The organism is Paenarthrobacter sp. 2TAF44 (assembly GCF_052114885.1).
Taxonomy (GTDB): Bacteria; Actinomycetota; Actinomycetes; order Actinomycetales; family Micrococcaceae; genus Arthrobacter.
Window position 1 is genome coordinate 1 of record NZ_JBFRFP010000009.1, and the last position, 53,340, is coordinate 53,340.

62 protein-coding genes and 1 tRNA gene (1 of these 63 only partly in view) are annotated in these 53,340 nt (G+C 61.2%); 34 read left to right on the plus strand and 29 right to left on the minus strand.

Annotation, left to right across the window (positions count from 1 at the left end; translation table 11 throughout):
• Positions 1-272 precede the first annotated feature (272 nt).
• Together AB4Z15_RS10330 and AB4Z15_RS10335 are read left to right on the plus strand one after the other, a co-directional pair.
• Positions 273-1,040: a DeoR/GlpR family DNA-binding transcription regulator gene (locus tag AB4Z15_RS10330; protein ID WP_442017181.1), complete on the plus strand. Its 768-nt coding sequence runs from the start codon at positions 273-275 to the stop codon at positions 1,038-1,040.
• Positions 1,037-2,230: an MFS transporter gene (locus tag AB4Z15_RS10335; RefSeq protein ID WP_442017182.1), complete on the plus strand. Its 1,194-nt coding sequence runs from the start codon at positions 1,037-1,039 to the stop codon at positions 2,228-2,230. The genes AB4Z15_RS10330 and AB4Z15_RS10335 overlap by 4 nt, the downstream gene beginning before the upstream one ends.
• Here the strand turns inward: AB4Z15_RS10335 and AB4Z15_RS10340 are convergent.
• Positions 2,175-2,879, minus strand: coding sequence for a phosphatase PAP2 family protein (locus tag AB4Z15_RS10340; protein WP_442017183.1), 705 nt, complete (start codon positions 2,877-2,879; stop codon positions 2,175-2,177). The genes AB4Z15_RS10335 and AB4Z15_RS10340 overlap by 56 nt on opposite strands.
• 96 nt (positions 2,880-2,975) lie before the next feature.
• On the opposite strand from AB4Z15_RS10340, the gene AB4Z15_RS10345 reads away from it, so the two are divergent.
• From AB4Z15_RS10345 to AB4Z15_RS10375, 7 genes are all read left to right on the plus strand, one after another.
• Positions 2,976-4,487: a bifunctional phosphatase PAP2/diacylglycerol kinase family protein gene (locus tag AB4Z15_RS10345; protein ID WP_442017184.1), complete on the plus strand. Its 1,512-nt coding sequence runs from the start codon at positions 2,976-2,978 to the stop codon at positions 4,485-4,487.
• A gap of 146 nt (positions 4,488-4,633) precedes the next feature.
• Positions 4,634-5,578: an ABC transporter ATP-binding protein gene (locus AB4Z15_RS10350; RefSeq protein WP_442017185.1), complete on the plus strand. Its 945-nt coding sequence runs from the start codon at positions 4,634-4,636 to the stop codon at positions 5,576-5,578.
• Between the two features lie 2 nt (positions 5,579-5,580).
• The gene (locus tag AB4Z15_RS10355) at positions 5,581-6,432 is read left to right on the plus strand and encodes an ABC transporter permease (RefSeq protein ID WP_216924452.1); all 852 of its coding nucleotides are present in this window, start codon (positions 5,581-5,583) and stop codon (positions 6,430-6,432) included.
• Between the two features lie 18 nt (positions 6,433-6,450).
• Positions 6,451-7,734: a sensor histidine kinase gene (locus tag AB4Z15_RS10360; protein WP_442017186.1), complete on the plus strand. Its 1,284-nt coding sequence runs from the start codon at positions 6,451-6,453 to the stop codon at positions 7,732-7,734.
• A complete protein-coding gene (locus AB4Z15_RS10365; RefSeq protein WP_442017187.1) occupies positions 7,734-8,429 on the plus strand; it encodes a response regulator in 696 nt (231 codons plus the stop codon). Before AB4Z15_RS10360 ends, AB4Z15_RS10365 begins: the two co-directional genes overlap by 1 nt.
• Positions 8,430-8,593: 164 nt before the next feature.
• Positions 8,594-10,039 carry an amino acid permease gene (locus AB4Z15_RS10370; RefSeq protein WP_442017188.1) on the plus strand — a complete coding sequence of 482 codons (1,446 nt, stop codon included), beginning with the start codon at positions 8,594-8,596 and terminating at the stop codon, positions 10,037-10,039.
• 147 nt (positions 10,040-10,186) lie between these two features.
• Positions 10,187-10,993, plus strand: coding sequence for an IclR family transcriptional regulator (locus AB4Z15_RS10375; RefSeq protein ID WP_442017189.1), 807 nt, complete (start codon positions 10,187-10,189; stop codon positions 10,991-10,993).
• A gap of 11 nt (positions 10,994-11,004) precedes the next feature.
• Here AB4Z15_RS10375 and AB4Z15_RS10380 read toward each other — a convergent pair whose 3' ends face one another.
• Genes AB4Z15_RS10380 through AB4Z15_RS10390 form a run of 3 tightly spaced genes read right to left on the minus strand, consistent with a single transcriptional unit; the run spans position 11,005 to position 12,969 of the window.
• Positions 11,005-11,769: an IclR family transcriptional regulator gene (locus AB4Z15_RS10380; protein ID WP_442017190.1), complete on the minus strand. Its 765-nt coding sequence runs from the start codon at positions 11,767-11,769 to the stop codon at positions 11,005-11,007.
• Positions 11,770-11,782: 13 nt separating this feature from the next.
• Positions 11,783-12,523, minus strand: a complete 741-nt coding sequence (locus tag AB4Z15_RS10385) for a cyclase family protein (protein ID WP_442017191.1) — start codon at positions 12,521-12,523, stop codon at positions 11,783-11,785.
• A complete protein-coding gene (locus AB4Z15_RS10390; protein WP_431117318.1) occupies positions 12,523-12,969 on the minus strand; it encodes a hypothetical protein in 447 nt (148 codons plus the stop codon). The genes AB4Z15_RS10385 and AB4Z15_RS10390 overlap by 1 nt, the downstream gene beginning before the upstream one ends.
• Positions 12,970-13,153: 184 nt before the next feature.
• On the opposite strand from AB4Z15_RS10390, the gene AB4Z15_RS10395 reads away from it, so the two are divergent.
• The 3 genes from AB4Z15_RS10395 to AB4Z15_RS10405 all read left to right on the plus strand — a co-directional run bounded on the left by AB4Z15_RS10395 (position 13,154) and on the right by AB4Z15_RS10405 (position 17,046).
• Positions 13,154-14,044 (plus strand): intradiol ring-cleavage dioxygenase, encoded by an 891-nt coding sequence (locus tag AB4Z15_RS10395; RefSeq protein WP_442017192.1) that lies wholly within the window; start codon positions 13,154-13,156, stop codon positions 14,042-14,044.
• Between the two features lie 37 nt (positions 14,045-14,081).
• Positions 14,082-15,389 (plus strand): M18 family aminopeptidase, encoded by a 1,308-nt coding sequence (locus AB4Z15_RS10400; protein WP_442017193.1) that lies wholly within the window; start codon positions 14,082-14,084, stop codon positions 15,387-15,389.
• Positions 15,390-15,630: 241 nt separating this feature from the next.
• Complete coding sequence (locus tag AB4Z15_RS10405) at positions 15,631-17,046, plus strand: amino acid permease (RefSeq protein ID WP_442017194.1); 1,416 nt, start codon at positions 15,631-15,633, stop codon at positions 17,044-17,046.
• Positions 17,047-17,106: 60 nt separating this feature from the next.
• On the opposite strand, the gene AB4Z15_RS10410 is transcribed toward AB4Z15_RS10405, so the two are convergent.
• The 3 genes from AB4Z15_RS10410 to AB4Z15_RS10420 form a co-directional block, all read right to left on the minus strand.
• Positions 17,107-17,529 carry a hypothetical protein gene (locus AB4Z15_RS10410; protein ID WP_442017195.1) on the minus strand — a complete coding sequence of 141 codons (423 nt, stop codon included), beginning with the start codon at positions 17,527-17,529 and terminating at the stop codon, positions 17,107-17,109.
• Between the two features lie 75 nt (positions 17,530-17,604).
• On the minus strand, positions 17,605-18,264 hold the full coding sequence (locus AB4Z15_RS10415; RefSeq protein WP_442017196.1) for a DUF1345 domain-containing protein: 660 nt from the start codon (positions 18,262-18,264) through the stop codon (positions 17,605-17,607).
• Between the two features lie 6 nt (positions 18,265-18,270).
• The gene (locus AB4Z15_RS10420) at positions 18,271-18,414 is read right to left on the minus strand and encodes a hypothetical protein (protein WP_442004922.1); all 144 of its coding nucleotides are present in this window, start codon (positions 18,412-18,414) and stop codon (positions 18,271-18,273) included.
• Between the two features lie 127 nt (positions 18,415-18,541).
• On the opposite strand from AB4Z15_RS10420, the gene AB4Z15_RS10425 reads away from it, so the two are divergent.
• The 5 genes from AB4Z15_RS10425 to rplI all read left to right on the plus strand — a co-directional run bounded on the left by AB4Z15_RS10425 (position 18,542) and on the right by rplI (position 20,689).
• Positions 18,542-18,624: transfer RNA gene (locus tag AB4Z15_RS10425), tRNA-Leu, on the plus strand.
• A 280-nt stretch (positions 18,625-18,904) separates the two neighbouring features.
• A complete protein-coding gene (gene rpsF / locus AB4Z15_RS10430; protein WP_021473324.1) occupies positions 18,905-19,210 on the plus strand; it encodes a 30S ribosomal protein S6 in 306 nt (101 codons plus the stop codon).
• A gap of 50 nt (positions 19,211-19,260) precedes the next feature.
• Entirely contained in the window at positions 19,261-19,851 is a 591-nt protein-coding gene (locus AB4Z15_RS10435; RefSeq protein WP_216924481.1) for a single-stranded DNA-binding protein, read from the plus strand.
• Positions 19,852-19,978: 127 nt separating this feature from the next.
• Complete coding sequence (gene rpsR, locus AB4Z15_RS10440; RefSeq protein ID WP_003800144.1) at positions 19,979-20,218, plus strand: 30S ribosomal protein S18; 240 nt, start codon at positions 19,979-19,981, stop codon at positions 20,216-20,218.
• Positions 20,219-20,236: 18 nt separating this feature from the next.
• A complete protein-coding gene (rplI, locus tag AB4Z15_RS10445; RefSeq protein ID WP_223935139.1) occupies positions 20,237-20,689 on the plus strand; it encodes a 50S ribosomal protein L9 in 453 nt (150 codons plus the stop codon).
• A gap of 139 nt (positions 20,690-20,828) precedes the next feature.
• On the opposite strand, the gene AB4Z15_RS10450 is transcribed toward rplI, so the two are convergent.
• Positions 20,829-21,251: a DUF1801 domain-containing protein gene (locus tag AB4Z15_RS10450; RefSeq protein ID WP_442017197.1), complete on the minus strand. Its 423-nt coding sequence runs from the start codon at positions 21,249-21,251 to the stop codon at positions 20,829-20,831.
• A gap of 54 nt (positions 21,252-21,305) precedes the next feature.
• Here AB4Z15_RS10450 and AB4Z15_RS10455 point away from each other — a divergent pair, with 54 nt between their 5' ends.
• Genes AB4Z15_RS10455 through AB4Z15_RS10465 form a run of 3 tightly spaced genes read left to right on the plus strand, consistent with a single transcriptional unit; the run spans position 21,306 to position 23,960 of the window.
• Positions 21,306-22,157 carry a PhzF family phenazine biosynthesis protein gene (locus AB4Z15_RS10455; RefSeq protein ID WP_442017198.1) on the plus strand — a complete coding sequence of 284 codons (852 nt, stop codon included), beginning with the start codon at positions 21,306-21,308 and terminating at the stop codon, positions 22,155-22,157.
• Between the two features lie 54 nt (positions 22,158-22,211).
• Positions 22,212-23,003: an IclR family transcriptional regulator gene (locus AB4Z15_RS10460; protein ID WP_442017199.1), complete on the plus strand. Its 792-nt coding sequence runs from the start codon at positions 22,212-22,214 to the stop codon at positions 23,001-23,003.
• 57 nt (positions 23,004-23,060) lie between these two features.
• Positions 23,061-23,960: a diacylglycerol/lipid kinase family protein gene (locus AB4Z15_RS10465; RefSeq protein WP_442017200.1), complete on the plus strand. Its 900-nt coding sequence runs from the start codon at positions 23,061-23,063 to the stop codon at positions 23,958-23,960.
• Here AB4Z15_RS10465 and AB4Z15_RS10470 read toward each other — a convergent pair.
• Entirely contained in the window at positions 23,957-24,721 is a 765-nt protein-coding gene (locus AB4Z15_RS10470) for a hypothetical protein (protein WP_442017201.1), read from the minus strand. The two genes, AB4Z15_RS10465 and AB4Z15_RS10470, sit on opposite strands and share 4 nt — an antisense overlap.
• A 218-nt stretch (positions 24,722-24,939) precedes the next feature.
• Here AB4Z15_RS10470 and AB4Z15_RS10475 point away from each other — a divergent pair, with 218 nt between their 5' ends.
• Positions 24,940-25,392, plus strand: coding sequence for an SRPBCC family protein (locus AB4Z15_RS10475; protein WP_442017202.1), 453 nt, complete (start codon positions 24,940-24,942; stop codon positions 25,390-25,392).
• Here AB4Z15_RS10475 and AB4Z15_RS10480 read toward each other — a convergent pair.
• Positions 25,389-26,348, minus strand: a complete 960-nt coding sequence (locus AB4Z15_RS10480) for a hydroxymethylglutaryl-CoA lyase (RefSeq protein ID WP_442017203.1) — start codon at positions 26,346-26,348, stop codon at positions 25,389-25,391. The genes AB4Z15_RS10475 and AB4Z15_RS10480 overlap by 4 nt on opposite strands.
• The gene (locus tag AB4Z15_RS10485; RefSeq protein ID WP_442017204.1) at positions 26,345-27,595 is read right to left on the minus strand and encodes a CaiB/BaiF CoA transferase family protein; all 1,251 of its coding nucleotides are present in this window, start codon (positions 27,593-27,595) and stop codon (positions 26,345-26,347) included. The genes AB4Z15_RS10480 and AB4Z15_RS10485 overlap by 4 nt, the downstream gene beginning before the upstream one ends.
• A 113-nt stretch (positions 27,596-27,708) precedes the next feature.
• Between AB4Z15_RS10485 and AB4Z15_RS10490 the strand changes: the two genes are divergently transcribed.
• From AB4Z15_RS10490 to AB4Z15_RS10505, 4 genes are all read left to right on the plus strand, one after another.
• Complete coding sequence (locus AB4Z15_RS10490; RefSeq protein WP_442017205.1) at positions 27,709-28,221, plus strand: GNAT family N-acetyltransferase; 513 nt, start codon at positions 27,709-27,711, stop codon at positions 28,219-28,221.
• Between the two features lie 95 nt (positions 28,222-28,316).
• A complete protein-coding gene (locus AB4Z15_RS10495; RefSeq protein WP_442017206.1) occupies positions 28,317-29,432 on the plus strand; it encodes an alpha/beta hydrolase in 1,116 nt (371 codons plus the stop codon).
• Positions 29,413-29,898 carry a DUF1801 domain-containing protein gene (locus tag AB4Z15_RS10500; RefSeq protein ID WP_442017207.1) on the plus strand — a complete coding sequence of 162 codons (486 nt, stop codon included), beginning with the start codon at positions 29,413-29,415 and terminating at the stop codon, positions 29,896-29,898. Before AB4Z15_RS10495 ends, AB4Z15_RS10500 begins: the two co-directional genes overlap by 20 nt.
• A gap of 100 nt (positions 29,899-29,998) precedes the next feature.
• Positions 29,999-30,622, plus strand: coding sequence for an FMN reductase (locus AB4Z15_RS10505; protein WP_442017326.1), 624 nt, complete (start codon positions 29,999-30,001; stop codon positions 30,620-30,622).
• Here the strand turns inward: AB4Z15_RS10505 and AB4Z15_RS10510 are convergent.
• The 3 genes from AB4Z15_RS10510 to AB4Z15_RS10520 all read right to left on the minus strand — a co-directional run bounded on the left by AB4Z15_RS10510 (position 30,608) and on the right by AB4Z15_RS10520 (position 32,238).
• Positions 30,608-31,105 carry a MepB family protein gene (locus tag AB4Z15_RS10510; RefSeq protein WP_442017208.1) on the minus strand — a complete coding sequence of 166 codons (498 nt, stop codon included), beginning with the start codon at positions 31,103-31,105 and terminating at the stop codon, positions 30,608-30,610. The genes AB4Z15_RS10505 and AB4Z15_RS10510 overlap by 15 nt on opposite strands.
• Positions 31,106-31,184: 79 nt before the next feature.
• A complete protein-coding gene (locus tag AB4Z15_RS10515; RefSeq protein WP_442017209.1) occupies positions 31,185-31,760 on the minus strand; it encodes a hypothetical protein in 576 nt (191 codons plus the stop codon).
• A gap of 7 nt (positions 31,761-31,767) precedes the next feature.
• Complete coding sequence (locus AB4Z15_RS10520) at positions 31,768-32,238, minus strand: hypothetical protein (RefSeq protein WP_442017327.1); 471 nt, start codon at positions 32,236-32,238, stop codon at positions 31,768-31,770.
• Positions 32,239-32,869: 631 nt separating this feature from the next.
• Between AB4Z15_RS10520 and dnaB the strand changes: the two genes are divergently transcribed.
• Complete coding sequence (dnaB, locus tag AB4Z15_RS10525; RefSeq protein ID WP_216924509.1) at positions 32,870-34,255, plus strand: replicative DNA helicase; 1,386 nt, start codon at positions 32,870-32,872, stop codon at positions 34,253-34,255.
• A gap of 786 nt (positions 34,256-35,041) precedes the next feature.
• Here the strand turns inward: dnaB and AB4Z15_RS10530 are convergent.
• The 6 genes from AB4Z15_RS10530 to AB4Z15_RS10555 form a co-directional block, all read right to left on the minus strand.
• On the minus strand, positions 35,042-35,872 hold the full coding sequence (locus AB4Z15_RS10530) for a hypothetical protein (RefSeq protein WP_442017210.1): 831 nt from the start codon (positions 35,870-35,872) through the stop codon (positions 35,042-35,044).
• Positions 35,873-35,944: 72 nt separating this feature from the next.
• A complete protein-coding gene (locus AB4Z15_RS10535) occupies positions 35,945-36,127 on the minus strand; it encodes a hypothetical protein (protein ID WP_442017211.1) in 183 nt (60 codons plus the stop codon).
• A gap of 60 nt (positions 36,128-36,187) precedes the next feature.
• Positions 36,188-37,162 carry an acyl-CoA thioesterase gene (locus AB4Z15_RS10540; RefSeq protein WP_442017212.1) on the minus strand — a complete coding sequence of 325 codons (975 nt, stop codon included), beginning with the start codon at positions 37,160-37,162 and terminating at the stop codon, positions 36,188-36,190.
• A gap of 79 nt (positions 37,163-37,241) precedes the next feature.
• A complete protein-coding gene (locus tag AB4Z15_RS10545; protein ID WP_442017213.1) occupies positions 37,242-37,814 on the minus strand; it encodes a hypothetical protein in 573 nt (190 codons plus the stop codon).
• Positions 37,811-38,155: a PEP-utilizing enzyme gene (locus AB4Z15_RS10550; RefSeq protein WP_442017214.1), complete on the minus strand. Its 345-nt coding sequence runs from the start codon at positions 38,153-38,155 to the stop codon at positions 37,811-37,813. The genes AB4Z15_RS10545 and AB4Z15_RS10550 overlap by 4 nt, the downstream gene beginning before the upstream one ends.
• Before the next feature lie 2 nt (positions 38,156-38,157).
• Positions 38,158-38,577, minus strand: coding sequence for a MarR family transcriptional regulator (locus tag AB4Z15_RS10555; RefSeq protein WP_442017215.1), 420 nt, complete (start codon positions 38,575-38,577; stop codon positions 38,158-38,160).
• A gap of 136 nt (positions 38,578-38,713) precedes the next feature.
• Between AB4Z15_RS10555 and aztD the strand changes: the two genes are divergently transcribed.
• Positions 38,714-40,027 (plus strand): zinc metallochaperone AztD, encoded by a 1,314-nt coding sequence (gene aztD, locus AB4Z15_RS10560; protein ID WP_442017216.1) that lies wholly within the window; start codon positions 38,714-38,716, stop codon positions 40,025-40,027.
• 119 nt (positions 40,028-40,146) lie between these two features.
• Here aztD and AB4Z15_RS10565 read toward each other — a convergent pair whose 3' ends face one another.
• Both AB4Z15_RS10565 and AB4Z15_RS10570 read right to left on the minus strand, forming a co-directional pair.
• The gene (locus AB4Z15_RS10565) at positions 40,147-40,581 is read right to left on the minus strand and encodes a DoxX family protein (RefSeq protein ID WP_442004896.1); all 435 of its coding nucleotides are present in this window, start codon (positions 40,579-40,581) and stop codon (positions 40,147-40,149) included.
• 40 nt (positions 40,582-40,621) lie between these two features.
• Positions 40,622-41,206 (minus strand): antibiotic biosynthesis monooxygenase, encoded by a 585-nt coding sequence (locus AB4Z15_RS10570; RefSeq protein WP_442017217.1) that lies wholly within the window; start codon positions 41,204-41,206, stop codon positions 40,622-40,624.
• Between the two features lie 42 nt (positions 41,207-41,248).
• On the opposite strand from AB4Z15_RS10570, the gene AB4Z15_RS10575 reads away from it, so the two are divergent.
• The 3 genes from AB4Z15_RS10575 (at position 41,249) to AB4Z15_RS10585 (ending at position 43,599) form a co-directional block, all read left to right on the plus strand.
• Positions 41,249-42,589, plus strand: a complete 1,341-nt coding sequence (locus tag AB4Z15_RS10575; protein WP_442017218.1) for an MATE family efflux transporter — start codon at positions 41,249-41,251, stop codon at positions 42,587-42,589.
• A gap of 9 nt (positions 42,590-42,598) precedes the next feature.
• Positions 42,599-43,171: a DUF308 domain-containing protein gene (locus tag AB4Z15_RS10580; protein WP_442017219.1), complete on the plus strand. Its 573-nt coding sequence runs from the start codon at positions 42,599-42,601 to the stop codon at positions 43,169-43,171.
• A 74-nt stretch (positions 43,172-43,245) separates the two neighbouring features.
• The gene (locus tag AB4Z15_RS10585) at positions 43,246-43,599 is read left to right on the plus strand and encodes a hypothetical protein (protein ID WP_442017220.1); all 354 of its coding nucleotides are present in this window, start codon (positions 43,246-43,248) and stop codon (positions 43,597-43,599) included.
• Positions 43,600-43,660: 61 nt separating this feature from the next.
• On the opposite strand, the gene AB4Z15_RS10590 is transcribed toward AB4Z15_RS10585, so the two are convergent.
• Positions 43,661-44,209 (minus strand): CGNR zinc finger domain-containing protein, encoded by a 549-nt coding sequence (locus AB4Z15_RS10590; RefSeq protein ID WP_442017221.1) that lies wholly within the window; start codon positions 44,207-44,209, stop codon positions 43,661-43,663.
• A gap of 71 nt (positions 44,210-44,280) precedes the next feature.
• Here AB4Z15_RS10590 and AB4Z15_RS10595 point away from each other — a divergent pair, with 71 nt between their 5' ends.
• Positions 44,281-45,327, plus strand: a complete 1,047-nt coding sequence (locus tag AB4Z15_RS10595; protein ID WP_442017222.1) for an EamA family transporter — start codon at positions 44,281-44,283, stop codon at positions 45,325-45,327.
• Between the two features lie 73 nt (positions 45,328-45,400).
• Here AB4Z15_RS10595 and AB4Z15_RS10600 read toward each other — a convergent pair whose 3' ends face one another.
• Positions 45,401-45,664, minus strand: a complete 264-nt coding sequence (locus AB4Z15_RS10600) for a WXG100 family type VII secretion target (protein ID WP_011776688.1) — start codon at positions 45,662-45,664, stop codon at positions 45,401-45,403.
• A 158-nt stretch (positions 45,665-45,822) separates the two neighbouring features.
• Here AB4Z15_RS10600 and AB4Z15_RS10605 point away from each other — a divergent pair, with 158 nt between their 5' ends.
• Entirely contained in the window at positions 45,823-46,095 is a 273-nt protein-coding gene (locus tag AB4Z15_RS10605; protein ID WP_216924537.1) for a DUF2277 domain-containing protein, read from the plus strand.
• An 80-nt stretch (positions 46,096-46,175) separates the two neighbouring features.
• On the opposite strand, the gene AB4Z15_RS10610 is transcribed toward AB4Z15_RS10605, so the two are convergent.
• Genes AB4Z15_RS10610 through AB4Z15_RS10620 form a run of 3 tightly spaced genes read right to left on the minus strand, consistent with a single transcriptional unit; the run spans position 46,176 to position 49,394 of the window.
• Positions 46,176-48,731, minus strand: a complete 2,556-nt coding sequence (locus tag AB4Z15_RS10610) for a heavy metal translocating P-type ATPase (protein ID WP_442017223.1) — start codon at positions 48,729-48,731, stop codon at positions 46,176-46,178.
• A gap of 8 nt (positions 48,732-48,739) precedes the next feature.
• A complete protein-coding gene (locus AB4Z15_RS10615; RefSeq protein WP_442004887.1) occupies positions 48,740-48,973 on the minus strand; it encodes a heavy-metal-associated domain-containing protein in 234 nt (77 codons plus the stop codon).
• 49 nt (positions 48,974-49,022) lie between these two features.
• The gene (locus tag AB4Z15_RS10620) at positions 49,023-49,394 is read right to left on the minus strand and encodes a metal-sensitive transcriptional regulator (RefSeq protein WP_442004886.1); all 372 of its coding nucleotides are present in this window, start codon (positions 49,392-49,394) and stop codon (positions 49,023-49,025) included.
• Positions 49,395-49,552: 158 nt separating this feature from the next.
• Between AB4Z15_RS10620 and AB4Z15_RS10625 the strand changes: the two genes are divergently transcribed.
• Positions 49,553-50,029, plus strand: a complete 477-nt coding sequence (locus tag AB4Z15_RS10625) for a rhodanese-like domain-containing protein (protein WP_442017224.1) — start codon at positions 49,553-49,555, stop codon at positions 50,027-50,029.
• 18 nt (positions 50,030-50,047) lie between these two features.
• On the opposite strand, the gene AB4Z15_RS10630 is transcribed toward AB4Z15_RS10625, so the two are convergent.
• The gene (locus AB4Z15_RS10630) at positions 50,048-50,485 is read right to left on the minus strand and encodes a VOC family protein (RefSeq protein WP_442017225.1); all 438 of its coding nucleotides are present in this window, start codon (positions 50,483-50,485) and stop codon (positions 50,048-50,050) included.
• Between the two features lie 152 nt (positions 50,486-50,637).
• Here AB4Z15_RS10630 and AB4Z15_RS10635 point away from each other — a divergent pair, with 152 nt between their 5' ends.
• A complete protein-coding gene (locus AB4Z15_RS10635; protein ID WP_442017226.1) occupies positions 50,638-51,681 on the plus strand; it encodes a hypothetical protein in 1,044 nt (347 codons plus the stop codon).
• Positions 51,682-51,735: 54 nt separating this feature from the next.
• Here the strand turns inward: AB4Z15_RS10635 and treS are convergent, their stop codons facing one another.
• Positions 51,736-53,340: the 3' portion of a maltose alpha-D-glucosyltransferase gene (gene treS / locus AB4Z15_RS10640; RefSeq protein ID WP_442017328.1), read on the minus strand. The gene runs 597 nt beyond the window's last position; the window shows 1,605 of its 2,202 coding nt (coding positions 598-2,202); its start codon lies beyond the right edge, outside the window; its stop codon occupies positions 51,736-51,738.

The following is a 53,340-nucleotide window of genomic DNA, read 5'->3' on the forward strand; positions in this document are numbered from 1 at the left end:
ACATCGAAGGCTGGTACAACCGCCGCCGTCCCAACCGCAGGGCCGGCGGCATCCCACCGGCCGCCGCCCACGCAAACCACTACAACCGCGCCCAGGAACCCCTGGCCGCCTAACACCAACGAAACTGTCTCAAAAACTTGACGAGCGCACTCTCACTTTCCTGACGCAAGGGAGAGAACATCCGGGTATGAGGGGTGGGATGTGAGAGAGCATCGGTGAGCAAATGATCACGCTGCGTGATTAAGTGAGCGTGAGCCTGATACCGTTAGATCATGGGAACTGCTGACCGCCACCGGCTCATTGGCGAGCTGCTGCGCAAACGCGAAGAAGTATCAGTGGACGAGCTGGTAGCCGCCACCGGAGCCTCGGGCGCCACAATCCGCCGTGATCTCGAGATTCTTGCTGCCAATGGAGTACTGAAGCGGATCCACGGCGGCGCCCGCAGTCTGGTAGCGCGAGGTGACAACCCCGGCTATGGGCAGCGAGAACTGGAAGACCACGAGGCAAAGCTTAAGATCGCAGCGGCTGTTGACGCACTGTTGAAGGACCGCGAGCATGTGTGGTTGGACAGCGGATCCACCGCCACGGAGATCGCGCGGCGGCTGGGCCAGCGTGAACTCACGGTGATGCCCATGTCCTTGCACGGCGTCGAGGCGCTGACTCACGCCAAGGAAGGCCGCAGGCCGCAGCTCATACTCCCGGGAGGAAGCCTCATTCCAGGCGAACAGTCTTTCCGCGGGCCCATGACCGAAGCGAATATCCGCTCGTTGCGGTTCGATACCGCTGTGGTGACGCCCTGCGCCCTCAATCTCAAGGATGGACTGCTGGCCCATGACCTGGACGACGCCGCGGTGAAGCGCGCCGGCCTGGAATCGGCGTCGCGGGTGATCGTTGCCTCCTCCAGCAGTAAGTGGAATGCCAGCGCGGTAGCCCTGGTTGCTGCGATGGACATTGTGGACATCATCGTCACGGACCTCAAGCCATCCTCCGAAGATCTTGCCCGGCTCGACAAACTCTCTGTGGAAGTTGTGATTGCATGACCACCAGCACAAAAAGCACCACCAATGTCAACGCCGCGGCGGTGGCGACGTTCCTGATCTTCGCCATGAACGGCTTGGTGTTTGCCAGCTGGGCGGCACGCATCCCCGCTGTCACTGAGGCTCTCAGTCTGACCTCCGGTCAAATGGGCACCCTGCTGCTTTGCACCGCCGTCGGGTCCTTGATGGCCTTGCCATCCGCAGGTTGGGTGGTGGGCCGAATCGGTACCGCCGGAACGGTTCGTCTTGCCGGCATCGTGGCGGGGGCGGCAGGTGCGGCGATCGCCTTCTCCCTCATGGCTGCATCGGTTCCGGCCACAGCGATCGCCCTCTTCTTCTTTGGCATTGGCATCGGCCTCTGGGACGTGGCCCAGAACATCGAAGGGGCCGACGTCGAACACCGGCTCAAGCGGACCATCATGCCCCAGTTTCACGCAGCGTTCAGCGGCGGGGCTTTTGTAGGCGCTTTGATCGGGGCGGGGCTCTCCCAACTTGGTGTTGGCCTCCCTGAGCATCTGCTCGTGATCGCTGGACTTGCTGTCCTCCTCGCGCTGACCGTGCCGCGCTACTTCCTGCCGCACGAAGCGTCAGTGGCTGAAACGCTCGACGACGGCGCGCCGGCTCCCAAGGGACCCACGGCTTGGCGGGACGGCCGGACCCTGCTCATCGGTGTGGTGGTTTTGGGTGCGACCCTCACGGAGGGCGCCGGCAATGACTGGATTGCCAAGGCAGCAGTTGATGGACTCGGTACCTCCGACGCGACCGGCGCCCTGCTCTTCGCGCTCTTCGTTGCTGCCATGACGGGGATGCGCTTCCTAGGCGGCAAGGTCATCGACAGGTTCGGCCGCGTCGCTGTCCTGCGGGCCAGCATGGCAGCGGCCGCGCTGGGCCTGGCGTTGTTCGTCTTTGCCGGCAACGTGGTGCTGGCCGGCTTTGGTGCTGCTCTTTGGGGCGTTGGTGCGGCGTTGGCCTTCCCCATGGGCATGTCCGCTGCGGCCGACGATCCCAAGCATGCAGCGGCACGGGTCTCTGTGGTCTCAACGATTGGCTATGTCGCGTTCCTGGCTGGCCCGCCGCTTCTGGGTTACCTTGGCGATCAAACGGGAATTCACATGGCACTCCTGGCGATCGGAGTACCTATTCTTGTTGCCCTGCTTCTTGCTGGCGTTGCGAGGCCCCTGCGCGCCAAATAGTTGCCCGGCCAGCGGTTTCATTCTCCTGGACGCATATCTTTAAGAACGGCCACCACAACAGCAGAACCACGCCGGCGGCAAGGCAAGCGCCACCCAGGACATCACTTAACCAGTGAGCCGACAAGTAGGTTCTGCTGATCATCATCGCGAGTATGCCAAGAACGGCCACCACCTTCGCCCACTGCCGGCCAATCAGCAACGCCAACACGACGAGAAACGCGGTTGTGGCAGAAACATGCCCCGAAGGGTATGAACCGGTATCCGAGAGGACCGTTGCGCCTTGCGGCCTTTCGCGGCCGACAACGGCCTTGGTCAGTTGCGTGAGCCCCAGGGCAGAAAGTCCTGCCAGTGCAGTGAACATAGCAGCCTTGGGACGCCGCCAGATGAGCAGTGCGACCACCAAAACAAGGTGCAACACCAGCATCCCTACATAGCCAACCGCGTTGAGCACTACGTTTACTCCGTCCCAGAACGGGGCGTGCAGGGTGAAGATATAGGCCTGCCATGTTGTATCGATTCTGTTGAGGGCGGGTTCTCCCTGACCGGCCACAAGCATGGCTCCCGGGACCGCGAATGCGCAGAGCAAGAACAAGGCTGGGGCGAAGGTCTGCCAGCCGGGCCTTCGACGCGGACGCAGGACTCGGAGCATGCACCTCATCGTAGTCAGGGAAAGTTTGGATGGAGCATCTGAACGTCACGGGAATGCCGCAGACTCGTGCGGCCAAGCTCGCGCTACTGTGGTGGCATGCGAGGTTTCCTGGGCAAAGGGCCCAAGCACGTGGCAAGGTTCGATCATTTCCTTGTCAGGGCGGTTTCGCGCCAGCCTCACGGTGAACATGATGATCTCTTCCGGCGGCTCTCCGCAGCGGCCACCAAGGGGAAGCTCTGGTTCGGTATCGCGGGAATCATGGCGAGTGTTCCAGGAAAGCCGCGCAGGGCAGCCCTGCACGGACTCCTTGCCTTGGGCGTTGCCTCCGGCGTCACCAACGTCATCTTCAAGACGGCACTCCCCAGGACGCGACCCCTGCCCGAGCATTTGCCGGTCTTCAGATTCGTGCATCCACAGCCCGTTAGTTCGTCAATGCCGTCTGGCCACTCAGCTTCTGCCGTGGCTTTTACCGTGGGAGCGGGGATGGTCTCTCCCGTCCTGGGTGCCGTACTCGCGCCCCTCGCGGCAGGTGTGGCTTACTCCCGTGTGCACACAGGCGCCCACTGGCCGTCAGACGTGGTGTTTGGTTCTGCTCTTGGAGCGGGTGCTGCACTGCTGACGCGTAAATGGTGGCCGGCCAAGCCCGCCGAGCCCAAACCCCGCCGAACGCCGGCAGATGCTCCAGCGATTGTCGACGGCGAGGGGCTGAGTATCGCCGTCAACGTCCTCGGCGGCTCGTACTCTCAGGAAACCGGCGAACTCTTGAAGGATGTATTCCCTAAGGCGCATATTCATGAAATCGCTGAGGGCGAGGATGTAGCCGCGGAAGTTGATGCGGCAGCTACCCGGCCGGGCACCATAGCGCTTGGCGTGTGGGGTGGTGACGGGACGGTGGGCACTGCGGCGGCTGCCGCCGTCGAGCATTCCCTGCCTCTGCTGGTATTGCCCGGGGGCACCCTTAACCACTTTGCGCGTGATCTTGGGACCAGTTCGATTGACGACGCAATCGAGGCAGTCACGCAAGGTCAGGCGGCGTTGGTGGATTTCGGGCATGTTGCCGTACATCGCGGTTTGCCTGACAACCCTGAGGCCAGTGAGATCGCCATGCTGAATACGGCCAGTGTGGGTGTTTATCCGAACCTGGTACGCCGTAGGGAGAGACTGCAGCCTGCCATGGGCAAGCCCCTGGCCAGTCTGGTGGCATCGCTGCGAACGTTCGGCGTGAACTCCCCCACGACCCTCACCGTTAACGGCGTGAGGCACAAGCTCTGGATCCTGTATCTGGGCCGCGGACGGTACTACCCCAGCGACCATGCCCCACTTCGACGCCCCGTGCTGGACGACGGCGTCTTCGACGTCCGCATGATCACGGCGGATGAACCATTTGCCCGTGCCCGACTGCTGTGGGCCGTGGTCACGGGTACCGTTGCCGCTTCCAAAGTCACGCATCTGACCGAGGCAACCACCGTGACCATTGAGGCGATCGGAGAACCGTTGGTCCTTGCCGTGGACGGTGAGCCTAAGCCAGGGGTGCGCAGTGCCGTCTTCACTGTCAAGAGGCGCGAGCTCCGTGTGTACTGCCCACTGCCGGTGGACCCAGGATCCTAGATCCTGGTGTCATCCGGGAGGACTACCCTGACTGGACCCTGAATCATCCCTGAGACAGGCGATTTCCGCACCCTCTGTGACTAGCGTGGTTAGTACAGTCAACAACTCATCTGCACGCACACGTGCTCCGAGGAGGGAACGCTTCCATGATCGAAGCAAAAGGCCTGACGAAGGTCTACGGCGAGAAAACCGCCGTCGGCGGTGTCAGTTTCACTGTCCAAGCCGGACGGGTGACGGGCTTCCTGGGCCCGAACGGTGCCGGCAAGTCCACCACTATGCGCATGATCATGGGGCTGGATACTCCCACTGCTGGTTCAGTGACCGTGAACGGTGAGCCGTTTGCCAAGCACGTTGCGCCGCTGCGTGAAATCGGTGCACTCCTGGATGCCAAGGCAGTCCACACGAGCCGTACGGCGTACAACCACCTGCTCGCCATGGCCGCGACCCACAGCATCCCCAAGAGCCGGGTGCGGGAGGTCATCGAGATGACCGGGCTGGGGGAAGTCGCCAAGAAGAAGGTGAAGGGTTTCTCACTCGGTATGGGCCAGCGCCTCGGCATTGCGGCAGCGCTCCTGGGCGATCCACAGACCATCATCCTGGACGAACCCGTCAACGGCCTTGATCCGGAAGGCGTGGTCTGGGTTCGGAACCTGGTGAAGTACCTCGCTTCCGAGGGCCGCACCGTATTCCTGTCCAGCCACCTCATGAGTGAGATGGCGTTGACGGCAGACCATCTGATCGTGATTGGCCGCGGCAAGATCATTGCGGACGCACCCATCGCAGAGATCATCACCGGCAAGGGCCAGGCCCGCACCCGCGTGCGCACGGACCAGCCGGAGCGGCTCATGCAACTGCTCGCCGGCACGGGTGTCTCTGTGGAGGTCCACGAGCGTGAGCTGCTGGAAGTTTCGGGCCTGGATCCTCGCGCGATCGCCCGGACTGCCCTGGACAACCAGGTCATGGTCTACGAGCTGACCCCGCTCCAGGCAAGTCTCGAGGAGGCGTACATGGAGTTGACCAAAGACGAGGTGGAATACCACTCGCACATCACCGCCGGGGCCTCTGTTCCCGTTCAGGCCGGAGGGAAATAGACATGAGCACCACCACTTTGGACCGCAAGTCCATGCGTAACTCCGTCGGTCCAGGACCGGCCTTCCATCGCGTACTGAACTCGGAGTTCATCAAGTTCCGCACACTGTTGTCCACGCTGATTCTCCTTGCCTCCACAGCCTTGGTGATGGTCGGCTTCGCAGCACTTTCGGCTTGGGGAACGGGGCAGTTCGCTGAGCAAGCTGCGCGGGATCCTGAAGCGGCCGCAGCCATTGCGGCGCAGGGCGGGGACATCGCCGTTACCATCCCCACCTCCGGCATCGCCTTCGCCCAGCTCATCCTCGGTTCGTTGGGCGTCCTGCTCATGAGCTCCGAATTCACCACGGGAATGGCGCGCTCCACCTTCGCTGCAGTCCCGAAGAGGCTCTCGCCGTTCCTGGCCAAGCTCATAGTCGTGATGGTCAGTGCCTTCCTGCTGACTGCGGTGTCCACCTTCATTGCGGGGCTCGTGTCGCTCCCGATCGTGGATAACTACGATCTCAAGCTGGATCTCAGTAGCTCGCAATCGGTCAAGCTTTTGCTCGTCAACAGCATTTACGTGGCAGCCGTGGCAGCGATTGGCATGGCACTCGGAACCATCGTCCGCAACTCGGCCGGAGGCATCATGAGCCTCGTGGGTCTGTTCTTTGTTGCCCCGATTGCTTTCCAGCTCATTCCCGGCGACTTCTTCGTGGAGGCCCGCAAGTACCTTCCGGGTAACACGATCAACCCGATGACCGCCGTCGAGCATGTTCCGGACACCCTGGAAGTTTGGCAGGCCGCCCTGGTTCTTGGCGCCTGGGTTGTAGTGCCGGTTGCCTTGGCGATGGTCCTGTTGAAGAAGCGGGATGTCTAGGCCGTCTAGGCTCAATCCATGACTGAAGCTCCACAAGTGAAGGACGCGCCGGCTGTGACAGCCGACGCGTCCTTCGCTGAAATTGCCCAGCGCCGCAGGGGCCGTATTCGTAGGTACTTTTTCCAGCGTCCCCGCGCGATGGATGCAGTGGTTGTTCTTTGCTACGTCCTGTTGGCCTTGCCCACGATCATCGCCTCGATCATCGAGGGCAAGTGGCTCGTCGTCGGGCTCTTGCTGCTGATCGCCACCGTGCTGATATTCCGGCGGCGCTACCCGCTTCAGGTGGTTGCCGCCGTCGCGGTTCTTGAAGTCCTGGCCACCGTGCTGAACCCGTGGGGCTCAAACGTTTCCGCGGGTCTGTGGTTCGCCCTCTACGCTGTAGCCACGAACCGGAAGCGAGCAACTTCACTGGTGGTGTTTGGCGCTGCCAGCCTGCCGCTGAGCCTGCTGTACCTTTTCATGTGGACAAGTCCCAGCAGTATGAACACCCTGCAGGACGTCCCCGAGAACTTCCACCTCATCAACAACATCGCCACTGCTGTAACCATCATGTTGTCCAACCTGCTAGCCACGGGCATTGGTATCTCGGTCCGCCAGCGGCGTGAGCATGAGGCCGAGATCGCCGCATGGGCGGCGCGGACAACCCAGTTGGGCAAGGTCACGGAGCGCAACAGGATCGCGCGGGAAATGCACGACGTCGTGGCTCACTCCCTGACGGTAATGATCAGTTTGTCGGACGGTGCGGCAGTCGTGGTCAAGAAGGACCCCGATCGCGCCGGCGACGTCCTGGGTGAACTGTCCCGAACGGGTAGGGCGGCACTTGCGGACATGCGCCGGGTGCTTGGAGTCCTGCGCGACGATTCCGGCCGCCCGGCGCCGCTGACACCGCTTGAGTCCGGGCTTAACCTGGCCAAGCTGCTGGATGGATTCCGCACGGCTGGCCTGCCGCTGCACTACGCGCACACTGGGCCCGCGCTTCCGGCCGATCCTGCGTTCGAGCTCACCGTTTACCGGATTGTGCAGGAATCGTTGACCAACGTTCTTCGCTATGGGCGCTCTCTTAGCCGCGTGGACGTGCAGGTAGCCCGCGAGGGCGACCTGGTCACTATAGACGTGCTCGACGACGGCCGCGGAACCCGCGAGGGTGGCGAGTCAATGGACAGCCTGGGAACACGGCAAGGCATCGCCGGGATGCGTGAACGGGCGGGAATCTATGCTGGAATCGTTAGTGCCGGTCCGAGCAAAAGGGGAGGCTGGGCGGTCCACGCCGAGCTGCACTGGAACGGCGAAAAGGGGGAATAGTGGTAGAGAACGGCATCATCAAGATTCTGCTGGTGGATGACCAGCCACTGCTGCGAATGGGCTTTCGACTCATCCTTGAAGGTGAAGATAACTTCCATGTAGTGGGCGAGGCATCGGACGGGAACGAGGCCGTCCGGCAGGTTGAGGAGCTGCAGCCGGATGTGGTGCTTATGGACGTCCGGATGCCCACCATGGATGGCATAGAAGCCACGCGCCGCATTTCGGACTCCGGTTCCGAAGCGCGGGTCATCATCCTCACCACGTTTGACCTGGACGAATACGCCTTCTCGGGGCTGCAAGCGGGCGCCTCTGCCTTCCTGCTCAAGGATGTTGCCCCGGTTGAACTCGTGCACGCTGTGCGACTAGTGGCCAGTGGCGACGCGGTTGTGGCCCCCCGTGTAACGCAGAGGCTGTTGGAAACATATGTACGCGGCGGCAGCCTACCCGGCCAATCGCCCAGCCCACATCGCGATCCGTTGTTGGACGATCTCACACCGCGCGAAACCGAGATCCTCACGACCATCGCCGAGGGGCTGTCCAACGCGGAGATCGCCCACAAGTTCTTCCTGTCCGAGGCCACTGTCAAGACCCATGTCCGCCGCATCCTCAGCAAGCTGCAATTGAGGGATCGTGTGCAAGTGGTGGTGTACGCGTACGAGACCGGACTTGTTGTACCGAGCAACCCGGACTACTAACCCCCATCGCACGTAACGTGCAACATATGCATTAACAAATGTTTTTAATGACCATATGCGTCGAAATTGTGTTACCTTCGTCACTACAGACGCCCTTCTTGGCACCCCCAGTCCGGATGTCCTCAGGCGTACCGTTCGCATCTGTCATTAACCGGAGACACCACATGGAACCTTCAGCACCCCTGCAATTGGACCATCTACCTGATGCTCCCGCCTCGTCCAGCGCTGCCGAAACCGGCCTCCGCCGAACGATGGGTCCGCGCCACCTCATCATGATCGCGATGGGCGGTGTCATCGGATCCGGCCTCTTCCTCAGTTCCGGATACACGATTTCCCAAGCGGGTCCCCTTGGCGCTGTCATTGCCTACTTGGTAGGGGCCTTCGTGGTCTACCTTGTGATGGCTTGCCTCGGCGAACTGGCCATTGCCTACCCGGTTTCAGGCGCCTTCCACATTTATGCTGCACGATCCATTGGTCCCGCCACGGGCTTCGCCACGGCCTGGCTCTATTGGCTTTGCTGGGCAGTTGCGATCGGGTCCGAATTCACGGCGTCGGGCCTGCTCATGCAGCGGTGGTTCCCCGGGGTGGACGTGTGGGTCTGGTGCGTGGTGTTCGCAGCAATCCTCTTCGGACTCAATGCCATTTCCTCAAGGTTCTTCGGAGAGTCCGAGTTCTGGTTCTCCATCGTTAAAGTGGGGGCGATCATCGCGTTGATCGTGCTTGGCGGAGCCGCACTCCTCGGGTTCCAGCCGCTCTCGGAATCCGGAAACCACCCGTTCCTTTTTGAAAACTTCAACACCTCAGGGGGCCTCTTCCCCAACGGTTTCTCGGGGGTTCTTGTTACTGCCCTGGCAGTCTTCTACGCCTTCTCCGGCTCTGAACTCATCGGCGTCGCTGCTGGAGAAACTACCGATCCCGCGCGGAACATTCCCAAAGCCATGCGCAGCACTGTAATTCGTCTCCTGATCTTCTTCGTCGGTGCCATTGCCGTCATCGCCGCCACCGTTCCTTTCGATCAGGTGGGCTTGGATGAGAGCCCGTTCGTTACCGTGTTCTCCTCCGTGGGCATCCCCTACGCGGCGGACATCATGAACTTCGTCATCATCACGGCACTGTTGTCTGCCGGAAACAGCGGACTGTTCTCCTGTGCCCGCATGCTGTACTCGCTGTCCGATGAGGGGCACGCGCCAAAGGCACTGAAGCGACTGACGAAGCGCGGGATTCCCCTTGTTGCCCTTTCTGTCAGCATGCTTGGTGGGCTGGCATCGCTGATCAGCAGCGTGGTTGCCCCCGAAACGGTGTACCTTGCCCTTGTTTCCGTGGCGGGATTCGCGGTGGTAGGGGTATGGATGTCAATCACGGCATCCCACTTCTTTCATCGCCGGGCATTTATCCGAAACGGCGGGCAGGTGGCCGATCTTGCCTACAAGGCCCCGTTCTTCCCGTTGGTTCCCATCCTGGCATTCACGCTTTGCCTGGTCTCACTGATAGGCATTGCCTTCGATCCAAACCAGGTTGCTGCCCTTTACTTCGGTATTCCGTTCGTGGCCGCCTGCTACATCTACTTCCACTTCAGGCATGGACGCGCGGCGGTTAAGCAGATCGCCTGATCAATCCAGCAAGGCGCTTCACGGCCGGACTTCAGAGAGAGTCCGGCCGTGAAGCCGTTTGTCGTCCTGACCAAGGGCCCCTGATTCTTGCCCCTGACACGGGCGTGTGAGAATGGCGTGAGCGCTTGGCGGAAGGAGCGGGATTTCTTGGAGGTGTCACCGGAGGCGTCGTCGTTGGCGCAGGGGCTTCGTCTCGTTCGGTTGGTTACTGACCGCGAAAAGCAGGGCCGTCAGCTCCTTGGCGTATCCCAGCTCGCGGCTGAGCTGGACATGGAGCAGAGCCGGGTCTCGCGACTGGCCCAGGAACTGTGCGACTTGGGGCTGCTGGAGCGGCTGGAGCGCGGACCTTTCCGTGCGGGACCCCGGTTCTTCAGCCTGGCCGCCTCCCTTAATGTTGGCTGGGTGCGTGATTCCCGGGCAGAACTGGAAGAGTTGGTCTCGTCCCTGGGGCTTAGGTCCCGGCTGTCAGTGCGCGATGGTGTCAAGGTTCTGCTGCTGCGTTCCTCCACCAACAACTCGGTCCTGGGCGGATTCGCGAAGCCGGGAATGGTCACGCCTGTGTGGTGTACGGGTTCCGGGCGGGCATTGCTATGGGACCACTCCCGTAACGAGCTTGACGCCCTGCTCAAGGATGTCAACTTCATTGGAGTTGGGGGGCCTGCTGCAGCGCATTCCGAGGCGGAAGTCGACGCCCTCATGGAGCGCGACAGGCCCCGGGGATTTGTTTTGGCGGCCGAGGAGTTCGAACACGGTGTGTGGGAACTGGGCGTACCTGTTCGGGATTCTTCAGGCGCCATCATTGCTGCGCTCAGTGTCCTGGGTACGCTTTCCGATCTTGAGAGGGCCGCGCCGGAACTGGCCCCGCTGCTGCATTCGGCGGCGCACCGGCTCGGTTCCGCGTCCGGGACTCCCGGTTCCGCATCCGGGGCTCTCGGTTCCGCAACGGGGAACTGAGGTCAGGGCGGCTATTGAGGCCGTCCACCCACCATGGACTCCAGCCATTCCTGCCAGGAGTGGAGTGCGACTGCGTACGTTTCGCGGTGGGGTTCAATGCGTGACTTCGGGCCAACTATCTGCAGGGCTGCAGCAACCTCCCCCTTGAAGTCGCGTATGGGCGCAGCCAGTGAGTAAAGTCCGGGCTCAGCTTCTTCGTCCACGATTGAGTAACCGCGTACGCGCGCATCATTGAGCCGCTCCAGGAAGTCCTCCACCGAGGAAGGCGTATTGGGTCCGTGCTTCACGAACTCAACAGACTCGAAGATCTTGCGGACTTCTTCGTCCGGTGCGTCCCACAGAAGTGCTTGGCCGGCGTCACTGCAATACGCAGGATAAGGACGTCCCAGCCACGATCCCACGAGGTTGGCGCTGGCAGGCACTTGTTCACCGATGGTGACCGTGCTGTTGCCGCTGAGCACGCCAAGAAAGCATGCCTCGTTGGTTTCAGAAGCGAGACCCTCGAGCGCGGTTAGCCCGTCCGTCTTCAGCCGTTGTTCAGCGACCAATTGCGCGTCCGTCAGGATAGTCCAGCCCAAGCTGTATTTCCTCTGATCCCTGCGGGCCAGGAAACCTTCCTGCAAGGCACCCTTGAGACTCCGCGATACTTGGCTGCGGTCCTTGTCCAAGTCGGCCGCGACGTCGGCGACCGTGCCGCCGTCGTTTCCTTGCGCGTGACGGGCACCGACCGCAAGGATGGCCATCATGCCGCGGCCCATGCTTGAGGTCTTTGACATGGATTGATTCTAGCTAGTGGATGGCGAAAACCCTGGCCGGAAAGCCACTGCCTTCCAGGGGTTTGGCCCAGGTAGCAACCAGGACGGCGCCTGCCTCGGGCACGTTGTCCAGGTTGGCAAGGAGTTCAATCTGCCACTTATCGCGGGCCAGGACGTAAGTTTCCAGGCTGAAGTCCTGTTGGGAAGTGGCGACGCCGGGATCAGTGTCCGTTTGTTCGTGGCCGACCGCAGCCACGGCACGGTTCTCGATCAGGTATTCCAGAACCTCGCGTGACCAGCCTGGAGTGTGGCTGATACCGGCTTGGTCCTTGTTCGCCATGGCCTGGGCATCGGGCCATCGCCGGCTCCAACCAGTGCGGAGCGCCACAAACGAACCTGGCAAAATGTGCCCGTTCCTCGCCTCCCAGCCCTGAACGTCGGCGAGTGTTGGAGTGGCATCTTCATCGTTGTGGACACGGTCACTGATATCCAGGACGACCAACGGCAACAGCATTTGTTCCACGGGTATCTCGTCAAGCGTTCGGCCGCCCCGGACAAAGTGCGACGGCGGATCCACGTGGGTGCCCCACTGGCCAACTATCGAGTACCGGTGGGCGGTAAAGCCGTCCCCCTTTTCCATGTCAAAGAGGGCTTCGCGGGACTCATCCGGAAAGGCAGCAAAATGGGGCTGACCGCGATGGAACGCGTGCGTCAGATCGGTGTACGTCCTGCCTTCGAGCAGGGGCGCGAGCTGCTGCCATAACTGGGAATTCATCAAGCCACCCGGCTTTCAATGGCAGGAGCATGGGCGCTGCTGGAGACACTCAGGGGCCCGGAGACTTCAATGACGGGAACTTCCCACGGGTGGATATCCACGATCCGCTGGACGAGCTCATGTACGGCCTGGTCTGAGAGCGAGTCATCGAAGTAGGTGGTGAACACGAATGTCGGCGAGATGGTCCTCTGCCCCACGCTTCCCAACGTGGGATTGGCACCTTCCGCGACGGTAAAACCCTCGAACCCTGCTGAGGACTCGAAGACGTGGTGGTAATTGCCGAAGCCACCCAGCTCCGGCGTTGCAGTGAGCGCTTGCAGCAGCGAGGCGATGCCTGGGTCAGACTCCAGGGCCCCCAGATCGCCACTAGCCAGTTGGGTCATCGTGTCCAGCGGGATGGGCCAGTGGATGCGCAGCTTCCGCACGGCTTTAAGTTCAATGTTCATGGGGCAATGCCTTCCGTGGATGTGCTTACTGGGAGCAATCGTGGCACAAGGTGACGAGCATTACAAGCATATAGAAATGTTTATATTGCACAGGTTGTTCCGGAAACCCATCGTCCGCGGCTTTCACAGCTCCCCCATGGATTCTGCATGTACAAGGCACAGCCCCTGTGGGTTTGATGGACCCATGACCTCCCCGCAGCCCCATCCAGACCACGATCGCGGCCTTGAATTCGATCTCTCCACTCTCCTTAGCCGCCGGCGCACATTGGGCGTCCTGTTCGGCGCCGGGACGGCAGCAGCCCTGGCTGCTTGTACGCCGGGTTCTGGAGGTGGCACCGCATCGCCGTCGTCGTCTTCCAGCGCTGCTGCCGCTACCGGAACAGAAAGCACGACGGCGGCCGGAACGCCTTCCGCCACCAGTACCGTGACGCGTGCACTCGCTGAATGCGGAGTCGAGATCCCCGAGGAAACACTCGGCCCCTACCCCGGCGATGGTTCCAACGGGCCGAATGTGCTCGAAGCATCGGGAGTGGTCCGCAAGGACATCACCTCAAGCTTCGGTAGCTCCACCTCGAAGGCCACCGGTGTCCCACTGACTTTCACGCTAACGCTGCTGGACAACGCCAACGGGTGCTCGCCGCTGGCGGGCGCAGCGGTCTATGCATGGCACTGTGACCAGAATGGAAAGTATTCCCTGTACGACTCGGGGCTGAAGAACGAGAACTACCTCCGGGGCGTCCAGGAAGCCGACAGCATCGGCCAGGTCACTTTCACCACCATCTATCCCGGCGCCTACAGTGGCCGGTGGCCTCATATTCACTTTGAGGTATTTGAATCCATGAGCAACACGTCTGCGGCTGGGCAGGTGTTGGCAGTTTCCCAGATCGCCCTGACCGAGGCGGCCTGCAAGGACGTCTACGCCTCGCAGGGATATGAGTCGAGTGTCCGTAACTTCGCAAAGAGCACCCTGGCGGATGACAACGTCTTTGGTGACGATGGAGGCATATATCAGCTGGCCACCATGTCTGGCTCGGTCCAGGGAGGCTACACAGCCGCGCTGAATGTCACGGTCTGACGCGAAGCGATCGAAGAGCGCAGCTAGACTCGGGGGCATGCCTTCGAATGCCTCCGCAGCAGTTGACCACGTCCAGGACCTCGGTGCGTATGTTTCGGCTTCGCCGTCCAGCTTCCATGCAGTGCACGAGGCCGCTCGCCGGTTGAATAGAGCCGGCTTCACCCCACTGGATGAACTGCAGCCGTGGGAAGGTGGCGCCAGCAAGTTCTACGTCATTCGCGATGGTGCCCTGATCGCGTGGGTTACTCCCCAAAATGCTGGTCCAACCACAGGCTTCAATATCCTGGGCGCCCACACGGACTCCCCCTCGTTCAAACTGAAGCCGAAGCCCACCACCGGCAAGTTCGGTTGGCTGCAGGCCGGCGTCGAGGTTTACGGCGGACCGCTCCTGAACTCTTGGCTGGACCGTGAGCTGCAACTGGCCGGCCGCTTGGTACTACGCGACGGCACGCAGCACTTGACTGCAACCGGCCCGCTCCTGCGCTTCCCGCAACTGGCTATCCACTTGGATCGTGCGGTCAATGACAGTGGCCTCCTTCTGTCCAAGCAGCAGCACATGAACCCTGTATTCGGGCTCGGGGATCCGGCCAATGAAGATCTTTTGGGCCTGCTTGCCGAGCGCATCGAGGGCGGAGCAGTTGATCCAGCAGACATCGGGGGTTACGACGTCGTGGTGGCGGACACGCAGGCACCTGCGGTTTTCGGTGCCAAGGGTGAGTTCTTCGCCTCCGGCCGCTTGGACAACCTTTCTTCGACGCATGCTGGCTTGGTGGCATTGATCGAACATGCGAACGCGGGGGCTCGGGGCGGCCCCATCGCTGTCCTCGCCGCGTTTGACCATGAAGAGATCGGTTCCAACTCGCGCTCCGGCGCCTGCGGACCCATCCTTGAGGACATCCTGACCCGAATCTCTGACGGTCTTGGCGCTTCGGTAAGCCAGCGGCGACAGTCCCTGGCGGCGTCGTTCTGTGTCTCTGCAGATGCCGGCCACGCCGTCCACCCGAACTACGCTGAGCGGCATGATCCCGTAAATCGTCCCGTACTCAACGGTGGGCCGCTGTTGAAGATCAACGCCAACCAACGTTACGCCACCGACGCGGCGGGCGCTGCGCTGTGGGCGCGGATGTGCGCGGAAGCAAATGTGCCATATCAGGAATATGTCTCCAACAATGACCTTCCGTGCGGTTCCACCATCGGTCCACTGACTGCGACGCGGCTCGGGATAAGGACAGTCGATGTCGGTATCCCCCTGCTGTCCATGCATTCGGCACGGGAGTTGTGCGGCGTCGAGGACCCGCTCCGTTTGGCTTCTGTGGCGGAAGTGTTCTACCGGACCGACGTCTAAGTTCCCGAAGGAGGTTAAGAAAGCCTCAAGGACTCATTTCAAGAGCGTTTCAAATGTTTCCCTCAGGAAACTTTAGATGCTTATAATCATACTTTTTGTGCATGCCTCCTTTTTCGAGACCGCCAAAATGTACACTCGCACAGGATTTTGCCCCTCGGGGATGGCTACTGTGGGAAAGCCATGTGGCCCGCTGCACATCAGCTCGGGCACTCTCCAAAGACACTAAGGACGGCGCCGACCCATGCACGCTGACCAACAGCTCTCAAAGTCCCTGAAGCCACGACACCTCTCCATGATCGCCATCGCCGGCGTGATTGGTGCTGGGCTGTTTGTGGGTTCCGGCGCCGCCATCCAGCAGGCTGGTCCGGGTATCCTTGTCGCCTATCTGGCCGCCGGCCTGGTGGTCATCCTCGTCATGCGGATGCTTGGCGAGATGGCTGCGGCCAACCCTGAGACTGGCTCCTTCTCCACGTATGCAGATAAGGCGCTTGGCCGCTGGGCCGGGTTCAGCATCGGATGGCTCTATGCGTGGTTCTGGATCATCGTGCTCGGCATCGAGGCCACCGCCGGCGCTGCCATCATGCATCGCTGGGTTCCAGGCGTCGACCAATGGGTTTGGGCACTGGTTCTCATGGTCCTCCTGACCCTGACGAATCTTGGCTCCGTGAAGTCGTACGGCGAGTTCGAATTCTGGTTCGCATCCATCAAGGTGGCCGCAATCGTCATCTTCCTGCTCGCTGGCATTGCCGCCATCCTCGGCTTGATCCCGGGCGTTGCCGCTCCGGGCGTCGCCAACCTCCTGGATCAGGGCGGTTTCATGCCCAACGGCCCCGGCGCCGTCCTGGCTGGCATCCTCGTAGTGGTCTTCTCGTTCTTCGGTGCCGAGATTGCCACCATCGCCGCGGGTGAGTCCGAAAACCCTGTAGACGCCGTCAAGAAGGCCGTGAAGTCCACCGTATGGCGCATCTTGATCTTCTACATCGGCTCCATTGCCATTGTGGTCACGCTCCTGCCGTGGAACAGCGCTTCAGTTGCCAAGAGCCCGTACGTTGCCGTGATCGAGCTCTACGGAATCCCGGGTGCCGGCACCATCATGGACATCGTGGTCCTCACATCGGTTCTTTCCTGCCTGAACTCGGGTCTGTACACAGCAAGCCGCATGCTTTTCTCGCTCTCGCAGCGTGGCGACGCCCCCAAATCCTGGATGAAGATTTCCAAGCGCGGCGTGCCTGCGGCGGCAGTACTGGCCTCCACCGTGGTCGGGTTCATCACCGTTGGCCTGAACTACGTTGCCCCGGACACGGTGTTCCTGTTCCTCGTCAATACGTCGGGTGCCATCGCCTTGTTTGTGTGGCTGGTCATCGCGAGCTCACAGCTCATCCTCCGCCGCCGCATGGGCGCCGCCGCCAAGGACCTCGACCTCAAGATGTGGTTCTTCCCGTACCTCACGTGGATGGCGATTGGAAGCATCGTCGCGCTCATCATCGGCATGGTGATCCTTGAATCCACACGAGAATCGCTCTTCCTCTCGCTGGCTCTGGCTGCGGTTGTCGTCGCCATCGGCGTATTCCGATACCGCAAGCGTGGCACGCCCTCGGCTCCCGTGAGTGACGGGGAAGCCGAGCGTGTGACGTTGGGTTCCGGTCCGGCGTCGTAAGCGTCCTTTTCGTCGGGGGCAGTCGCCGTGAGTGTTCGACGGCGGCTGGCCCGTTTGCGGTCAAGGCACCTCAACGGGGAGGTACTGGATGGGCCCGGGGCATTGTGCGCCGGTGGTGTCCGGAACACCCGGAATCGCAGGGATGTCGAAGACGGCGTCCCGTTGGCGTTTGCCGGACTCCTTGACCACAACACGAACCTTGGCCATCACGCTGGGTGGGGAAGCTGACTGCCCGGCAGGTAGATACGGAGGCTCCTGAGGGACGAGCCAGCGGCCATCCGTCTGCTGCTGGACAGGGCGTGGCATGCAGCCGTCGCCAAAACATGCCTGGACGCGGCTTGGCATTGAGGCTATCTTCAGCTCGATCGGTGTGGCGCTCCCAATGGCTGGGCACACGCGCGACTTGTCTACCGCGAACCACACCAGTCCGCCGATCGCGGCCACGAGAATGACGGCCGCAACCCAAATCAGCCGGGGCTTCATGGCAAGTAGCCTACGCCTGGGTGCGCCGCCGGGAACTTAGCGTCCCACCGGGAACGGAACGTCGGGCGGTATGGACTACTGGGCCAAGCCGATGACGAGGTTGATGGTGACGGCCAGGATGACGGTGCCGAACAGGTAGGACAGCAGGCTGTGTTTCAAGGCCTCAAGCCGGATCCTATGGTTGCCCAGGTTGGTGTCTGAGACCTGATACGTCATGCCCAGGCTGGTGGCCAGGTAAGCGAAATCCGTGTATTGCGGGGGGCGATCCTGGTTAAAGCTGATGCCACCAACTCCACCACCGGCGTCGGCGTCAGGGCTGTAGTAGAGCTCCGCATAGCGCAGGGTGAACAGCGTCTGGACCAGCATCCAGGACAGGGCTACGCACGCCAGGGAGAGCGCGGCCGAGTAGAAGCGCGTGTCCGATCCTTCGGTGTGCGAGTTGACGATCACCGCGACCGCGGCTGCGATGCTGGCCAGGTTTGCGATGAGGATCAGAAGGTCGGTGGCCCCACGGGACGGGTCCTCGGAGGTCGCGTGTTGCTGCGTTTCGGCGGGATCCATCCGCGCTATCACCAGCCACACCCACGCAACATAGATCAGCGCGGCCGTTGCCCAGCCCACGGCCGGGGCATCAACCCAGCTGCCTGCAAAGCCTGTGACCACGAAGGCTGCGGCGCCCGCTGCCACCATGACCACGAAGCGCAACCGGCTGCGCCTGACTCTCACATTGTTCATGGCCACCTAGTCACCGACGCCGGTACTGCTGCGCTTCTTGTCGGCCTGAAGGATGCCATCCCGTACGCCCGAACGGACCACGAAATAGAGGGCGTAGAGGAAGATCGCTGCGAAAACGACTGTCAGGACCAGGGAATTCAGTGCATCCATGCCCCCACCCTAGCTCGGGTTCCCCTTTTGATCCGGGACGCAGGAATCTACGGAATGGGCATCCTCGTGTTAGTGTCTTTGTCGCTGTTACGGAGAAAAACGAAACACTGTTTCTTCGAATCACCCTGCGCGGGTGGCGGAATGGCAGACGCGCTAGCTTGAGGTGCTAGTCCTCGAAAGGGGGTGGGGGTTCAAGTCCCCCTCCGCGCACAGGAGACCCCTGGAAGATCGCTGATCTTCCAGGGGTTTTGTCGTTTCAAGCGGGCGTCAGCTTCCTGCAGAGCCGGGGTTATCCACATACGGCAACTGGCAGGTTTCGGTCCACGACCCCACCGAATAGCTTTGAGTGCAGGAGATGCACTAAGATATTGAAGTCTGTGTTGCGCCCTCCTTCCGAGTCTTCGGCGGGGGAGCGAGCCACAGCATCGCAAATGAACCTCCTGTTACGGAAATACCGTAACCGCTTAGCCCAAAGGAGGTGGGTTCACATATGCGTCCTTACGAATTGATGGTAATCATCGACCCCGAGGTCGAAGAGCGTACCGTAGAGCCGTCGCTTCAGAAGTTCCTCAATGTCATCACCACCGATGGTGGAACCATCGAAAAGGTTGACATCTGGGGCCGTCGCCGTCTGGCATACGACATCAAGAAGAAGTCCGAAGGTATCTACGCAGTGGTGAACTTCACCGCTGAGCCGGCTACCGCCAAGGAACTTGACCGCCAGCTGTCTCTTAACGAGACGATCATGCGCACCAAGATCATCCGCCCCGAAGACCAGAAGGTCGTTGCTGAGTAATCAGCCCCTTCCAGATCTTTACACCGCAGGAACGAACAAGGAGGCAGTAGATGGCAGGCGAAACCACTATTACGGTCATCGGTAATCTCACCAATGACCCGGAGCTGCGGTTCACCCCGTCTGGCTCAGCAGTAGCGAACTTCACCATCGCTTCTACTCCCCGGACCTTTGACCGCCAGTCGAATGAGTGGAAGGACGGGGAAACCCTGTTCCTCCGCGCTTCCGTCTGGCGCGAAGCAGCCGAGAACGTGGCCGAGTCCCTCACCAAGGGCATGCGCGTCATTGTCTCCGGCCGTTTGAAGAGCCGTTCTTACGAAACCAAAGAAGGCGAGAAGCGCACCGTTATCGAGCTTGAGGTCGATGAAATCGGCCCCAGCTTGCGTTACGCAAACGCCAAAGTCAACCGTACCCAGCGCTCCGGTGGCCAGTTCGGCGCCGGAAACGGTGGTCAAGGTGGCTTCGGTGGCGGTAACGCCGGTGGCTTCGGAGGAGGTGCAGCAGCTGGTGCAAGCCAGGGCGGCAACTCCGGTGGAAACTGGGGCGGCAACCAGCCCGCACAGCAGGATGACCCTTGGGCTACGCCCGGTGTCAGCAATGCAGGCGGCTGGGGCAACGGCCCGGATTCCGAACCTCCCTTCTAAACACCAAGAAAAAGTCCGACGCCGGAACCCGCCGGGACTGCCGCAAGGCATCCGGGCGATTACCGCCGTCGAACACCACCATCCCGTGGATCAATATCCACGGGCTCCATAGAAAAGGAGCTCCACGATGGCTAAGGCTGAACTCCGTAAGCCCAAACCAAAGTCCAACCCCTTGAAGGCCGCTGACATCACTGTCATCGACTACAAGGACGTAGCACTGCTGCGCAAGTTCATCTCCGACCGCGGAAAGATCCGCGCTCGTCGCGTTACTGGCGTTACCGTTCAGGAACAGCGCAAGATCGCCCAGGCAATCAAGAACGCCCGCGAAGTTGCTCTGCTGCCTTACTCCGGCGCTGGCCGCGGCTAAGGGAAGGGATTAACTAACATGGCAAAGCTCATTCTGACCCACGAAGTAACCGGTCTCGGTGCTGCTGGCGACGTTGTCGAGGTCAAGGACGGTTACGCACGTAACTTCCTGCTGCCCCGCGGCTTCGCTCTGACCTGGACCAAGGGTGGCGAGAAGCAGGTTGAGTCCATCAAGGCTGCCCGCGCTGCTCGTGCCCACGCTTCTGTTGAAGCTGCACAGGCACAGGCTCAGGCTCTGTCCTCCAAGAAGGTCAAGCTCGAGGTGAAGGCCGGCGAGTCCGGTCGTCTCTTCGGCACCGTCAAGCCTGCTGATGTCGCTGCTGCTGTTGAGGCCGCTGGCCTCGGCGCCATCGACAAGCGCAACGTTGAACTGCCGAACCACATCAAGTCTGTCGGTTCGTACCAGGCCAACGTTCGCCTGCACGAGGATGTTTCCGCTGTTATCGACCTTGAGGTCGTTGCAGGGAAGTAGTCTCTGACTGCTAAGAAGGACCCCCGCCGCCGGTTTCCGGTTGTGGGGGTCCTTTTGTTGCCCCCAACCCGCGCCGAGGTGGCATTTAATGCCAATCCGGAGCGCTGGGATTGTCATTAAATGCCACCTCGGCGGAGATTTACGGGGTGTGGAGCTCCGACATGACGTGTTGGTAGCCCGTCCGGATCATCTCTGCGAGGACCTCACGGTCCACGTCGTCCAACCTATTGATGTATAAACATGCGGCTCCGGTCTTGTGCTTGCCCAACTCCGGAAGCAGGCGGTCGGCCTCGGGGCCGTACGTGAGGCCATAGAGCGCCAGGTTCGCCTTGCGCGGTGAGAATCCGACGGCGGCAGAGTCACCTTCGCGTCCGCTCTCGTATTTGTAGTGGTAGCTACCGAATCCCACGATGGTGGGACCCCACATAACCCCTTCCTTCCCGGTGATCTCCTGCATCATCCTCCGCAGTTCCAACCCATCGGCGCGCCGGCCGGGGTGCTCCACGGAGGACAGGAATTCATCCACGGACATGCTGGTGGGCTGGGTCTTGTTCTCTGCCATGCTCGTAGTTTCGCAGACGCACGACTGGCCAAGCACCAGTGATAGCCTGCAGCGGTGACTTCAGAATCCTTGCGTATCCGCCCGTTTCACCAGGTTGACGTCTTCTCGGCCCAGCCGTATCGCGGTAATCCGCTGGCAGTAGTGGTTGACGCAGAGGGACTGAGCAGCGAGGCGATGCAGCACTTTGCTCATTGGACCAATCTCTCCGAGACCACCTTCCTTCTCCCTCCAACAGATCCGCGTGCCGATTACCGTGTGCGCATCTTCACGGGCAGCGAGGAGTTCCCGTTCGCTGGGCACCCAACCCTCGGTTCCGCACACACCTGGCTGCAGGCCGGGGGAGAGCCCAAGACTGACGGCGTGCTGGTGCAGGAATGTGGCGCAGGTTTGGTCCGGGTGAAGCACGACGCCGGTCGGCTGGCTTTTGCTGCACCACCACTGACCCGCTTCGAGCCGGTGGATGCCGATGTTCGTTCCCAGCTGACGGCCGGTCTTAGGCTGCCGGAGGACTCCTTGCTGGACGCATCATGGCTGGTGAACGGCCCTGAGTGGGTTGGTGTCCTGCTTGAGTCCGCCGAACAGGTCCTGGCGATCGAGCCGGATCTGGTGGCCATGGGTGATCTCAAGGTCGGGGTGATCGGCCCGCACGAGCCCGGTTCCGACGTCGACTTTGAAGTGCGGACGTTCATTCCAGGCGACGCGATGGTGGAAGATCCCGTGACCGGCAGTTTCAATGCCGGTGCAGCGCAGTGGCTGATCGGCAGCGGCCGGGCTCCTGAAGAATACGTGGCGGCGCAGGGCACTGCCTTGGGCAGGGCGGGTCGCATCCATGTGAAGGCTGGGGGCGGTGACATCTGGGTCGGAGGGGCATCTGTTACTTGCATCCAGGGCACGGTCCTGCTGTAGTTCTACCGGCCCGGGGATTGGCGTCCCCTCCGGCGAGCGTTTAGCGTGAGACTTATGTCAGCATCCGATGCTTCCGTGAAGGCCAACGGCAACCCTTTGCTTGTCCTTGGCAAGATCACGTCCATCCTGGACGCCTTTTCCCTCTCGAAGCCGGTGCTGCAGCTGAGCGACATTCGCGAGTACACCGGGATGCCGACGTCCACGGTGCAGCGTCTCGTCACCAACCTGACGTCCCAAGGATTCCTGGACCGGGAGGGCGACGCGTACCGCATCGGCATGCGGATGGCCTATTGGGCGGCTCCGGCCACCCGTGGCATGGAAGTGGTGGACATCCTCAGCCCGCTGCTCAAGACGTTGCGGGATGCCACCGGTGAGACTGCATGCTTCTTCAAAGCAGAACAGCACTACCGCGTGTGCGTCGCCATGGCAGATACCCGTCACGCGCTCCGCCGGGAGATGCACCTTGGCAAGATCATTCCGCTCCACGCAGGTTCGGCCGGCAGGGTCCTGCTCGCTTGGTCTCCTGAATTAATGGAGGCTGTCCTTCGCGACCCGTTGGAGCCCATTACCGACTACACGATCACCAGCTCCGAGGAATTGGAGATTGCGGTCAAGAAGACGCGGGCCGATGGCTTTGCGATCACTGTAGGGGAGCGGGAAGACGGGGCCTCCGGGCTTTCGGCGCCGGTGTTCGATTCAGCCGCTGCCCTGGTGGGCGCAGTCACCATCAGCGGCCCCACGCTGCGGATGCCACTGGAAACGTGTCAGGCGTGGGTGGAACCCTTGCTAGCGACCGCGGAACATATGACCAGACTCATTGGTGGGCGGTTTCCGGGGGAGTCGTAGGGGCTATTAAGAGCTAATGGGTAGTAACCAAACGGGCGTACACGCAAGGAGCACATTATGGATTCTGCACGGACTTTTGGATCGATCGCCATTATTTTCAATCCCAACAGCACGGGTAATGCGCCCGAACTGGCCGAGCAATTACAGGTCAAGCTGAAGGACATGCTTCCCTACGCGCCGGAGATCACCCTGCAGCCCACTGAACACGCTGGACATGCCGTGGAGTTGGCCAGGACGGCGGCTGCAAAGGGAGGCGACGTCCTTGTTGTCTCCGTGAGCGGTGATGGTGGCTATAACGAGGTTGTCAACGGCGTGATGCAGGCCGGAAATCCGCGGGCGGTATGTGCGGTCATGGCCGCGGGCAACGCAAATGACCACCGTCGGATCACAGGAACCAAGCCGCTGGAAGAGGCCATTGCTGAGGGCCACATCCGGAAGATTGACCTCCTGAGCATTCACACTGGCCAAAAAGACGGCGAGCCTTTGGAGTATGCGCATTCCTACATTGGCTTCGGCCTCACACCTGTTGTGGCCACCGAACTGGAAAAGGGTAGCAAGGGAGCCCTGACTGAAATGGTCTCCGTCATCAAGACCTTCTCAAAGTTCGAGCCCTTCGCCATCCGCACATCCGATGGCAAACGCCGGAAATTCGACAGCCTGGTTTTCGCCAACATCCCCGAAATGGCCAAATACGCCACGCTCAGTGAGGCCGAAGATCACCCGTCGGACGGAAAATTCGAGGTAATTATCTTTCCGCACATGCCCAAATGGAGGGTGTTGCTGACTGCCCTCCGCGCGACCACCCAAGGCCTGGGCGATCAGCCGAGCGTGAGCAGCTACGAATTCACTACGCTCAAACCCCTGCCGTACCAGATGGACGGCGAAGTGAAGACGGTGGAAGCCCATGTGAAAGTCAGGGTGGAATGCGCTCCGGCCGCTCTGGCGACAGTGGGCTAATGAACGGCTCCACCACAGGCCGCTGTCACGAAGTCGTAGATACGCCCGCGCAACTCATTTGGTGCTGCAATTTTCAGTACGCCATCACGTGCACCCACCGAAATCCTTAGCGGCAACAGCGTTCCCACCTTGTCCTCGGCCACCGCATGCGGGTCGCAACGCGCAGGACGGATCGTCAAAGGCACCTCTTTCGGGGCGGCGCCGGATGATATCGCGATGTCCCGCGGCCAAGGATCCGCGGGCGATTCGGCCAGCAGGGTGGTTCCGTCGATGGAGTTGATCGTGAGCTTTTGCGGTGACTCACTAGGAGTGCTCGCAGGAGTAATGACAAGACGCACGACGGCGGTGCGACCATCCGGGGCCACCTCAAGATCGGGGGCCAAGACGATGGCAGCTACGGCGGCAACGTCGGCTGCCAAGCACAGCTCGTCGGCGTTCCGGGGCAGGACGTTGAACGGATCCCGCGCCTCAACCGAGGTTTCTGTGGGTCCCTTGGCTGGCTCCGAATATTGAACGACGGCCTTGAGGGGTTCAGTAGGCGACTGCCTGCAATGCGGAGCAGGTAAATTGGCGGGAAGGCTCTTGGGCTGCCGGGGTGGTAGCTCCAGGGCGCCGCCTGTTGGCTCCCAGATGATGTCCTTCTCAAACAACGCGGACTTCAGCCGCGCACCGCTCACGGTAACGGGAGTGTCTGTGGTGTTGGTGAGCTGTATGAGGATGGCTTGCTTGCCGTATTGGTCCCGGGATTGATTAACCTCCACCGAAATGGGTTGTGGCCCGGAACTGGTCGGAGGTTCTTGGTCGGGGGAGCCGTCACATGCCGCCAGCGGCAGGGTGGACAACAGAGCCAGGCCTGCCGCCCAATATCGCCATCCCCTGCACACCATGCCAACAGTGTAGGCGGCCTATGGCGGACAATTTATAAGCATGCTTAGCTTAGTCTCACCACAGATGACGAAGGCACACAGAAGGGAACTCAATGTCCACCGTTACCCAGCTGTTCAAGTCTTCTGCCGCAGACGTCTGGAACGTCATCGCTGACGGCTGGCTATACTCCGGGTGGGTGGTGGGTGCATCAAGAATTCGTGCTGTGGATGACCAGTGGCCACAGGTCGGATCCAAGCTCCATCACTCCGTGGGATCGTGGCCGCTCCTCCTCAACGACAGCACGAGTGTCACCGCCGTCGAGCCTGGCCGGAGCCTGGAACTCCTGGCCCGTGGCTGGCCCGTAGGTGAAGCAAAGGTCCGCATCACCTTGGAGGATCTGGGTGGCAACCAGTGCCGGGTGTCCATGGCCGAAGACGCGATCCGGGGCCCCGGCAAGGTGGTACCAAAGGTACTTAGGGATCCAATGATCACAGTCCGCAACCGCGAAACTCTGCGGCGGCTGGAGCTGATGGCGGCTGGCGGAGCGGGGAAGCCTAGCTTCTAAACGGCCGGGGAGCGGATGACCCAGTCAAAGGCTGCCGCCCGGGAGCGGGCGCCTTGGGCAGCCTTTGAACGGTTGGGTTCGCCCAGCTCTGCCAGCAGCTTCTCGGACAAGACCACAAGCTCCCCGAAGACATCCGGTGTCAGCCATTCGGGACGTGTGGCAAACACGATGTCCTCGCTGGAAGTGTTGCCGCTGGCGCCCGGGGCGAAGGGGCAGCCACCCAGGCCCCCCAAAGCGCCGTCCACCATTGCAGCGCCCGCCTGGATTGCGGCGAGCGTATTGGCGACGCCCAAGCCCCAGGTGTCGTGCCCGTGATAGACGATCCGCCGGGCAGGGGATTCATCCCGCACACGCGCGATCAGGCTGGACACCTGGGCAGGAACGGCTTGACCCAAGGTGTCGCAGATGACGATGTCCGTGGTGCCTTCCGCCCTGGGATCGTTGGCGATCGAGAGGATGCGCTCCTCCGGAACGTAGCCTTCGAAAGGACAAGTGAAGGACGTCGCGATGCACAGCTGAATCCGGCCATTGACTGCACGCGCGTACTCAACTGCCTCAGGCAAGGCGGCCAGGCTCTCGTCCGTGGTCCGGCCGATGTTCGCCTTGTTGTGTGAATCCGACGCAGACAGGCAGTACTGGAAATTCCGCGCGCCTGCAGCTGATGCCTTGGCAACATGGCCGGGTGTCGCTACCCAGATCCAGCACTTTTCGAGTTCCTCGGGAGTGAGGGCCTGGACTACCTCGAGTGTGTTGGCCATGGTGGGGACGAGGTCCGCGCGGGCCATGGATCCGAGCTCGATCGCCGGGACGCCCAGGCGCAGCAGCTCACGGACCGTTTCGATCTTTTGCTCCGTTGGCAGGAGTTTTCCGGTGAGCTGCAGCCCGTCCCGCAAGGTGACGTCCCTCAGGATGGCGCTGCCCAGGGTGTTGGCGTGTGCGCTTTCAAAACGGTTCATGGTCGGACAGCCTCCTCGCTGCCGGAAGCCGCATCGATTTGCGCTGCATCCAGGTGAAGGAGCCCGCCAAGGATTTCTTCAGTGTTTTCACCGAGGTCCGGTCCCAGGTTGCGGATGGGCAGGGACTGGTCCCCGATCACGGGGACGATGCCCGGGAAACCTACTCCAGGGAGAATCTCCTCGCCAGTGGAAACGTCGAACTTCTGGATCATGTTGCGGGCCGCGTACTGGCTGTCCGTGCTGATGTCCGCGGCGGTGTAGATGGGACCAGCAGGAACTCCGGCGTCCTCCAGGGCCGCCAATGCTTCAGACGCGGTCAGCTGCCCGGTCCACTCGCAGATTGCCTGGTCCAGTTCCTCCCGGCTCGCCCAGCGCCCGGCATTTGTCTGCAGTGCTGGGTCCTCCGCCAAGTCCGGCCGGCCGATGGTCTGCATGTACCGCTGGAAAATCGAGTCGCCATTACCGGCCACCACAATGCTGGCACCGTCCTTGCACACGTACGCATTCGAGGGCGCAATGCCCTCCATCCGGCCGCCCACGCGCTGCCGGTCCACGCCGTAAGCCTGATAGTCCGGAATCAGCGATTCCATCATGGAAAACATCGCTTCGTTCAGCGCGACGTCGATGATGCGTTCGGCGAGGGGAACAGCGCCAGCCGAGCTTCGGCGTCGTGCTTCACGTTGGTACAGGCTCATCATGGAGCCGAAGGCGGCGTAAAGCCCCGCGATCGAGTCTCCGATGGAGACGCCCACGCGCACCGGAGCGCGGTCCGGATCCCCCACCAGATTGCGGAAACCGCTAAAGGCCTCGGCGACGGCGGCAAACCCGGGCCGCTCGGACAGTGGCCCTGTCTGCCCGAAGGCAGAGATGCGGGTGACGATGAGGTCCGGATTGGCTTCGTTGAGGACTTCCGGCCCGAGGCCCCACTTCTCCAGCGTTCCGGGGCGGAAGTTCTCAAGCAGGATGTCCGACTTGGCAACCAAGGCCAGGACAGCCTGCTTGCCGGCCTCGGTGCGGAGATCCAGGACCACGGACTTCTTGTTGCGGTTCAGCGTGCGGTAGAGCATGGACGTGTTGCCCTTGTGGAGGCGCCAGTTGCGGAGCTCGTCGCCGGTGCCTGGACGCTCGACCTTGATGACTTCGGCGCCGAAATCGGCAAGCAGCCTGCCAGCCGTGGGAGCGGCAATGTAATTGCCGAGTTCGAGGACTCGGACGCCGTCCAGCGGGGCGATTGTTTCGTGTGTCATGGTCTTCTCTCGTGCGTGCTGATGCGTTCCCTGTGAGACGCGCCATATTCGCTAATCCCATAGTATGAGTTTGAACTCATATTGAAAGCCTTCCCACAAATTAGACTGTCCCAATGTCTTTCCTCATACGTCCCGCTCGTGAGAGTGACGTTCCTGGCATCAGCGAAGGAGAGCTCACCGTCGGGCGAACATCCCTGGCCGCTGCCGGCAGGTTCGGAGAAGGAATCAGTGCCGCGATCAGGGATTCCCATCGGCTGGTCCTGGTGGCTGAAGCGCCACCGGACATGCCCCGGGATGGAGGTTCCGCCGTCGTGGGTTGGTCCAAAACGCACTATTGGGACTATTCCGACGGACACGCGCCGGCTGGCCATTACCTCGGCGGAATCACTGTTGCTCCGCATTTTCGTCGCCAAGGGGTGGCGGCAGCGCTGACGGAGGCGAGGCTGGAGTGGATCTGGGAGCGGGCGGATACGGCGTGGTACGTGGTCAATTCCCGTAATCAGGCGTCGCTCGCCCTCCACCAGCGCTGGGGCTTTGAGGAGGTGGCCCGCGGCCCCGGATTTCACACGGTAACGTTCGACGGCGGTGAGGGACTGCTGCTCAAGGCGTCGCGTCCGATGGCCTAAGAAGGGCGACGCGGGCGATTTCAGTGCCTGGCCTTCGTGATGCAGGTCTGACGGCTTAGCATGGTCCCCAGGTACACCGACTGGGGGAGTGTGTAATGGGGCCACTGGAATCGACTCAAGCCAGCATGACTGGCGCGGCATCAGCCCGAACAGCGGCGGGAGGCGATTCCCCCTTAGGCTCAGGCTCCCGTGCGGCTTTGCGGGCCAAACGACGGCGCCCTTCCCGCCTGAGGAAACTGGACCTGGCCATCATCCTGGTCCTGATCATCCTCCTAGCCGTTTCCGCTACTCCCTGGCCGTCCGCCATGTTAATTCGCAGCGTTTTTGAACGCGGAGCTCAGTCCACTATCGATGAGATGACGCCGTATGTCCCGGACACTCCATTGCAGGAGCGCTCCGGTGTCGTTTACAAGCCCGGCTCCGCCTTTGACGTTTTCAGCCCTGCGGGGACCACTTCTCCGCTCCCCACCATCGTCTGGATTCACGGCGGCGCGTGGATCTCCGGGGCTCAAGGCGATGTGGAACCATATCTTCGGATTCTTGCCGCTGAGGGATACACGACCATCGGGATGAGCTACCCGATTGCACCGGAGGCCGTCTATCCGACGGCCATAGGCGACATTAACGATGCGCTTGGCTATATCAAGGCACACGCCACTGAATTGAATGTGGACACCACGCGGATTGTCCTGGCCGGCGATTCTGCAGGAGCGCAGTTGGCCAGCCAAATGACCACTCTCACTGTTAATCCCGAGTATGCCAACCTAATGGGGATCAAACCCGCGCTCCAGAAATCGGACCTTGCTGCCACCATCCTGCATTGCGGAGTCTACGATCTCCGGGCGATGGCGGACCTCAATGGCTTGGTTGCATGGGGCTTCAAAACCTCGCTGTGGGCATACACGGGAACGAAGGACTGGTCCTCCACATATGCCGGCAGCACCATGTCCACCATCGATTTCGTGACCAAGGATTTCCCGCCGACCTTCATCAGTGGCGGCAACGGCGATGGTCTGACGTGGCTTCAGTCGGTTCCCTACAGCAATCGCCTGAAGGAAGCGGGTGTTCCGGTGACCGAATTGTTTTGGGCTGCGGATCACGACCCCGAGCTGCCGCATGAGTACCAGTTCCACTTGAACTTCCCCGAGGCGCGCGATGCGAGGGACAAGACCTTCGACTTCCTGTCCACGCATGCCGCTAGAACGAATTGAGGTAAATGCCGTGGACCACTCGGAAGAACATATCGAGGCCGGTGCCTTCCGGCTGCCGGAAGCCATGACCGGGAGGGCAAGCCCCGCCAAGGCGGCAGTTGGCGACAAGCCCGTCTTCGCCTACATTGCCAGCCTTCCGCAGCCTCAGCGTGGCGTCGCCGAAGCCATTGATGCGCTGGCGGCCAAGACACTACCGGGGCTCGAGCGCTCGGTGAAATGGGGCATGGCGTATTACGGGGTCGGCGACGGCTGGTGCTTCAGCTGCGGTGGCTTCGCTGGCCACGTCAAACTCATGTTTATCAATGGCGTGACACTCCAGCCCGTGCCGCCGGTGACACCAGTAGGAATGGGCAAAGCGACGCGAGGTGTGGAGCTCGAATCCTTGGACGACATCGACGAAGACCAAATCGCGACGTGGATGACACAGGTCACGGCCGTCCCGGGTGTTGGAGGAAAGAAGCGCTGACCGTAGATACCGTGCGGGAATAGTTTGTGATGCTCCCCCGTTCACTCATTTAGATGCATATGCATGTATGCTGGGAATGAACGAGCAACAGGAGAATGCCATGGAAACCCGCCGCATCACAGTCCTTTCCGCCGGACTCGGCGTCCCGTCGTCGAGCCGTCTGCTGGCCGACCAGTTGGCGGCCTCCGCCGAGCGGCAGCTGCGGGCGGCAGGCTACGAGGCGAGGATCGACGTCGTCGAACTTCGAGATTTGGCCGTGGACATCGCCAACAACTTCGTCACCGGGTACGCCGCTCCGCGCCTCGCAGAGGTGATTGCCGGCGTCGAGGATTCCGATGGCATCATCGCCGTAAGCCCCGTTTTCAGCGCGTCCTACAGCGGCCTCTTTAAGTCCTTCATTGACGTCCTGGACCCCAAGTCCCTCGACGGCAAGGCCGTACTGCTTGGCGCCACCGGCGGTACCGACCGCCACCAGATGGTCCTGGACTACGCCATGCGTCCGCTGTTCAGCTACCTGCGGACCCGGGTTGCGTCCACCGGCGTCTTCGCCGGGCCCCAGGACTGGGGAAACGACGACGGCGGCTCGCCCCTGTCGGCCCGCGTAGACCGGGCTGCCGGTGAACTCGTGCAACTGCTCAGCGGCCCCCAGCCTGGGCGCAAGACCCCAACCTTGGAGTCACTGCCATTCGAACAGCTGCTGGCCGGTATTTCAGCTGGGAGGTAATCCAATGTCATTGGAGTCGTGGAAGTAGGCGCATTGCCACTCCTGTGTCTTTCGCGCCTGGCGACTCGACGTAAGGGACCACGGGGGATAAACGCGGAAACCACGCTTCCCACAGGTGCCGCCGACGGAAACTATGCCGTGGCTGATCAGGGCTGACCGTGGAAACACGAAGTGACCGGACTTCGCCCCTTCCCTTACTGAGATCACCAGGGTGTCCGCGTCGTCGGCGGAAGGGTGGTCCGCGGGGAAAGGTTCCGTGCCTCCGTCGGCCGATCGCCGCCACACAGCCACGAACAGACCCACCTTCGTCGGCGTGAGCTTGCCGACCCGGAAACGAATCGACGCCCTGCCACTGATGGCGATAGCGGCTCCGTACTCTGCATTGTCGGCCTCGGGAGTGGGCTGGGAGCACTCCCTCCCCAGCAGTTTGATGAGCCGCTGTGCTTCGACCAGCTCAGGAGGAATCATCCGTTCAGTATGCATGATCCTTCGAACTCTTCGAATTTCAGGCGTCGCTCAGACGGAAGGATTTCTGGGGGACCTGTTCGACTTTTAGTCGCGCTCAGTCGTCCAGGAGTTCGATGAACTCACGGGCCTGTTTGATGGTGATGTCCGAGTGGCGTGTAAGGGCCAGAGCTGCGCCCTCCACGTCACCGCTTTTTGCCAAAGTCCGGATTCGTCCGTAGATCTCGTCGTTGAGCATGTTGCTGCTCACCTCGCGGGTCACATCGCCCTTGCTGACGATGGCCCGGTACCGGTAGGTGAAACGCTCGGGCTCGTCGTCGTCGTCCGACAACAGATCCTTGGGCTGCGCCTCTGGCGTGAAGGGCTGTGGGTGGGCGGCCAGAGCGCCGACGGCGTCGCGCGACGCCCGTAGCCCCTCACCAGTGGCCTGCAGATACAGTTTGATCGCTGCCATGCCCTGACCCTGGGCAATGAGCGAGTAGAGCCGCCTGTGCTGTTCCTCGTTCAGCTTCGCCGCGGATTCTTTAGCCAGCTGAACAGGATCCTTGGGCGAGTTGGCCGCAGCAACACCGGCTTTCGTCTCGGCCGAACGCTTGCTAAAGGAACGCATCAGCAGCAACACGCCCGCAATAACCGCGATCAATATCAGGAGCGGGACAAACAAGGAATCCATGGCGTTGTCAGAGCCGATCTACGTAGTTCTTAGCAGTGAGTAAGTCTGAATGGGTGGCCTGGCGGAAGACTTTGATGGCTTCTATCTTGTGCCCGCCGCGGACCAGGTTCTGCAACTCAAAGGCGAGCTGCGGATTGAGCTGTCCATTGGGGAGCACCGCAGGCTGGTGCCCCGCTGGTGTGCCTGCCGTCCTGGCGATTTGGGCCTGATGTGCGGCCCGGCTTTGCTCTGTCTGCTGGGTCTGCTGGGCCTCGTTCTGGCTTGGCTTGGTGGAAGCCTCGATCTTGGCCCGGGCAGCAAGCGCAGCCTGAACTTGCGAGGCTTGGTGCGCTGCGGAACGGGCCGCAAGTTCGTGTTGATAGCGCTCGGCATCAGAAAGGCCTGTATCGCGCGGTTTGAAGGCCGCTGAAAGCGCCCACAGCAGGCCCACGAGGACAATTAGCGGAAGGGCAATCATCAGCACGTCACCAAAGTTCATCCCCATGCTTAGAGCTTATGCCAGAACTTGGTTATCCACAGCACATTCCAGTCTCGGCATAGACTTCTGAGAGGGCAGTGTCAAATTAAGGCCTGCTTTGTAAGATGCATCACATTTGCGGCATGTTTAGCATGGATTTGAGGCCCTGATGACCAACCAGATCAGCTGGGTCTGTGGATGGTTTTCCACCAAAACTTTCTTTGCTCCACAGGCTGTGATGAACGTTTGCGCAGGTCAGAGTCTAGTTACTGCAAAAAGAATTTCTCTATCCACAGGGTAACGCACAGACTGTGCACAACGTGGGGGCGGTATTCCACAGGTTATCCACATGTGCACTTGACGGCGGACTTTGCGCCCGGACTGCACACCGCTAACGTGGCTCGGGTACCTGTTTCAGTATGGAATTTGCCCTCTCAGTGACCTTCAAGCAGCCGCGCGCAAACATGCTTGGGGAGACTTCTGTGGATAAGTTGTGGAAATTGGGGAAAGCCGAAAATTGTCGGACCCCCATGGATATAACAGGAGCACTCGGCTGGTCCGGAGGCTCGGGCAATCCATCCCAGGTTCACCTGCGCTTTACGCACCACTGAGGGATTAACTCTCTGCAGCGGTACACAAATGGAGGACGGCTTTGTCAGTTACGCACTTGGACTCGATCGAGGGCACACGCGCTTCGGACTCGAGCCGGAAACCTCCGCAGGATATCCCCGCTGAGCAGTCAGTCTTGGGCGGCATGATGTTGTCCAAGGATGCCATTGCCGATGTCGTGGAAATCGTCCGTGGTCATGACTTCTACCGTCCGGCTCACGAGACGATTTACGAGTCCATCATTGATCTCTATGGCCGCGGCGAACCTGCCGACGCTGTAACGGTTTCCGATGAACTGACCAAGCGAGGTGAGATCAACAGGATCGGCGGACCTGCCTACCTGCACGAGCTCATCCAAACTGTGCCTACGGCAGCCAACGCCGGCTACTACGCCGAGATCGTGGCAGAGCGCGCAGTGTTGCGCCGCCTCGTGAACGCCGGCACCAAGATTGTCCAGATGGGCTATGGCCAGGACGGCGAGGTGGAAGACCTCGTCAACCAGGCACAGGCCGAAGTCTATGCGGTTGCAGAAAAGCGCACTGCCGAAGACTACGTGGCGTTGAAGGACGTCATGGAGTCCACCGTGGACGAGATTGAAGCTTCCGGGCACCGCGGCGAGGGCATGGTTGGCGTTCCCACCGGATTCTACGAACTCGACGAGCTGACCCACGGCCTCCACCCCGGCCAGATGATCGTTATCGCTGCCCGTCCTGCGGTCGGTAAGTCCACATTCGCGCTGGACTTCGCTCGTTCCGCCGCCATCAAGAACAATCTGGCCACGGTCATGTTCTCCCTGGAAATGGGCCGGAACGAGATCGCCATGCGTTTGCTCTCGGCGGAGGCAACCATCGGGCTGCAGGACCTTCGTAAGGGCACCATCAAGGACGAGCAATGGTCCAAGATCGCCACCACAATGGGCCGCATGAACGACGCCCCGCTTTTCATCGATGACAGCCCCAACATGTCACTCATGGAAATCAGGGCAAAGTGCCGCCGGCTGAAGCAGCAGCATGACCTCAAGCTCGTTATCCTGGACTACCTCCAGCTGATGAGCTCCGGTAAAAAGGTTGAGTCCCGCCAGCAGGAAGTCTCCGAGTTCTCGCGTGCCCTCAAGCTGCTCGCCAAGGAACTTCAGGTTCCTGTCATTGCACTGTCACAGCTGAACCGTGGTTCCGAGCAGCGCCAGGACAAGCGCCCCATGGTGTCCGACCTCCGTGAATCGGGTTCCATCGAGCAGGACGCCGACATGGTCATCCTGCTCCACCGTGAAGATGTGTACGACAAAGAATCGCCGCGAGCCGGCGAGGCTGACATCCTCATCGCGAAGCACCGTAACGGTCCCACCAAGGACATTGTTGTTGCCTTCCAGGGCCACTACTCGCGCTTCGCGAACATGGCCGGCGATGCTGGTGGCGGGGGCGGCTTCTAGCCGAGGGGACTGTGGCCTCCTCTGCAAGCATTCCGACGGGCGCACACGTCTTTGTGGACGAGTCGAAGTCAAAGGCTTACTACGTCGCTGCGCTGGTCATCGCACCTGCGGACGTATCCGTAGCTCGACGTGCGATTGCGGCACTACGTCGGCCCGGTCAGCGGAGGGTTCACTTCAAAAGTGAAAGTAATGATTCGAGGAATGCTTTTCTTAACGGGGCCATTCAGGCCGGTCTCTCAACCAGGCTCTACATTGTTCGTAATTCGCCCGATAAGGTAGCAAGGCCGTTGTGTCTTGTGCGCCTGTTGGATGATCTGGTGGCTGTTGGTGGGACAAAGCTTGTGCTGGAGACCGACGAATCACTGCAACTCGCAGATCGTCGATTAATAGCCCAACATTTGAAATCGCTTCCGGGCGGGGAGAAGCTTCAATATATGCATTGGAGAGCCCACGAGGAGCCACTCTTGTGGGTTAGCGACGCAGTAGCATGGTGCCACCAGAAAGGTGGCGATTGGGTCCGCAAGGCGGCACCGTTGGTTAACGGCATCGTCTACTGCGATCGTTAAACAACGCAGGCCCGGCTCGTCATACCATCCGGAAGACTGCCAGACCCACTTCTCAGGGCTACTGCCCCTTGCAACAATCATGTTACCTCAAACGCAGGCCAAGAGTACTTCTTGTGATGTGGCTAACCGATGGCCACATTCTTGGAGCGATGTGAATTTATCCAGGAAGATTTCAGATGAGTAGGCACCTGAATCTTTCGTGTGGATGGCCAATTATCCTTCAAGGCCGGGGAAGCACCAGCAGGTACCCAGTGGGGAGCGCGCTGCTCCAGCGTCGCGGCTCCCGGACCACGAACTGCGTCGCCAACTGCTCAGGGGTCAGCAGGCTGTTGGGGGCAGGCGAAGGCCCCCACTGCCCACTGCCGTAGGGATAGAGCGGATCCTGCACTCGAATTCCCCTGACGGAGAAGTCCGGGAACTGGGAGGGATCCCCGAGTGACTCGAATCCGCTCATCACCCAGGCGTGGCGGCCACTCCACATGACTAGGCCGACCGGACGGCCTGTAGTGGCCATGGCCCGTGCCGCAGTTCGTACTGCTTCCCCATAATTAGCGACGCTGACGACTTCGTAGGGTCCCATCCCGACGGCAGTCAGCACTGCCGCCCAGCCGAATGGATTCGCCCCGTTGAAGGAGTCGGACGATCGCATTCGCGCCATCTCCCACAGCTCGGACTGCTGGGCGCGGCCAGCCCACGTGCCGCCTCCGGTATCGTCGACGAGGTTATGCGCGATTTGGATGCTCGCTGCGACGCACCAATCAAAGGTGTACTGCGGTACGAAGTCGCCTTCTTGGTACAGGTTGAGGGAATACGCCTGAGGCGCCGCTACAGGCGTTGGAACTGGAGCAGGTGTCGAAATCGGAGCAGGGGCTGTTGTCTGAGGGGGCCCCTGAGCTGGACCGGCGACACCGCCGGCCACTGGCTGGGCTGTGGAAGATGATGTCTGTTGATTCGTGGCGGCCTCGTCTACGCCTATCGGGGACGAACAGGCCGAGAGAAGGGTGGCAAAGGCGACGAACCAAGCCAGGAGACGGGCACGGGCACCGGTCATGATCCAGTTTAGCGCTCGGCCCTCCACCACCTGAAGGCAGCCTTTCCACCATTGGACGGGGGCTACACCACCCTAAATGCGACGGAGCGTCGAGTAGGGGCGACTTGGGAGGGTTCCTGCCACCCACGGCTGAACTGATGGTTCCAGTGGAATCTGCCCGCGGCCGTCGCGAATAATCAACACCACCGCGCCTATCGCGGCGGCAAGGGAAGCCAGGCCCAACAGGACTAAGACACCAGCAAAAGCCAGAGACATCTCCACGCACCTCTAGGCTTAATTTTACCGGTGTTCGTGCCTGAGGTGATGGAGTTTCAGCTAGTTGCCGGCCGCCTTGAGCAAATGATCCGGCAGCCGATTCCCCGGAGCCCGGCCTCGGATTTCCAACAACTCGCGGGCGTGGGCATGCAACTTCTTGTCCTCTTCGGACACAGGAACCCACTCAGGAATGGGCACCGCCGTTCCCGTTTCGTCCCGGGCCACCATCACGGTGAGGCAGTACGTTGTTAAGTTCATCTCGCGGGTTTTCGGATCACCGGAGCGGACGTGGACAGCGATGTGCATCCCCTTTGCGCCCGTGTAAACGAGGCGAGCTTCTACTTCCACCACGTGGCCGATCAACAACGGCCGGTAGAAGCGCACGCCGCCTGAGAACACTGCCACGGTGTCCTTGCCGCAGTATCGCGAGGCGCAAACGTACGCGGCTTCGTCGATCCACTTCATGACGATGCCGCCGTGGACCTTGCCGCCCCAGTTCACATCAGTTGGGGCCGCCATAAACCGCAGGACGACGCGCTCGGCGGTCCCGGCGTCGGTATATTCCTGGGCGTTCATCGCATTGACGATCTGTTCACGAACTTCAATGCGCGCAAGCGCATGATCCCTTTGCTCGATTTCTTCCGGGGTGGCGGGCTCGAATTGCGGCACGGGAATCGGCTTGCCGTCAGGTCCGACGGCCACGAAAATCACCATGCACTGGCTGTGCATCGTCTCCGGTCCGCCCTTGGGGTCACGGGAACTGACCACCGTGTGGATGTGCATGGAGGATCGACCCGTGTACACGATGCTGGAAGTTACCTCCACCATGTCGCCGCTGTTCACGGGATCGGTGAAGTGAATGTTGCCCACGTAGGCGGTGACACAATACGACTTAGCCCAGCCCACCGCTGCGGCGTACGCGGCCTTGTCCACCCACTCAAGGACTGTGCCGGCGTCGACCGAGCCGCTGTGTCCAATGTCCATCGGTGCCGCAAGGAAGCGGAGGGTCACGGAATTGCCGGCTGTCTCACTCATGCTGGAAGTTTACTGTCGGCATGTTTCTGTTACGTGAGTAAGTCTGGACCCGCTGTCCAGGTGACCGGACGACCGCTGCCTACCCGCGCTGGATTCCCAGGGTTGCGATGAGATCCTCATGCAGCTCGAACCATGCCCGGTGGAAGGAATCACGGTCGGTCGCAGTGAACCAAGCCGTGTCCGTCCGGGCGTGCTCTAGGGCATCCATCAGCCGCCGGGAGTAGCCCGCGAATCGTGGCAATAATCCCGCCAGACGTTCTTCCAACGGACTCCAGGAAGCCAACGCCTCCTCCAAGATCCCGGCGGCAGCTGTGCCAACTACCTGCTGCAGTTGGATGGCGCTGCAGGCACTGACAACGGTCAGATTGAGGTTCACGAATTCGTCGTGCACGACCATCACCAGCGGCCGGGCATCTTCACGCTCCAGCTCAGCTGCGAGGAGTCGTTCATTCTCGACCCGCCCCAGGTTGGAAAGTGCCCATCCGCTGCTACCCGCAAAGGAAGTGCGGGAAACGAAACCGAGCACGCCGGCGTCGATGAGTTCGGATTCGACCAGGCTGTGATCCCGACTGAATCGATCCGCAATGGCGTGGGTGTCGGCGAATCCGAGGAGTCGGACGGCGTGAAGTGTAAGCAACAGGTCGCCAGTCATTCGGCTGATTCCGCAACGGGAGCGCAGGCAACTGTCCCCAAAGAGCCGTTGACCGTCAGGGAAGTTCCGTCCGCGAGCAACGTCATAACGTCGCGGACACCTACGACGGCCGGTATCCCGAACTCACGGGCGACGATCGCGGCGTGGGACAACATTCCGCCACTCTCAGTGACCACTGCTGCAGCCATCCCAAAAAGTGGCGTCCAAGCGGGGTCGGTGGTGCGGCAAACCAACACATCGCCAAGCCGGAATCGACCGAAGTCATCGGGCCCATTGATGATTCGCGCCGTCCCATGGGCGGACCCCGCGCTCGCCGCGGTTCCGGTCAGTGTTACGGGCACCGTCACCGGCCACCCGCCGGGTTGGGTCGATCCGAAAGCCGATCCAGTCGTTGTTGTGCGGCCTGGGCGGAGCGGAGCCCGAGGCTCTCTGCAATCTGCGGCCACGTGAGGCCTTCTGCCCGGGCAAGAAACAGAAGCGCGGTTTCGACGGCGTCCAGCTCACCACGAGCGGCGGCAACCAGTGCGAGAGCGGCACGTAGATCCGCGACCTCGACGGAAGCGGGATTGGCATCTTCGCCCTGACCGGAACCCCGGGATCGCCACAGGACGTGCTGGATCAGGTCCATGGCGGAAGGAGGTTGGCTAGGAGCAAGCCAGGGCCGGCGACTGAGGTTTGACCCACCTCTGTCCATGAGTAAACGGACGGCGCTGGTTTCCCGCTGCGCTTCGTCAGCGTCCTGGGAGCCTCCGACGTTTTCCATGTGCTGCTCCTTCGCTTCTTCGACCCCAAGCATGGAATATCAACATGATGTTGTCAACATATTGTTGATGGCAGCCCTTCTAAGTGACACGGCCGCTGGACTTGATACACAAATGAGAATCAATATCATTTAACCCATGCCTCATCATCCCGTCCTTATTTCCCCTGTCCCAGCCACCTCGAAACGCCGGTTCCCCGCAAAGCCGCTTGCCGCCGTCGGGCTTTCTGCCCTTCTACTGACCGCGTGCGGAGCCCCTGGAGGGTCAGCTCGCAACGCCGCAGAGCCCGCCGCTTCCAGCAGTGGGAAGTCCAGCCCGAAAGAGGCCGGCGGGCCCACTCCGCGTCTGGTTTACACGCACGACGCCGGTATTGGAGTCCTGGACGCCACCACCCTCAAGCCTGTGGGAGGAGCGGAATTGTCCGGTTTCAACCGACTGAATCCAGCTGGAGACGGACGCCACGTGTTTGTTTCCACGGGAGACTCGTTCCGCCTGTTCGACGCAGGTGCCTGGACCGAGCCGCACGGTGACCACAGTCATCACTACGTCGCGGAGCCCAAGCTGACCGAGTTGGCGATTGAAGCGGACAAGTCCGGTCACGTGGTCCGTCATGCGGGCAAGACGGTCCTGTTCAGTGACGGATCAGGCAAGGTCGAGAGCTTCAAGTCGTCCTCATTGGGTGCTTCGATCGAGGATGGTGCCCTGCCCGCAACCGACGTCTACACAACGCCAGAAGCGCATCACGGTGTGGCAGTCGAACTTGAAGATGGCAAGTTGCTGGTGACGCTCGGAAATGAGGAAAGCCGCTCCGGAATCGCTATCCTCACCGCAGGTAAGGGCCAAGAGCGTCAGGAAATCGTCCGCAATGAGGACTGCCCTGGCGTCCATGGTGAGGCTGTTGCTGCCGGAGAAGCTGTGGTGGTCGGTTGTGAGAACGGCATGCTGATTTACAAGGATGGCGTGATCACCAAGGTGGCCAGCCCCGATGCATATGGACGTCTGGGTAATCAGGCGGGTTCCGAGAAGTCGCCCGTGATTCTGGGGGATTACAAGGTGGACAAGGCTGCTGAGCTGGAACGCCCAACCCGTATTTCGCTGGTCAACACTGAGACCGCAAACCTTCAGCTTGTGGATATTGGAACCAGCTACTCCTTCCGCTCGCTGGGGCGCGGACCTGCCGGTGAAGCTCTGGTGCTCGGAACTGATGGTTCCTTACGCGTTATCGACCCGGTTTCCGGTTCTGTGACCTCGACGATCCCGGTTGTCGCCGCTTGGGAAGAATCCACCACGTGGCAGGACCCGCGTCCCACGCTGTTTGTCCAAGGCTCGACGGCGTTCGTCACCGAACCTGCGACGAGCACCATTCACGCGGTGGACTTGAAGACGGGCAAAGTGAAGAAGTCGGCTGAGCTGGAGCATGTCCCGAATGAGCTGACTGGTGTAGAAGGCTAATCGCTCGGTCACTTCCAGCGGCTTTAGGCCGGATGTTCTATCGCTTTCCTGACGAAAGGGAGAGAACATCCGGCTCAATGGGCTGGTATGTGAGAGAACGTCTGGGGTTAGGAGGGCGCTTACGCGAGGACGCGGAGCTTGGATCCCTGCCTGGCGAAGAGTGCGTTGTCGGCGGAGAGCTTGCCGGCACCAGCAAGAGCGAGGGCCAGGGCGGCGCCGGCGAAGAGCAGAACCAGCTCGTATCCACCGTTGGCAACGAAGACGCCAGCCGGTGCGTGAACCAGGAACAGTGCGCCGAGCATGTCAATGGCGAGGAGGGCTGCGAAGACCCTGGTCAGGAGCCCGATAATCAGCGCGATACCTCCCACGAGTTCAAGGGTTGCAACCACTGGGGCTACCGCGGAAGCGCCGGGGACACCCATCTGCGCGAAGGAGGCCTGCGTTCCGGCGATGGTGAATTCGTTGAACTTCTGCCAACCGTGCGCGGCGAAGAGAAAACCTGCAATAACGCGGAGGACGGTCAGGGCTGTGGTGCTCAGGCTGGACTTGTTCATAGCTTCAACCTTTGCCCAGATAAGTTGAAGAGTCAACCAATTAAGAAGTTCCGTGACTTTTCCCACGTGGCCTTGCTTGTAGCCATGGCTGCAGAAGGCGCGTTGTGATCGGCAGGAAGATGTACGTCATCAACGGCGTCAGGATGACGATGTTGAGGAGCACTTGGAACACCAGCGGCCACCCCTGCGTCAAAGGGTGCAGCAGGAAATTAGCCAACAGACTGAGGGGGAAGAAAGGCAGGAAGATGCTGATAGCTTGCTTCCAACGAGGCGGCACAACGGTTTCGGGGACGACCACAGAGGCGTCACCGGGCTGTGAAAACCAGCCCTCGATTCCTGTGCGCCGTTCAACGCGGGTGGTCTCCATCATTTCCCGGGCGCTATCAATCCACCACCGTCGCTCTTCAGACTGCTCCCATCCGTGCAGCGTTTCAGCATCAGCGAAGCGGTACAGCATGTGCCATTCGTTTGATCCGGCGCCACTCCGAACCCATCCCGACCCCAGATACCCAGGCCACTCACGCGCCAATTCCTGGCCGGCGTGCGCCCAGGCGTTTGCTTGCCGGATGTACCCCGGAAGGATGGTGCGGGCAACGGAAACGGTAACGGGATGCTTGTGTGACACGGCCCCAAATTTACCCGCCCCCGAGAAGACTAGGCTTGTTTAGTGCCTCAAACCACAACCATCACCACTCGCTCCAATGCCCGCGAGATTCTGCGCCTGGCAGTACCCGCGTTCGGCGCGCTCATAGCCGAGCCGCTGTTCCTGCTTGCCGACTCCGCCATCGTTGGCCACCTTGGGGTCGATCAGCTCGCAGGTGTGGGCCTGGCATCCACGATCATGCACACCGCAGTGGGACTTATGGTCTTCCTGGCATATTCGACGACGCCGGCAGTCGCCCGCGCGATCGGTGACGGCAAGTTAGCGAAAGCTTTGGCGGCAGGGCGCGACGGCGTTTGGCTGGCTTTGGTGCTGGGCATTTCGCTCGCTGTGGTCGGCTTCGTCGCTGCCGAACCTCTTGTAGGCCTGATGGGCGCCACCGGCGATGTGCGTGGGTTCGCGGTCGATTATCTGCGCTGGTCGATGCCCGGGCTCGCCGCGATGCTCCTGATATTCGCGGGCACCGGCGTGCTCCGTGGTCTTCAGGACACCAGGACTCCTCTGGTGGTTGCAACTGCAGGTTTCGCACTGAACATCGGGCTGAACTGGTTCCTCGTGTACGGCGTGCACCTCTCGGTGACCGGTTCGGCGATCGGGACCAGCATTGCGCAATGGGCCATGGCCGCAGTGTATTTGGTGATGGTCGGGCGGAATGCACGGCAACACGACGTGTCCTTCAAGCCCGACTGGCACGGCATCCGGGCCATGACCAAGGTTGGCTCGTGGCTGATGCTGCGCACGCTCAGCCTCCGCCTCGCCATCCTCGCCACGGTCCTCGTGGTCACAGCCCAGGGTGCAGTGAACCTCGCCGCGCACCAGTTGGCGATGACCATTTTCTCCTTCCTGGCCTTCGCTTTGGACGCCCTCGCCATCGCCGCGCAAGCCTTGATCGGCAAGGAACTGGGTGCGAGAAATGCTGGCCGCGTCCGGGAACTCACGCGGACCATGATCCGATGGGGTCTCGGTTTTGGGGTAGTCACCGGGCTGCTGCTGGCGTTGGTTGCTCCTTGGGCCGGCTACCTCTTCACCTCTGATGCCGGTGTCCGGGAGGCTTTGACCCTGACCCTTTGGGTCCTCGCCGTCGGACAGCCGTTGGCCGGCTACGTGTTTGTCCTCGACGGAGTTCTCATCGGTGCTGGCGACGCGCGCTATCTGGCGATTGCCGGCGTCGTAAATCTTGGGGTCTATCTGCCGCTGCTTGCGGCCGTCCACATCGTCAGGCCCGACGGCGCGGCGGGGCTGGTGTGGTTGTGGGTCGTCTTTGCGCTGGGCTACATGCTGGCCCGCGGGGTCACGTTGGGGTTGCGTGCGCGCACTGATAAATGGATGGTGCTGGGTTCGCACTAAACTGGACGCGTGACTCTCCCAGCGAATTCTGCCCAGACACCGTCTGCCTCCATGGCCGAACTCTGGAAACCCGTGCTGATCCGCGCTGCGGTTGCACTGGTGTTTGGCCTTGTCACTATCTTCTGGGGATCGCCTTCTGTGCAGGTCCTCGCGTGGGCTATCGGCCTGTATCTACTGGGAACAGCGGGCGCTTTGTGGATGTCCCGCGGTCTGCCTGCGGCCGTTCCGGTGGTGGTCGCGGCAGGCGGTCTGGTGGCTTTGGTCACTCAGTCCGACGCCGGCGTCGCGCTTTCCGCCGCCGCAGCGCTGCTGGTACTTGGCGTCTTTGAACTGGTTCACGGACTGCGGAATCGCGACTCGTTGACCCGTGATTGGCTTGTTTCCGGTGTTATCGCTGTGGGAACTGCCGTGGCGTTGCCGTTCTTCATTTCGCTCGGGGCCCACGCTCTTTTGGGCGTCGCTGGTGGTGGCGCTATCCTTTCCGGAGTGTTGTGGATGCTCTCCGGACTTACCCTCCGGCATGACGTTCGGTCGGCGACTCAGGCCACTGCGCCGGGTGCTTCCCCCGAGGCCGTAAACTAGTAGCTGGACGTTCTACTCGCTGTAGAACTTTTGCAACCGGCGGGGAGCCGAACAGGCCCGCCATCATTGGAGGAATGACCGTGGCAGACCAGACACCAAGAGAGCCGCGAAAGATGCGGACCTCGGTCAAGGGACCCCTCATGTTCTCCGCGTTCTTCGCAGTATTGGCATTTGTTGCGGTACTGATCTTCGCCTCAGGTGGCAGCGCACGCACTCCCCGGTTCGACCTCGCGTTCACCGGCGCCGGTATCGCATTCATCGTGAGCCTCGTAGTGGCTGCCATGCTTTCCATGAGCCACAAGGAAAACGCCGAGCACCTGGGCAAGGGCTCGGGCGTCAATCTCAGTTCAAAGCGCCCAGGGCACGGCGGCTCCGCAGCCCCCGGTTCGGCTGCTGACGAGCCGGAAACGCCCGACGGCGGCAACTAACCTTCCAGCGTCTCCTCACTTTGGTGGGGAGGCGCTTTTTTGGGGCGGCGCCAGGCCTCTCTTATTCGCCCTCGGCAGCTTTCCTTGCCCGATATGCCGCGACGTGGGCTCGGTTGGCGCAGTTGCCTGTGTCGCAATAGAGCTTGGAGCGGTTGCGGCTGAGGTCAAGGACCACGGCGTCGCAGTCGTCGGCGGCGCACACGCGCATGCGATCCATTTCCTGGCTGCGGATCACGTCAATGATTGCCATGGCAGCTTCCGTGCCCATGCGGTCGGCCAAGGGTGCTTCCGGGGTTGTGGCGTGGAGATGCCAGTCCCAGTGATCGTGCTTGACGAGCTGCGGGAGTGCCTTGGCGTCAACCAGCAGTTTGTTCACCGTCTTTGCGGCGGTGTCCTCATCGGCGGACCAGAGTGATGCCAATTCGCTCCGGAGGCGCTTGATACTGCGCAATTCCGCTTCGTCATGGGTCCTCGAACCGGAAAATTCTTCGGCCGCCAGAAACGCGTCTAGGTCCTCCACGGACGTCAGGGAATCCTCGCCGTTGGCTGCGGTGTTGACGAGATTGACTACACTGCGAAGTGCAATCTCGGTGTCAGGCGCAAAATGCACTTTGACTCCTTACATGTTTCGGGAGTACTGTCATGACCATAAGCCCACTTTACTCCTGACAGGAGGCTGCTGTGTCAGCTACAAAGACGAAGGCTGATGCAAAAGGTTTCCTGGCCTCAGGACTTGGCATCGCTCTCTTTTCTTCCGCAGTTTTCGGCACCTCCGGCTCCTTCGCTAAATCCATGCTGGAAACCGGCTGGTCACCCGGCGCTGCCGTTGCCGTGCGACTCACCGGTGCCGCGCTGATCCTGGCGATTCCCGGCGTCGTAGTTCTTCGCGGCCGCTGGCACCAGCTCAAGGACAACTGGCTGACTATCCTGCTGTTCGGACTCATCGGAGTCGCCGGCTGTCAGCTGTTCTACTTCAATGCGGTGGCCCGGCTGTCCGTGGGGGTCGCACTGCTGCTCGAATACCTGGCTCCCGTAATGATCGTCCTGTGGCTTTGGATCGCCAGCCGACGCCGTCCCCGAGCCCTCACTGCAGCCGGCGCACTGCTTTCTTTGGGCGGACTGGTGCTGGTCCTGGACCTGACCGGCGCTGTGAAGGTGGACTTCATCGGTGTCCTCTGGGGCATGGCAGCCGCAGTGTGCCTGGTGATCTACTTCTTCATTACAGCCAAGGAAAACGACACTCTTCCTCCACTGGTGCTCGCATCGGGCGGGCTTCTGGTGGGCGCGCTGGTCATGTGGCTGGTGGGCGCCTTGGGATTGATCCCCATGACATTCATTACCGCGGATACGACCCTCGGCCCATGGACAATACCTTGGTGGGTTTCGGCTGTGGGACTTGTTATTCTTGCGACCGTCCTCGCCTACGTTTCAGGGATCATGGCGGCGCGCAGCCTGGGGTCCAAAGTGGCGTCATTCGTTTCCCTGACAGAGGTGCTGTTCGCCGTGATCTGGGCCTGGCTGCTGTTGGGCGAACTGCCGGGTCCCATCCAGTTGCTGGGCGGACTTCTGATTGTGGGCGGTGTGGTCTTGGTCCGCGTGGACGAATTGCGCGGCGACCGCAAGGCCGCCCGGACCGCTGAAGAGGCCGCCCGTGCCAGGGTTCTGGATCACGCGAACGACGTCGAACCTGTCCCCTCGGGGCCTGTCGCCAAGGTCCCACGGGACTAAGGGCGACTGCAAGTTTTGATCCTGGAAAGCGAAAACCCCGAACGCCTTTGCGTCCGGGGTTTTCCCAACTGTCTTAGTTGGAAGCCTGCTGCTGCTGCTCAGCGTTCTTCTGAGCGCGGTCGCCGGCTTCGCGAAGGGCGTCGGCAACTTTCTTCAGGTTAGAAGCGTGCTGGCTGTCCCACTCGCCGCGGAACTTGTCAGCGTCCGGGCCCTTCCAGTCGGTGCCGTCAAGGGCACCCTTGAGCTGTGAACGCTGCTGCTCGATGTTCTCGGCACCGGCCTTCAGCTTGTTACCGAGCTGACGAAGCTGATCAACATCTGCACCCCAAATAGCCATGAGATTCTCCTTCATTTGTTCGGACCCGAGCTCTTCGGCATCCCCAGCGGCCTCCGGCTCATCCGGAAGATCCAATAGCTAAAACCTATCCCGGGATTCCAAAGAGCGTCGATGGGCACCCCTCCCCATGCAGCGCTGCCCATAGTTAGCATGGGGTTATGTGCCGGAATATCAGGACTCTCCATAACTTCGAACCACACGCTACGAGCGCCGAAGTGGAGGCCGCCGCGCTGCAATATGTGCGCAAGATCAGCGGGTCCACCAAGCCGTCCAAGGCCAATGAGGAAGCTTTCGCTGAGGCCGTCCACGAGATCGCCCACATCACTCAGCATTTACTGGATTCGCTGGTGAGTCACGCCCCGGCGAAGAACCGTGACGAGGAAGCCGCCAAGGCAAAGGCCCGGGCTGCTGTCCGCTTTGGGACGGCTTAGCGGGTACAACCCTGCAAAGTGAATAGCAGCACATGACGTTCCGGGAACCCGGAATGTCATGTGCTGCTACGTAGTAGGCGCTACTTCCCGAACGAGCGCAGCCGCAGGGAGTTCGCCACAACAAGCACGGAGCTCGCTGCCATTGCTGCGCCCGCGATCATCGGATTCAGCAGTCCAAGAGCTGCCACCGGGATACCAATCGCGTTGTAGAAGAAGGCCCAGAACAGATTCGTCTTGATAGTGGAGAGCGTCTTGCGGGAGAGCTCAATGGCCTGGACGAGCTGACCCAGATCGCTGCCCATTACCGTAAGGTCCGAGGCTTCGATCGCGACATCCGTGCCCGATCCCATCGCAATGCCAAGATCGGACTGCGCCAACGCTGCGGCGTCGTTAACGCCGTCGCCGGCCATAGCCACAGTTGCACCGGAGTCCTGAAGCTTCCGCACCGCGTCCACTTTGCCTTCGGGCAAGACACCAGCGAACACGTCATCAGGAGAAATCCCGACGGCGGCAGCTACCTGGGCGGCCACGGCAGCGTTATCACCCGTCAGTAGCATCGGACGAATTCCCAGGTCCTTCAGCCGCTGGATCGCAGCAGCCGAGCTGGGCTTGATGGTATCGCTCAGGCTGACAATTCCCGCAGCTTGACCGTCCACCGCAACCCAAATTGCGGTTGCACCGCTGTTCTCCTGGGCTGCGAGTTCGTCCCGTTGGCTGGAATCGAGGGCAATGCCGTTCTCCTCAAGCCAGCCTGAGCGCCCAACGACAATCGTTTTTGCGGTGCCGTCCAACGCCACGGTTCCCCGGACACCGCCGCCAGGAGCGGAACTGAAGTCATCCACGCCCGGAAAGGTACCGGCGTCGGGCATTGCTTCCTTGGCCGCTGCTGCAATCGCGTGGGCGATGGGGTGCTCCGATGCCGACTCAACCGCACCGGCAAGGGTCAGAACTGCTGCCGGTGAGTGGCCGTTGAGGGCAACTGTATGATCCACGGCCAGCTTTCCGCTGGTCACGGTGCCGGTCTTGTCCAACAGGATGGTGTCCACGTGGCGGGTGTCCTCAAGCACTTGTGGACCCTTGATGAGGATGCCCAGCTGGGCGCCGCGACCCGTTCCGGTCAGCAGGCCCACAGGAGTTGCAAGCCCCAAGGCGCAGGGGCAGGCGATCACGAGAACAGCAACCGCGGCAGTAAACGCGGCATTGAGGTCCCCTGAGAAGAACAGCCACAACAGGAACGTCACCAGCGCAAGCACCAGCACGATCGGCACGAACACAGCACTGATCCTGTCCGCCAGACGTGCGATCGGCGCTTTTCCGGTCTGCGCCTGGCTGACCAAACGGCCCATCTGCGCCAAGGTGGTGTCGGACCCAACCCGTGTGGCTCGTACCAACAGACGGCCAGAGGTGTTGATGGTGGCGCCTGTGACCTGACTGCCCGGACCGACTTCGACCGGAACTGATTCGCCGGTAACGAGAGAGGCGTCGACGGCGGACGCGCCGTCAATGACCACACCATCCGTCGCGATCTTCTCACCAGGGCGGACCACAATGACGTCATCTACCAAGAGTTCTTCTGCAGGTATTTTCTGCTCCCGGCCGTCCACCAAAATCGTGGCATCCTTGGCGCCAAGATTCAGCAGGGCTTTCAAAGCGTCGCCTGCCTTGGCCTTCGCATTCGCTTCCAAATACCGGCCTAATAGCAGGAACGTGGTGACAACCGCGGCGACTTCGAAATACAGGCCACCGCCGGACATACTTTCCATGCCGGGATGCTCAGTCATCCGGGGATCCGCGAACAACTGCCAGGCGGAGTAGAGGTAAGCCGCGATCACCCCGATGGAAACGAGCGTGTCCATGGTGGATGCGAAATGCCGGGCGTTGATAGCAGCGGCCCTATGGAACGGCCACGCAGCCCAGCTGACTACCGGCAGCGCCAGCGCACCCACAATCCAGCCCCAATTTGTGAACTGCAGGGCGGGCACCATCGAAATGGCGAAGACGGGGATGGTCAGTATGGCTGCCGTGATCAGGCGTGGGCGGAGTGTTGACGCGGCCGGGCCGTGGGACATGTGGTCTGCGTGCTCTGCGTGCTCTGCGTGATTTTCGTGGTCGGCGGGTGCGGAACCGCCGGAGCCGTGCTCTGCATGCTCGCTCGTGCCTCGCTTAGACGCATGCTGCCGCACGCCTCCGGCGGTTCCGCCGTGGGCGTGGCCGCTTCCGCCGTGGCCGCTTCCGTTGGGCACAGCCAGCGTTGTCTGATCTGGCGTCATCGCGTTGTGATGGGTGGACGTGTTTGCGTGGGCCTTGTGATCCGAGAGGTCAGTGCTGCTCTCGGTGGGGGTGAGTCCAACTTGGTGGTGCTCGGTGTGCCCGGCGCGGGTGTGGGGGGCCGGGGGTTGGCGGACTTTGGCTTTGTAGCCCGTGGCGTTGACGGTGTCCACGATTTGTTGGTCCGTTACTGTGGCCGGAACGGTCACATGGGCTGATTCCAAGGGCAGGTTGACGCTGGCTTCAACGCCTTCAAGCTTGCCGAGCTTCCGCTCAACTCGATTGACGCACGAGGCGCAGGTCATGCCCTCTATGTCCAGTTCGATGACCCGGGTTTCGGGCTGATTGAAGGTCTCTTGGTTACTCAAGAGGTCTCCTAGGCTTCGTTGGCTACCACCAAGTAGCCGGCTTCAGCAACGGCCTCGCCTATTTCTGAAGGCGAGAGCTGGTTGGTGGATTTGATGGTCACGGTGGACAGTCCGCCGGGGTTGAGGTCTACTGAGACCTCTTCCACGCCGTTAAGTGCTTCGAGTTCCTCGCTCACGCTTGAAACACAGTGGCCGCAGGTCATGCCGGAAACGTTGACGTTCGTCTGGATGGTCTGGCTCATGATGCGCTCCTTTGTAGTGAGTTGAATGGTGTGGTGTGTGGTGGCGGAGTTACCGCAGCAGGCGCCCGATGGCATCGGTGGCCTCCTTCACTTTGGCGTCGATCTGTTCGGCGCGGGCTTCCGGGTTGGGCTCGGAGGCAGCGCCAACCACACAGTGGCCGATGTGCTCCTCGACGAGCCCAAGGCTGACGGCGTGCAGGGCTTTCGTGGCAGCAGCTACCTGCGTGAGGATGTCGATGCAGTACTTGTCCTCTTCCACCATGCGCGCGATGCCGCGGACCTGCCCCTCAATGCGTTTCAGGCGGCGCAGGTATGCATCCTTGTTGCTCGTATAACCGTGCGGCGCGGCGTGCTCCAGATCCACTTCAATGGTCGGGAAGTCACCGCCCGGCTGACTAATACTCAGGTCTGCATTGCTCATGCATTGAATGTATACCCCTTGGGGGTATCAAATCAAGTACCCCCCAGGGGTATCTCGCTAGTTGTTGCCAAGGAGCGCGAAGCAAGCCGGCGATCACGTAGTCTTTGCTTTGGCGGAAGGAGAATGCCGCTGAATCCGCTTTTCTCAACGGAGGACACGTGAAAACCTCGCCGCTCGCCATAAATCTCGATCCCGCCGCCTATTTTCGCGCCAAGCTGCAGTGCGAGATTGACGTTGTGGAAGTGGCAGAGTCGGAGCCAGGCTCCCTCGTTGTGGTGGACACACGCAGGCAGGCCTCATGGGATCATGGACATATTCCCGACGCGGTACATATTCCGACTGCGCAGATTCCGGCGTTGGCTGCTGACCTGATCCCGGCGGCCTCAAAGGTGGTGGTCTACTCATGGGGTCCGGGATGCAACGGCAGCACCTTCGCGGCGCTCGCATTCGCCGAGCTGGGATATTCCGTGAAGGAAATGATAGGCGGAATCGAGTACTGGATCCGGAATGGCCTCCCACTTGAGACTGCTTCCGGAGTCAGCTCGCAGAAGCCCGATCCACTGGTCACAGCTCACAAGTACGGGGACGGCTTGAAGGATTCTGCCCAAGACATCGCCCGAACCTCGGGCCGGTGATGTGAGGAACTTCGGCCGTCAGGCTTTCTTCAGTTCCTGGGCGAGCATCACGAGGATTCCGCTGGGGCCTCGGAGGTACGTGAGTTTGTAGACGTCGCCGTAGGTCGCCACGCCGCGAAGCGGATGGAATCCGTGCTTTGCAGCTACCTCGAGGGCCTTATCGATATCGTCGACCGAAAAGGCCACGCGGTGCATGCCAATGTCGTTGGGGCGCGTGGGGTCAGACTCGATCGCTTCCGGGTGGATGTATTCAAAGAGCTCAAGGCGACCCTGACCGTCAGGGGTTTGTAGCATCGCGATCTTGGCATGGTTTCCGTCAAGTCCTACAGCCATGTCGGCCCACTCGCCGCTGATCGTGTCACGGCCAATGACCGTAAGACCGAGGTCGGTGAAAAAGGCGATTGCTGCTTCGATATCGCGAACAGCGATACCGACATTCTCAAATTTGATGGGCATGCGTTGAAAGCTACCAAGGTCTGGCGATTGGCTCCAGTGATGGGGCGGCGCCGCCTGTTCACCCAGGTGACGGGTCGGCTTCCCGTTCCCGTAGCCTTGCGCAAGTAATTTGGCCGGTGCCCCCAAAGCCAAACCGATCTCTGGAGCCTGATATGTCACTCACACAACGTGCCCTGGGCGTAGCCGCCGCCTTGGTCCTCAGTGCCATCCCCGCATTGCCAGCCCAAGCGGCCCCGAGCGCAGACGCCGGTGATTCCTCCTTCACCTTCGGCGTGATCGGGGACGTTCCGTACGGTCCCGCCCAAGTCGAACGCTTTCCGCAGATGGTCACCGAACTGAACAACCAGGACGAGCTGAAGTTCGTCACGCATCTGGGCGACATCAAGGCAGGATCCGCTCAATGCACGGACGAGTACTTCGCCGCTATCAAGACGCAGTTTGACCGTTTCGAAGCTCCGCTCATCTACACGCCCGGCGATAACGAATGGGTGGACTGCCACCGAGTCAACAATGGCGCCTACAACCCGCTGGAGCGGCTCGACACCTTGCGCGAAATGTTCTTCAACACTCCGGGAAAGACCCTGGGTGGCAACATGCCGGTCAAGTCCGCCGCGGAGCAGGGGCTGCCCGAGAATGTGACATTCAGCAAGGAGCGGGTCGCGTTCTCCGTCATCAACGTCCAGGGTTCCAACAATTCGCTCGCGCCCTGGTCAGGTCTCGGTGAGACTGTGCCCAATGGGGCGCAACTCGCGGAGGTCCAAGCAAGGACAGCAGCGGATGTGGCCCAATTGCAACGAACTTTTGCGGATGCCAGGAAGACCAATTCCCGTGCTGTCGTGATCATGACCCAAGCCGACATGTTCGACCCGTTCATGCTCTCGCAGGGTGCCGAGGCGAACCCGGAGCTCGTGAGCGGCTTCCGCCCGATCGTCCAGGCAATTGCTGCCGGTTCCGCGTCCTACGGCGGCCCCGTCTACATCTTCAACGGCGACAGCCACGTCTACAACGACGATGCGCCGTTGGCCCCCGGCTCACCGTGGCTGCGCATCTACGGCGTGGACGCTGCAGAGAACATGCGCCGCGTGACCGTTGAAGGTGCAGCGACGTCCAACGAGTGGCTGCGTGTGACGGTTGCCCCCAACAGTTCTTCGGGTAACGACGTTCTGAGCTGGCGGCGCGTTCCGTACGCGTCCTGAACCACGCAAGAAGGCTCGACGCCGGCACTCACCCGGGTGCCGACGTCGAGCCTTCTAGTCGGTCTCCACTTCCTTCAGAACCAGCGCTGTCCCCTGGAACGCCCGCAGTTCGAGGAAGAAGCTGCCAAGATCGTCCACTTGCCCCACATTTTCGCCGCTGAAGAGATCGTGGACGCTGGCGCCAGGGACAAGATGCGAGGACTGGATGCTGCCGGCGATGTCCTGGTCGGAGAAGTTCAGGACGGTGACTTCAAGCTCGCCGCTGCCGAGTTGGTTGACAAGGACGAGCAGCCCGCGGTTGGAAACGTCGGGCACGTCCAGCAAAGTACTGGTTGCGATCCCTGATTGTTCCCTTACTTTCAGGATCTGCTGCAGTCGCCGGGCGTAGGAGCCTGGATCCTTGAGCTGTTCAGGCAGCGGACCGTAAAGACTGGTAGCGCGTGGCATCCCGGCCAACGACGTCTTGGCATCGGGGCTCGTCCCCATGAGGTCGTGTGCGCCGCGGTTGATCCAGCGGGTATCGCCCTGCGAAGTGAGCTCACGTACGGTGGCGCGGTCCAACGCTGTGATGCCGGTGAGGTCCCAGCCGGAAAGGGCGAAGACTCCGGGCTGCAGCGCGTTGTACATGGACAGGAGCACGTGGGCGTCAAGGACCTGAGACTCTTGCTCCTTGGTGATGGCGGCGGGGTTCTTGACGCCCAGGGCCGCCATGATGAAGCTGACGGTGGTGCAGGCGATGCCATTGGTTGTGAAGACCGCGTTGTACGGGCCATTCTCGCCCGTGAGGCGTTCCCGCAGGGTGTTCTGAACCTTCTCGGCAACCTCGGCACCGGTCAGCTCTTCGCCGGCAAGCTCGAAGATGTCCTCCCGGTGGCCAGCGGCAAAGTGGAGCAGTTCGTAGGTCAATTCATCGTGGTTCTGCAGCGCGTGCACCAGGGAGGCCTGGTCCACGCCGATCTCCATGGCAAGCCGAAGGGTAAGCCGCAGGAACTCGGTATCACCGGTGACCAGCGCGTAGTGGTAGGCGGGCCTGGTGATGAAGTCGTAGGACAAATCCGGGCCCGATTCGGACTGAGTCTTGATGTCGTCAATGGTGAGGTTGAGTTCCTGAAAAGAGAACCCACCCACCTTGCGGATCATGGAGCCAATGAGCTGGTTCGCTGCCTCGGACAAGGGGTGGCCTTCCGACCAGCCCGGCTGCTCCTCAGCACTCTTCTCGACGCCGAGGAACCCGTTGGCATCCAGCCGCAGGGCGCCGGTGCCCAGGTCCAGGAGGGAGTGCAGCGCATCGCCCACCACCAAACGCATCCCGGCGAAGGTTGGGTCCAGCCAGTTAATGGACGGCTGACCGGCCTTGAAATAATGGAGATACACCCAGCGACGGGTCTTGCCGGTGGTATCCACAATCGGCCGGGTGGCGCTCCAGTTGGTCTCCTTGACCCCGGGCTCGTAGAAGATCACCCGTTGGAGCCTGCCAATGATGTACCCGGCCTTTTGCAGGGCCTGCTCCGCGTCGGGACTGATGTTCACTGAGTCTTCGCCCTCTGGAACATCAGGCAGCAGGTGCCAGTCTTCCTCGGGGATGTCCACCATGTGATAGATGCCCGGGTAGTCCCGGAAGTTCATCTCGGCAAGACGGAAGTCGGCGCCCTTGCCCGT

Excerpts from the sequence above, each read along its gene's own strand:
- rplI (WP_223935139.1), top strand. The coding sequence starts at position 20,237 with ATGGCAAAGCTCATTCTGACCCACGAAGTAACCGGTCTCGGTGCTGCT.
- AB4Z15_RS10495 (WP_442017206.1), top strand. The coding sequence starts at position 28,317 with ATGGGGCCACTGGAATCGACTCAAGCCAGCATGACTGGCGCGGCATCA.
- AB4Z15_RS10450 (WP_442017197.1), bottom strand. The coding sequence starts at position 21,251 with ATGGCAGAGAACAAGACCCAGCCCACCAGCATGTCCGTGGATGAATTC.
- AB4Z15_RS10330 (WP_442017181.1), top strand. The coding sequence starts at position 273 with ATGGGAACTGCTGACCGCCACCGGCTCATTGGCGAGCTGCTGCGCAAA.
- AB4Z15_RS10530 (WP_442017210.1), bottom strand. The coding sequence starts at position 35,872 with ATGACCGGTGCCCGTGCCCGTCTCCTGGCTTGGTTCGTCGCCTTTGCC.
- AB4Z15_RS10475 (WP_442017202.1), top strand. The coding sequence starts at position 24,940 with ATGTCCACCGTTACCCAGCTGTTCAAGTCTTCTGCCGCAGACGTCTGG.
- AB4Z15_RS10405 (WP_442017194.1), top strand. The coding sequence starts at position 15,631 with ATGCACGCTGACCAACAGCTCTCAAAGTCCCTGAAGCCACGACACCTC.
- AB4Z15_RS10565 (WP_442004896.1), bottom strand. The coding sequence starts at position 40,581 with ATGAACAAGTCCAGCCTGAGCACCACAGCCCTGACCGTCCTCCGCGTT.
- AB4Z15_RS10485 (WP_442017204.1), bottom strand. The coding sequence starts at position 27,595 with ATGACACACGAAACAATCGCCCCGCTGGACGGCGTCCGAGTCCTCGAA.
- AB4Z15_RS10350 (WP_442017185.1), top strand. The coding sequence starts at position 4,634 with ATGATCGAAGCAAAAGGCCTGACGAAGGTCTACGGCGAGAAAACCGCC.
- AB4Z15_RS10380 (WP_442017190.1), bottom strand. The coding sequence starts at position 11,769 with ATGTCAAAGACCTCAAGCATGGGCCGCGGCATGATGGCCATCCTTGCG.
- AB4Z15_RS10390 (WP_431117318.1), bottom strand. The coding sequence starts at position 12,969 with ATGAACATTGAACTTAAAGCCGTGCGGAAGCTGCGCATCCACTGGCCC.
- AB4Z15_RS10395 (WP_442017192.1), top strand. The coding sequence starts at position 13,154 with ATGACCTCCCCGCAGCCCCATCCAGACCACGATCGCGGCCTTGAATTC.
- AB4Z15_RS10435 (WP_216924481.1), top strand. The coding sequence starts at position 19,261 with ATGGCAGGCGAAACCACTATTACGGTCATCGGTAATCTCACCAATGAC.
- AB4Z15_RS10415 (WP_442017196.1), bottom strand. The coding sequence starts at position 18,264 with ATGAACAATGTGAGAGTCAGGCGCAGCCGGTTGCGCTTCGTGGTCATG.
- AB4Z15_RS10480 (WP_442017203.1), bottom strand. The coding sequence starts at position 26,348 with ATGAACCGTTTTGAAAGCGCACACGCCAACACCCTGGGCAGCGCCATC.
- AB4Z15_RS10545 (WP_442017213.1), bottom strand. The coding sequence starts at position 37,814 with ATGACTGGCGACCTGTTGCTTACACTTCACGCCGTCCGACTCCTCGGA.
- AB4Z15_RS10460 (WP_442017199.1), top strand. The coding sequence starts at position 22,212 with ATGTCAGCATCCGATGCTTCCGTGAAGGCCAACGGCAACCCTTTGCTT.
- AB4Z15_RS10615 (WP_442004887.1), bottom strand. The coding sequence starts at position 48,973 with ATGAGCCAGACCATCCAGACGAACGTCAACGTTTCCGGCATGACCTGC.
- AB4Z15_RS10490 (WP_442017205.1), top strand. The coding sequence starts at position 27,709 with ATGTCTTTCCTCATACGTCCCGCTCGTGAGAGTGACGTTCCTGGCATC.
- AB4Z15_RS10555 (WP_442017215.1), bottom strand. The coding sequence starts at position 38,577 with ATGGAAAACGTCGGAGGCTCCCAGGACGCTGACGAAGCGCAGCGGGAA.
- AB4Z15_RS10520 (WP_442017327.1), bottom strand. The coding sequence starts at position 32,238 with ATGAACTTTGGTGACGTGCTGATGATTGCCCTTCCGCTAATTGTCCTC.
- AB4Z15_RS10400 (WP_442017193.1), top strand. The coding sequence starts at position 14,082 with ATGCCTTCGAATGCCTCCGCAGCAGTTGACCACGTCCAGGACCTCGGT.
- AB4Z15_RS10355 (WP_216924452.1), top strand. The coding sequence starts at position 5,581 with ATGAGCACCACCACTTTGGACCGCAAGTCCATGCGTAACTCCGTCGGT.
- AB4Z15_RS10370 (WP_442017188.1), top strand. The coding sequence starts at position 8,594 with ATGGAACCTTCAGCACCCCTGCAATTGGACCATCTACCTGATGCTCCC.
- AB4Z15_RS10510 (WP_442017208.1), bottom strand. The coding sequence starts at position 31,105 with ATGCATACTGAACGGATGATTCCTCCTGAGCTGGTCGAAGCACAGCGG.
- AB4Z15_RS10465 (WP_442017200.1), top strand. The coding sequence starts at position 23,061 with ATGGATTCTGCACGGACTTTTGGATCGATCGCCATTATTTTCAATCCC.
- AB4Z15_RS10360 (WP_442017186.1), top strand. The coding sequence starts at position 6,451 with ATGACTGAAGCTCCACAAGTGAAGGACGCGCCGGCTGTGACAGCCGAC.
- AB4Z15_RS10515 (WP_442017209.1), bottom strand. The coding sequence starts at position 31,760 with ATGGATTCCTTGTTTGTCCCGCTCCTGATATTGATCGCGGTTATTGCG.
- AB4Z15_RS10335 (WP_442017182.1), top strand. The coding sequence starts at position 1,037 with ATGACCACCAGCACAAAAAGCACCACCAATGTCAACGCCGCGGCGGTG.
- AB4Z15_RS10345 (WP_442017184.1), top strand. The coding sequence starts at position 2,976 with ATGCGAGGTTTCCTGGGCAAAGGGCCCAAGCACGTGGCAAGGTTCGAT.
- AB4Z15_RS10410 (WP_442017195.1), bottom strand. The coding sequence starts at position 17,529 with ATGAAGCCCCGGCTGATTTGGGTTGCGGCCGTCATTCTCGTGGCCGCG.
- AB4Z15_RS10600 (WP_011776688.1), bottom strand. The coding sequence starts at position 45,664 with ATGGCTATTTGGGGTGCAGATGTTGATCAGCTTCGTCAGCTCGGTAAC.
- AB4Z15_RS10635 (WP_442017226.1), top strand. The coding sequence starts at position 50,638 with ATGTCACTCACACAACGTGCCCTGGGCGTAGCCGCCGCCTTGGTCCTC.
- AB4Z15_RS10605 (WP_216924537.1), top strand. The coding sequence starts at position 45,823 with ATGTGCCGGAATATCAGGACTCTCCATAACTTCGAACCACACGCTACG.
- AB4Z15_RS10620 (WP_442004886.1), bottom strand. The coding sequence starts at position 49,394 with ATGAGCAATGCAGACCTGAGTATTAGTCAGCCGGGCGGTGACTTCCCG.
- AB4Z15_RS10585 (WP_442017220.1), top strand. The coding sequence starts at position 43,246 with ATGACCGTGGCAGACCAGACACCAAGAGAGCCGCGAAAGATGCGGACC.
- AB4Z15_RS10385 (WP_442017191.1), bottom strand. The coding sequence starts at position 12,523 with ATGAATTCCCAGTTATGGCAGCAGCTCGCGCCCCTGCTCGAAGGCAGG.
- AB4Z15_RS10340 (WP_442017183.1), bottom strand. The coding sequence starts at position 2,879 with ATGCTCCGAGTCCTGCGTCCGCGTCGAAGGCCCGGCTGGCAGACCTTC.
- aztD (WP_442017216.1), top strand. The coding sequence starts at position 38,714 with ATGCCTCATCATCCCGTCCTTATTTCCCCTGTCCCAGCCACCTCGAAA.
- rpsR (WP_003800144.1), top strand. The coding sequence starts at position 19,979 with ATGGCTAAGGCTGAACTCCGTAAGCCCAAACCAAAGTCCAACCCCTTG.
- AB4Z15_RS10420 (WP_442004922.1), bottom strand. The coding sequence starts at position 18,414 with ATGGATGCACTGAATTCCCTGGTCCTGACAGTCGTTTTCGCAGCGATC.
- AB4Z15_RS10505 (WP_442017326.1), top strand. The coding sequence starts at position 29,999 with ATGGAAACCCGCCGCATCACAGTCCTTTCCGCCGGACTCGGCGTCCCG.
- AB4Z15_RS10535 (WP_442017211.1), bottom strand. The coding sequence starts at position 36,127 with ATGTCTCTGGCTTTTGCTGGTGTCTTAGTCCTGTTGGGCCTGGCTTCC.
- AB4Z15_RS10630 (WP_442017225.1), bottom strand. The coding sequence starts at position 50,485 with ATGCCCATCAAATTTGAGAATGTCGGTATCGCTGTTCGCGATATCGAA.
- AB4Z15_RS10500 (WP_442017207.1), top strand. The coding sequence starts at position 29,413 with ATGCCGCTAGAACGAATTGAGGTAAATGCCGTGGACCACTCGGAAGAA.
- AB4Z15_RS10540 (WP_442017212.1), bottom strand. The coding sequence starts at position 37,162 with ATGAGTGAGACAGCCGGCAATTCCGTGACCCTCCGCTTCCTTGCGGCA.
- rpsF (WP_021473324.1), top strand. The coding sequence starts at position 18,905 with ATGCGTCCTTACGAATTGATGGTAATCATCGACCCCGAGGTCGAAGAG.